Source organism: Pyruvatibacter sp. (assembly GCF_040219635.1).
Lineage (GTDB): Bacteria > Pseudomonadota > Alphaproteobacteria > CGMCC-115125 > CGMCC-115125 > Pyruvatibacter.
Map to the genome: position 1 here is coordinate 474,392 of NZ_JAVJSC010000003.1, position 55,449 is coordinate 529,840.

At 60.6% G+C, this 55,449-nt stretch carries 57 protein-coding genes and 1 tRNA gene (2 of these 58 only partly in view); 27 read left to right on the plus strand and 31 right to left on the minus strand.

Annotated elements, in window-relative coordinates; all coding sequences use genetic code 11:
• The 3 genes in view from RIB87_RS05645 to RIB87_RS05655 are tightly spaced (at most 36 nt apart) and all read right to left on the minus strand, a layout consistent with a single transcriptional unit that may run on beyond the window.
• A protein-coding gene (locus RIB87_RS05645) for an aldo/keto reductase (protein WP_350144414.1) crosses the window boundary here: on the minus strand, positions 1–191 show its beginning. 838 nt of this gene lie to the left of the window's left edge; the window shows 191 of its 1,029 coding nt (coding positions 1–191); it begins with the start codon at positions 189–191; its stop codon lies off the left edge, out of view.
• 36 nt (positions 192–227) lie between these two features.
• Positions 228–1,121: a bifunctional methylenetetrahydrofolate dehydrogenase/methenyltetrahydrofolate cyclohydrolase FolD gene (folD, locus tag RIB87_RS05650; protein WP_350144416.1), complete on the minus strand. Its 894-nt coding sequence runs from the start codon at positions 1,119–1,121 to the stop codon at positions 228–230.
• 12 nt (positions 1,122–1,133) lie between these two features.
• Positions 1,134–1,427: a YggT family protein gene (locus tag RIB87_RS05655; protein ID WP_350144418.1), complete on the minus strand. Its 294-nt coding sequence runs from the start codon at positions 1,425–1,427 to the stop codon at positions 1,134–1,136.
• 206 nt (positions 1,428–1,633) lie between these two features.
• Here RIB87_RS05655 and RIB87_RS05660 point away from each other — a divergent pair, with 206 nt between their 5' ends.
• Positions 1,634–2,308 (plus strand): hypothetical protein, encoded by a 675-nt coding sequence (locus tag RIB87_RS05660; RefSeq protein WP_350144420.1) that lies wholly within the window; start codon positions 1,634–1,636, stop codon positions 2,306–2,308.
• Entirely contained in the window at positions 2,305–3,381 is a 1,077-nt protein-coding gene (locus RIB87_RS05665; RefSeq protein WP_350144422.1) for a glutathione S-transferase family protein, read from the plus strand. The genes RIB87_RS05660 and RIB87_RS05665 overlap by 4 nt, the downstream gene beginning before the upstream one ends.
• Before the next feature lie 12 nt (positions 3,382–3,393).
• On the opposite strand, the gene RIB87_RS05670 is transcribed toward RIB87_RS05665, so the two are convergent.
• The gene (locus RIB87_RS05670) at positions 3,394–4,365 is read right to left on the minus strand and encodes an alpha/beta hydrolase (protein ID WP_350144424.1); all 972 of its coding nucleotides are present in this window, start codon (positions 4,363–4,365) and stop codon (positions 3,394–3,396) included.
• A 118-nt stretch (positions 4,366–4,483) separates the two neighbouring features.
• Between RIB87_RS05670 and RIB87_RS05675 the strand changes: the two genes are divergently transcribed.
• From RIB87_RS05675 to RIB87_RS05685, 3 genes are all read left to right on the plus strand, one after another.
• A complete protein-coding gene (locus RIB87_RS05675; RefSeq protein WP_350144426.1) occupies positions 4,484–5,209 on the plus strand; it encodes a glutathione S-transferase family protein in 726 nt (241 codons plus the stop codon).
• 35 nt (positions 5,210–5,244) lie between these two features.
• Complete coding sequence (locus RIB87_RS05680; protein ID WP_350144428.1) at positions 5,245–5,658, plus strand: GFA family protein; 414 nt, start codon at positions 5,245–5,247, stop codon at positions 5,656–5,658.
• Between the two features lie 93 nt (positions 5,659–5,751).
• Positions 5,752–6,792 carry an SDR family oxidoreductase gene (locus RIB87_RS05685; protein WP_350144430.1) on the plus strand — a complete coding sequence of 347 codons (1,041 nt, stop codon included), beginning with the start codon at positions 5,752–5,754 and terminating at the stop codon, positions 6,790–6,792.
• Between the two features lie 4 nt (positions 6,793–6,796).
• Here the strand turns inward: RIB87_RS05685 and RIB87_RS05690 are convergent, their stop codons facing one another.
• Entirely contained in the window at positions 6,797–7,993 is a 1,197-nt protein-coding gene (locus tag RIB87_RS05690) for an acyl-CoA dehydrogenase family protein (protein ID WP_350144432.1), read from the minus strand.
• A 151-nt stretch (positions 7,994–8,144) separates the two neighbouring features.
• Here RIB87_RS05690 and RIB87_RS05695 point away from each other — a divergent pair, with 151 nt between their 5' ends.
• Positions 8,145–8,657: a methylated-DNA--[protein]-cysteine S-methyltransferase gene (locus RIB87_RS05695; RefSeq protein WP_350144434.1), complete on the plus strand. Its 513-nt coding sequence runs from the start codon at positions 8,145–8,147 to the stop codon at positions 8,655–8,657.
• An 18-nt stretch (positions 8,658–8,675) separates the two neighbouring features.
• On the opposite strand, the gene RIB87_RS05700 is transcribed toward RIB87_RS05695, so the two are convergent.
• On the minus strand, positions 8,676–9,287 hold the full coding sequence (locus RIB87_RS05700; RefSeq protein WP_350144436.1) for a TetR/AcrR family transcriptional regulator: 612 nt from the start codon (positions 9,285–9,287) through the stop codon (positions 8,676–8,678).
• Positions 9,288–9,393: 106 nt separating this feature from the next.
• Between RIB87_RS05700 and RIB87_RS05705 the strand changes: the two genes are divergently transcribed.
• Positions 9,394–10,932 carry a flavin-containing monooxygenase gene (locus RIB87_RS05705; protein WP_350144438.1) on the plus strand — a complete coding sequence of 513 codons (1,539 nt, stop codon included), beginning with the start codon at positions 9,394–9,396 and terminating at the stop codon, positions 10,930–10,932.
• Here RIB87_RS05705 and RIB87_RS05710 read toward each other — a convergent pair.
• The 8 genes from RIB87_RS05710 to RIB87_RS05745 all read right to left on the minus strand — a co-directional run bounded on the left by RIB87_RS05710 (position 10,929) and on the right by RIB87_RS05745 (position 20,873).
• Entirely contained in the window at positions 10,929–11,234 is a 306-nt protein-coding gene (locus tag RIB87_RS05710) for a hypothetical protein (RefSeq protein ID WP_350144440.1), read from the minus strand. The two genes, RIB87_RS05705 and RIB87_RS05710, sit on opposite strands and share 4 nt — an antisense overlap.
• 116 nt (positions 11,235–11,350) lie before the next feature.
• Positions 11,351–12,118 (minus strand): SDR family oxidoreductase, encoded by a 768-nt coding sequence (locus RIB87_RS05715; RefSeq protein WP_350144442.1) that lies wholly within the window; start codon positions 12,116–12,118, stop codon positions 11,351–11,353.
• A 35-nt stretch (positions 12,119–12,153) separates the two neighbouring features.
• The gene (locus tag RIB87_RS05720; protein ID WP_350144444.1) at positions 12,154–12,951 is read right to left on the minus strand and encodes an enoyl-CoA hydratase/isomerase family protein; all 798 of its coding nucleotides are present in this window, start codon (positions 12,949–12,951) and stop codon (positions 12,154–12,156) included.
• 46 nt (positions 12,952–12,997) lie between these two features.
• Positions 12,998–14,191: an acyl-CoA dehydrogenase family protein gene (locus RIB87_RS05725; protein ID WP_350144446.1), complete on the minus strand. Its 1,194-nt coding sequence runs from the start codon at positions 14,189–14,191 to the stop codon at positions 12,998–13,000.
• A 50-nt stretch (positions 14,192–14,241) separates the two neighbouring features.
• The gene (locus RIB87_RS05730; protein ID WP_350144448.1) at positions 14,242–15,093 is read right to left on the minus strand and encodes an enoyl-CoA hydratase/isomerase family protein; all 852 of its coding nucleotides are present in this window, start codon (positions 15,091–15,093) and stop codon (positions 14,242–14,244) included.
• 179 nt (positions 15,094–15,272) lie between these two features.
• Complete coding sequence (locus RIB87_RS05735; protein ID WP_350144450.1) at positions 15,273–16,328, minus strand: WD40/YVTN/BNR-like repeat-containing protein; 1,056 nt, start codon at positions 16,326–16,328, stop codon at positions 15,273–15,275.
• Positions 16,329–16,714: 386 nt separating this feature from the next.
• Positions 16,715–18,079 (minus strand): DUF1329 domain-containing protein, encoded by a 1,365-nt coding sequence (locus RIB87_RS05740; RefSeq protein WP_350144452.1) that lies wholly within the window; start codon positions 18,077–18,079, stop codon positions 16,715–16,717.
• A gap of 166 nt (positions 18,080–18,245) precedes the next feature.
• Positions 18,246–20,873 carry a DUF1302 domain-containing protein gene (locus RIB87_RS05745; protein WP_350144454.1) on the minus strand — a complete coding sequence of 876 codons (2,628 nt, stop codon included), beginning with the start codon at positions 20,871–20,873 and terminating at the stop codon, positions 18,246–18,248.
• 666 nt (positions 20,874–21,539) lie between these two features.
• Here RIB87_RS05745 and RIB87_RS05750 point away from each other — a divergent pair.
• The 3 genes from RIB87_RS05750 (at position 21,540) to RIB87_RS05760 (ending at position 25,728) form a co-directional block, all read left to right on the plus strand.
• Positions 21,540–22,841, plus strand: a complete 1,302-nt coding sequence (locus RIB87_RS05750) for a parallel beta-helix domain-containing protein (RefSeq protein ID WP_350144456.1) — start codon at positions 21,540–21,542, stop codon at positions 22,839–22,841.
• A gap of 2 nt (positions 22,842–22,843) precedes the next feature.
• Entirely contained in the window at positions 22,844–23,914 is a 1,071-nt protein-coding gene (locus RIB87_RS05755) for an SO2930 family diheme c-type cytochrome (RefSeq protein ID WP_350144459.1), read from the plus strand.
• An 83-nt stretch (positions 23,915–23,997) separates the two neighbouring features.
• On the plus strand, positions 23,998–25,728 hold the full coding sequence (locus tag RIB87_RS05760) for an N-acyl-D-amino-acid deacylase family protein (RefSeq protein ID WP_350144461.1): 1,731 nt from the start codon (positions 23,998–24,000) through the stop codon (positions 25,726–25,728).
• A 435-nt stretch (positions 25,729–26,163) separates the two neighbouring features.
• On the opposite strand, the gene RIB87_RS05765 is transcribed toward RIB87_RS05760, so the two are convergent.
• The 10 genes from RIB87_RS05765 to hemC form a co-directional block, all read right to left on the minus strand.
• Positions 26,164–26,547, minus strand: a complete 384-nt coding sequence (locus tag RIB87_RS05765) for a limonene-1,2-epoxide hydrolase family protein (RefSeq protein ID WP_350144463.1) — start codon at positions 26,545–26,547, stop codon at positions 26,164–26,166.
• Between the two features lie 9 nt (positions 26,548–26,556).
• Complete coding sequence (locus RIB87_RS05770; protein WP_350144465.1) at positions 26,557–27,021, minus strand: tellurite resistance TerB family protein; 465 nt, start codon at positions 27,019–27,021, stop codon at positions 26,557–26,559.
• Between the two features lie 93 nt (positions 27,022–27,114).
• The gene (locus tag RIB87_RS05775; RefSeq protein WP_350144467.1) at positions 27,115–27,471 is read right to left on the minus strand and encodes a VOC family protein; all 357 of its coding nucleotides are present in this window, start codon (positions 27,469–27,471) and stop codon (positions 27,115–27,117) included.
• An 84-nt stretch (positions 27,472–27,555) separates the two neighbouring features.
• Positions 27,556–27,631, minus strand: a tRNA-Thr gene (locus RIB87_RS05780).
• Between the two features lie 177 nt (positions 27,632–27,808).
• The gene (locus RIB87_RS05785; protein ID WP_350144469.1) at positions 27,809–28,258 is read right to left on the minus strand and encodes a GNAT family N-acetyltransferase; all 450 of its coding nucleotides are present in this window, start codon (positions 28,256–28,258) and stop codon (positions 27,809–27,811) included.
• A gap of 98 nt (positions 28,259–28,356) precedes the next feature.
• Positions 28,357–29,463 (minus strand): alpha/beta fold hydrolase, encoded by a 1,107-nt coding sequence (locus tag RIB87_RS05790; RefSeq protein WP_350144471.1) that lies wholly within the window; start codon positions 29,461–29,463, stop codon positions 28,357–28,359.
• Between the two features lie 46 nt (positions 29,464–29,509).
• The gene (locus tag RIB87_RS05795; protein WP_350144473.1) at positions 29,510–31,219 is read right to left on the minus strand and encodes a heme biosynthesis protein HemY; all 1,710 of its coding nucleotides are present in this window, start codon (positions 31,217–31,219) and stop codon (positions 29,510–29,512) included.
• The gene (locus RIB87_RS05800) at positions 31,216–32,682 is read right to left on the minus strand and encodes a COG4223 family protein (RefSeq protein WP_350144475.1); all 1,467 of its coding nucleotides are present in this window, start codon (positions 32,680–32,682) and stop codon (positions 31,216–31,218) included. Before RIB87_RS05800 ends, RIB87_RS05795 begins: the two co-directional genes overlap by 4 nt.
• Positions 32,683–32,741: 59 nt before the next feature.
• Complete coding sequence (locus RIB87_RS05805) at positions 32,742–33,446, minus strand: uroporphyrinogen-III synthase (RefSeq protein WP_350144477.1); 705 nt, start codon at positions 33,444–33,446, stop codon at positions 32,742–32,744.
• Positions 33,446–34,393, minus strand: coding sequence for a hydroxymethylbilane synthase (gene hemC, locus RIB87_RS05810; protein ID WP_350144480.1), 948 nt, complete (start codon positions 34,391–34,393; stop codon positions 33,446–33,448). The genes RIB87_RS05805 and hemC overlap by 1 nt, the downstream gene beginning before the upstream one ends.
• Before the next feature lie 85 nt (positions 34,394–34,478).
• On the opposite strand from hemC, the gene tsaD reads away from it, so the two are divergent.
• On the plus strand, positions 34,479–35,558 hold the full coding sequence (tsaD, locus tag RIB87_RS05815) for a tRNA (adenosine(37)-N6)-threonylcarbamoyltransferase complex transferase subunit TsaD (protein WP_350144482.1): 1,080 nt from the start codon (positions 34,479–34,481) through the stop codon (positions 35,556–35,558).
• A gap of 279 nt (positions 35,559–35,837) precedes the next feature.
• On the opposite strand, the gene RIB87_RS05820 is transcribed toward tsaD, so the two are convergent.
• Together RIB87_RS05820 and RIB87_RS05825 are read right to left on the minus strand one after the other, a co-directional pair.
• The gene (locus RIB87_RS05820) at positions 35,838–35,978 is read right to left on the minus strand and encodes a hypothetical protein (RefSeq protein WP_350144484.1); all 141 of its coding nucleotides are present in this window, start codon (positions 35,976–35,978) and stop codon (positions 35,838–35,840) included.
• Positions 35,979–36,500: 522 nt separating this feature from the next.
• Positions 36,501–37,145: a TetR/AcrR family transcriptional regulator gene (locus RIB87_RS05825; RefSeq protein ID WP_350144486.1), complete on the minus strand. Its 645-nt coding sequence runs from the start codon at positions 37,143–37,145 to the stop codon at positions 36,501–36,503.
• Between the two features lie 65 nt (positions 37,146–37,210).
• Between RIB87_RS05825 and RIB87_RS05830 the strand changes: the two genes are divergently transcribed.
• The gene (locus RIB87_RS05830) at positions 37,211–38,227 is read left to right on the plus strand and encodes an NAD(P)H-dependent glycerol-3-phosphate dehydrogenase (protein WP_350144488.1); all 1,017 of its coding nucleotides are present in this window, start codon (positions 37,211–37,213) and stop codon (positions 38,225–38,227) included.
• Here the strand turns inward: RIB87_RS05830 and RIB87_RS05835 are convergent.
• Positions 38,224–38,643: a hypothetical protein gene (locus tag RIB87_RS05835; protein WP_350144490.1), complete on the minus strand. Its 420-nt coding sequence runs from the start codon at positions 38,641–38,643 to the stop codon at positions 38,224–38,226. The genes RIB87_RS05830 and RIB87_RS05835 overlap by 4 nt on opposite strands.
• A gap of 180 nt (positions 38,644–38,823) precedes the next feature.
• On the opposite strand from RIB87_RS05835, the gene RIB87_RS05840 reads away from it, so the two are divergent.
• Genes RIB87_RS05840 through RIB87_RS05865 form a run of 6 tightly spaced genes read left to right on the plus strand, consistent with a single transcriptional unit; the run spans position 38,824 to position 41,180 of the window.
• Positions 38,824–39,102, plus strand: coding sequence for a YciI family protein (locus RIB87_RS05840; protein WP_350144492.1), 279 nt, complete (start codon positions 38,824–38,826; stop codon positions 39,100–39,102).
• Between the two features lie 2 nt (positions 39,103–39,104).
• Positions 39,105–39,437, plus strand: a complete 333-nt coding sequence (locus RIB87_RS05845; protein ID WP_350144494.1) for a YciI family protein — start codon at positions 39,105–39,107, stop codon at positions 39,435–39,437.
• Entirely contained in the window at positions 39,437–39,862 is a 426-nt protein-coding gene (locus tag RIB87_RS05850) for an EVE domain-containing protein (RefSeq protein ID WP_350144496.1), read from the plus strand. The genes RIB87_RS05845 and RIB87_RS05850 overlap by 1 nt, the downstream gene beginning before the upstream one ends.
• An 8-nt stretch (positions 39,863–39,870) precedes the next feature.
• Positions 39,871–40,377, plus strand: coding sequence for a GFA family protein (locus RIB87_RS05855; RefSeq protein ID WP_350144498.1), 507 nt, complete (start codon positions 39,871–39,873; stop codon positions 40,375–40,377).
• Positions 40,374–40,748, plus strand: coding sequence for a Rieske (2Fe-2S) protein (locus RIB87_RS05860; RefSeq protein ID WP_350144500.1), 375 nt, complete (start codon positions 40,374–40,376; stop codon positions 40,746–40,748). The genes RIB87_RS05855 and RIB87_RS05860 overlap by 4 nt, the downstream gene beginning before the upstream one ends.
• 30 nt (positions 40,749–40,778) lie before the next feature.
• Entirely contained in the window at positions 40,779–41,180 is a 402-nt protein-coding gene (locus RIB87_RS05865) for a DUF1761 domain-containing protein (protein WP_350144502.1), read from the plus strand.
• Positions 41,181–41,308: 128 nt separating this feature from the next.
• On the opposite strand, the gene RIB87_RS05870 is transcribed toward RIB87_RS05865, so the two are convergent.
• Both RIB87_RS05870 and RIB87_RS05875 read right to left on the minus strand, forming a co-directional pair.
• The gene (locus tag RIB87_RS05870; RefSeq protein WP_350144504.1) at positions 41,309–42,055 is read right to left on the minus strand and encodes a creatininase family protein; all 747 of its coding nucleotides are present in this window, start codon (positions 42,053–42,055) and stop codon (positions 41,309–41,311) included.
• A 5-nt stretch (positions 42,056–42,060) separates the two neighbouring features.
• A complete protein-coding gene (locus RIB87_RS05875) occupies positions 42,061–42,555 on the minus strand; it encodes a GNAT family N-acetyltransferase (protein WP_350144506.1) in 495 nt (164 codons plus the stop codon).
• A gap of 45 nt (positions 42,556–42,600) precedes the next feature.
• Here RIB87_RS05875 and RIB87_RS05880 point away from each other — a divergent pair, with 45 nt between their 5' ends.
• The 4 genes from RIB87_RS05880 to RIB87_RS05895 all read left to right on the plus strand — a co-directional run bounded on the left by RIB87_RS05880 (position 42,601) and on the right by RIB87_RS05895 (position 47,490).
• Complete coding sequence (locus RIB87_RS05880) at positions 42,601–43,053, plus strand: GNAT family N-acetyltransferase (RefSeq protein ID WP_350144508.1); 453 nt, start codon at positions 42,601–42,603, stop codon at positions 43,051–43,053.
• Positions 43,054–43,080: 27 nt separating this feature from the next.
• Positions 43,081–44,325: a CaiB/BaiF CoA transferase family protein gene (locus RIB87_RS05885; RefSeq protein ID WP_350144510.1), complete on the plus strand. Its 1,245-nt coding sequence runs from the start codon at positions 43,081–43,083 to the stop codon at positions 44,323–44,325.
• 255 nt (positions 44,326–44,580) lie between these two features.
• Complete coding sequence (gene acs / locus RIB87_RS05890) at positions 44,581–46,533, plus strand: acetate--CoA ligase (protein WP_350144512.1); 1,953 nt, start codon at positions 44,581–44,583, stop codon at positions 46,531–46,533.
• A 162-nt stretch (positions 46,534–46,695) separates the two neighbouring features.
• Entirely contained in the window at positions 46,696–47,490 is a 795-nt protein-coding gene (locus RIB87_RS05895; protein WP_350144514.1) for an SDR family NAD(P)-dependent oxidoreductase, read from the plus strand.
• Here the strand turns inward: RIB87_RS05895 and RIB87_RS05900 are convergent.
• Positions 47,487–47,711 (minus strand): DUF1674 domain-containing protein, encoded by a 225-nt coding sequence (locus RIB87_RS05900; protein ID WP_350144516.1) that lies wholly within the window; start codon positions 47,709–47,711, stop codon positions 47,487–47,489. The two genes, RIB87_RS05895 and RIB87_RS05900, sit on opposite strands and share 4 nt — an antisense overlap.
• Before the next feature lie 98 nt (positions 47,712–47,809).
• Between RIB87_RS05900 and htpX the strand changes: the two genes are divergently transcribed.
• The 5 genes from htpX to purH all read left to right on the plus strand — a co-directional run bounded on the left by htpX (position 47,810) and on the right by purH (position 54,427).
• A complete protein-coding gene (gene htpX / locus RIB87_RS05905; protein ID WP_350144518.1) occupies positions 47,810–48,682 on the plus strand; it encodes a zinc metalloprotease HtpX in 873 nt (290 codons plus the stop codon).
• A gap of 47 nt (positions 48,683–48,729) precedes the next feature.
• The gene (locus RIB87_RS05910) at positions 48,730–50,124 is read left to right on the plus strand and encodes an RsmB/NOP family class I SAM-dependent RNA methyltransferase (RefSeq protein WP_350144520.1); all 1,395 of its coding nucleotides are present in this window, start codon (positions 48,730–48,732) and stop codon (positions 50,122–50,124) included.
• A gap of 48 nt (positions 50,125–50,172) precedes the next feature.
• Positions 50,173–50,829, plus strand: coding sequence for a ribulose-phosphate 3-epimerase (gene rpe / locus RIB87_RS05915; RefSeq protein WP_350144522.1), 657 nt, complete (start codon positions 50,173–50,175; stop codon positions 50,827–50,829).
• Between the two features lie 42 nt (positions 50,830–50,871).
• A complete protein-coding gene (locus tag RIB87_RS05920; RefSeq protein ID WP_350144524.1) occupies positions 50,872–52,734 on the plus strand; it encodes a heparinase II/III family protein in 1,863 nt (620 codons plus the stop codon).
• A 94-nt stretch (positions 52,735–52,828) separates the two neighbouring features.
• Positions 52,829–54,427, plus strand: a complete 1,599-nt coding sequence (gene purH / locus RIB87_RS05925; RefSeq protein WP_350144526.1) for a bifunctional phosphoribosylaminoimidazolecarboxamide formyltransferase/IMP cyclohydrolase — start codon at positions 52,829–52,831, stop codon at positions 54,425–54,427.
• 27 nt (positions 54,428–54,454) lie between these two features.
• On the opposite strand, the gene RIB87_RS05930 is transcribed toward purH, so the two are convergent.
• Positions 54,455–55,449, minus strand: the 3' portion of a protein-coding gene (locus RIB87_RS05930; RefSeq protein WP_350144528.1) for an MFS transporter. Its footprint extends 481 nt past the window's final position; 995 of the gene's 1,476 nt are visible here — the last part of the coding sequence; its start codon lies beyond the right edge, outside the window; its stop codon occupies positions 54,455–54,457.

Sequence of the window (55,449 nt, forward strand, 5' to 3'; positions counted from 1 at the left end):
ATGACAGTTTCCGCTTCGCCGCGACCATACATCGGCGCCATATCGAGCAGTGTAATGCCCGCATCCACCGCCGCATGAACCGTGGCAACAGCTTCGGCGCGCGTTGTCTCGCCCCATATCTGTCCCAGCCCGCCGCCGCCAAGGGCAAATGCGCTGACCGGCCACAAAGAGCCAAGCTGCCGTGTTTGCATTCCGCGCGTGCTCCTCAGACCTGCATGGTGGTGGGATTACTCAACCGGGTCGGCAAGCCCGGCCTGCCGATGGGCTGCAATCAACGTGTTGCGCATCAGGCAGGCAACCGTCATCAGCCCGACACCGCCGGGCACCGGCGTAATGGCCCCGGCAATCTGGCTGGCCGCAGCAAAATCAACATCGCCGACCAGCCGGGTTTTGCCTTCACCCTTTTCAGGGGCCGGAATGCGGTTGATGCCCACATCAATCACAATGGCACCTGGCTTCACCCAGTCGCCCTGAACAAAGTTGGGCTTGCCGATGGCGGCCACCAGAATGTCAGCCGCGCGCGCCTCGGCCCGCAAATCCCTGGTACGCGAATGCGCCATGGTGACGGTACAGTTTTCGCGCAGCAGCAACTGCGCCACCGGCTTGCCCACCAGATTGGAGCGCCCGATCACCAGCGCCTTGAGCCCCGACAGATCTTCGCGCACGCCCTTGAGCATCAGATACGCGCCATAGGGCGTGCAGGGCACCATCGCATCCAGCCCGCTGGCCAGACGCCCGGCGTTGAGCGGATGCAGCCCGTCCACATCCTTGAGCGGATCAATTGCATCAATCACCGCTTGTTGAGAAATCTGCGCGGGCACCGGAAACTGCACAAGAATACCGCTCACCTGCGGGTCGGCATTAAGCGTTTCGACCAGCGCCAGAAGCGTCTCCTGAGACGTATCGTCGGGCAGCCTGTGCTCAATGGAACGAATGCCAACTTCCTCGCAGGCCCGCCCCTTGGCCCGCACATATACCTGGCTGGCCGGGTCTGCACCGACCAGCACAACAGCCAGTGCAGGCGTGATGCTGCGCGATGCCCCAAGCGCTGCCACACCCTCAGCCACTTTGGCCTTCACGCGGGCCGCATAGGTTTTGCCGTCAATCAGCGTGGCGGGCATCAGCGGCGCACCTTAGTAGAGCGAGGGTTGCAGCACATACAGCACGATGATCCGCTGCAGCGCGTAGATCGCAATCAGCGCCACCAGCGGCGACAGATCAAGACCGCCCATGGTGGGCAAAAAATTACGGATCGGCTGGTAGATCGGCTCGGTCAGTCGATAGAACATGTCGGCAATCTGCGCCACGAACCGGTTGCGCGTATCAATCACGTTGAACGCAATCAGCCAGCTCAAAATGACGCCAATGATGACGATCCACCAGGCAAGGTTGAGAATAAGAAGGGCGACTTCGGCAATAACCTGCATGTGCGTGTCCGAAATTGAGGAAGGGACGATGTGAAATCAGCAATGCTCAGGTGTACTTGCGCCGCCGGACTGACGCAAGCGAACCGGCACTATTAGGCTGCCCCGCAATGCCCCATAGACAATTGACACCTATAGTGCCAATTATTAGCTCCACCACACACCATGTGATGCACTAACATGCGAAAACCAACAGGGGAGATCAGGACATGAGGCGGGCAAGCGCTGGCATCTGGATTTGGGGCACGGCTGTTGCTTTGGCCGTGGTCTTTACGGCCTGGTATCACAACTGGCGCGGACCACTCACCGCTGCCCAGGTTGAAGCATACACAGAGCAACTCGCAGCCCGCACCGATATTACCCCGCAAAACCTGCAGGCAATACGCACGTTCATGCAAGACGACGACGGTAAAGAGTTCTGGATGCTGAATGTCATAAAGCTCCACGACAGCGCGCAACCCCACCCGGAGACAGGCGAGCCAACAGACCCCGCCGACCTGCTGACCGTCTACTCCAGCGCCTTTATCGGCCGCCTCCTGCTGAGCGCCGGGCACCCGGTTTTTGTTGCCGACAAAACCGGCCCCTATGTCGATACCTTCGGGACCAGCGCCACGCCGCAATGGCACTTTGTGTCCATGGTCCGTTATCGCTCCCGCCGCGACCTCATGGAAGCTGCAACCTATGAAGGGTTTCCCGGCGTGCATCTCTACAAGACCGCCGCTATGCAGCGTACATTCAATTTCCCCACACAAGCCCGGCTTTCAACTTTTGCGGGGCCTGCATACGCCGTTCCGTTCCTCATCCTTTTTGCAGCCGCTCTCACGCATCTTGTGGTGATGATCCGTCGCACGCGCCGCGCCACCCCCACGGAGCAGAACAGATGATGACAGTCTTTGGCATTTCCATTTCGTACTATACGGGCAAACTTGAAGCCTATCTGCGCTACAAGGCCATTCCCTACAAAATGGATCATCCGTATGCCGATCAGCCCCGCATCAGGAAACTGGCTGGGGCCATCCAGGTCCCCCTTGTTGAACTGGATGACGGACGATGGCTGTCGGATTCAACGCCCATCATCGCCTATCTGGAAAGCATCCATCCCGAAAAGCCGGTAATGCCGCAAAACCCGGCACTGCGCTTCATCGCCCTGCTCATTGAGGACTATGCGGATGAATGGCTGTGGCGCAGCGCCATGCACTACCGGTGGAGTTACGACCACGACAGCGCGCTGCAATCGCGCGTGTTGGCGGATGAACTGACAACCCATATCCCGGCACCGCGTTTTATGCGCCGGTGGATGATCAAGCGCCGCCAGATCACCCGCTTTGTGAAAAACGATGGCGTGACCCGCGACACATGGGACCATGTGGAAGCGGGTTTCTTCAACGCCATGCGCGCCATGTCGGCGATGCTTGCAACGCGGCCCTTTCTGCTTGGGTCATCCCCCTCCATTGCCGACATCGGCATGATGGGGCCGATGCTGCGCCACTTCGCAACGGACCCGACACCCGCCGCCATCATGCGCAACGACTGGCCCCATATTGCCGAATGGGTGGCGCGCACCTGGAATGCTGCTGCAACAGTCCATGAAACGGCTCTCCTCGATGCCGTTCCCGACGACGCCGCAGCCATGCTGCGCGAGATCGCTGAAACATACATGGTGCAACAACGCGAAAACGCTCTGGCCTTTGCAGACGGCAAAAAGCGTTTTGCCATGACGGTGCAGGGCTGTGCCTACAAAAATATGCCGGTGTCGCGCTACCGCGTCTATTGCCTTGAGCGACTGCGCGAAGAGTTTGCAGGCTTAAGCGACGATCACCAGCAACAAATACGCACGCTGCTGTCGCAACCCGAATACGCACTACTGTGGGACGGCGACGTGCCCGCCACATCAGGCCACGACGTGGATCGCGCTACCCCCTTCGCCAGGGGCATCAACGTGTATGACTTTGGCTGAAGTCCGGAGGCATCAATATTGGTCAGCGAAGTGCGTTCTGCACGCCCGCGCAAAAGCGTCACCTATGAACGCGCGCGCCCGTTTGCTGACTGCCGCGTCCGGGGCAAGCATGTCGAAGGCATGGTAGCAGCCTGAATACATTTCAAACGCCACCTCGACGCCCGCACCGCGCAGCGCCTCCACATAGGCCACGGTCTCATCCGCAAAAGGCTCTAGGTCGCCGACAAATGTCGCCGTGGGCGGAAGACCCGAATAATCCACCGCCCGAGCCGCAGCAGCATCGGCAGGGATCGGGGCCCCCGCATCATGCAGGCCCTTGAGATACAACGCCCACGCAAAGCTGTTGGTCGCCGTATTCCACACAGGTGCCGTATTGCCCTGCGCCGACGCGTTTTGCATTCGATCATCAATCATCGGATAGATCGGCATCTGAAACGCAATACGAACAGACTTGCGGTCGCGGGCCCGCAAGCTGAGCGCCGCCGTCAGGCCACCACCAGCGCTGTGTCCGCCAACGAAAATCTGATCCGTCCGTATGCCAAGTGTTTTGGCATTGTCGCGCACCCACACCAATGCGTCATGGCAGTCGTCAATGGCTGCCGGATACGGCGCCTCGAGCGAGCGGCGATAGGCAGGGGCGACAATCACACAGTCATGCGCTCCGGCAAAAAGCGCCATTGCGTCACCCGATACATCGGGTGACCCCAGCGCATACCCCCCGCCATGCAGATACAACAGGCAGGGCAAATCGCCCGACGCATGTGCCGGACGCAAAATGCGCGTACGTATGGTGCCGTCACCGTTGGATCGCGGCACCTGCTGCGTACTGGTCACATAGCCGTCAAGGGAAGGTGCCCGTGCAAGGCGTGTGAGCAGGTTAAACAGCCGATACCGCAGTCGCGATGGCTTAAGCAGCGAGCCAAACCGTTTGGCAGACCTGCGAAGCTCCGGGTCGAGACCTTCAATGCGAAACGATGCGGCCATAACGACTTCCCCTTATGCAATACTGCGTGCGGCACGCTGAGCGCCACTTGTCAGGCTTGGGAGCAGGCGTCACACTTGCCGCTGACCCTATCACGCACCAGCCGCAGGCCCGCCAGCGATGCCACCCTCCATCACACTTTATACCGGCCCCACCCCCAACGGCCGCAAGATTTCCATTGCCCTTGAGGAAATGGGCCTGCCCTATACGCTCGAATACGTGGATATTCTGGCTGGCGATCAGCACAAGCCGGAGTTTCTTGCCCTCAACCCCAACAACAAGTTTCCCGTCATCATTGATGCCGACGGACCCGACGGCGCACCGCTGACGCTGTGGGAGTCAGGGGCAATTTTGTGGTATCTGGCTGAAAAGACGGGGCAGTTCCTGCCCGCATCCGGCACCGCCCGCCACCTGACCCATCAATGGCTGATGTTTCAGATGGCCAGCGTCGGGCCGATGTTCGGCCAGTTCGCGCACTTCTTTTTTTACGCCAAGGAAAAACACCCCTATTCCATCGCCCGCTACCAGTCTGAGATGCAACGCCTGCTTGCCGTGATGGATGAGCATCTGGCCAAGTCAGAATGGTTTGCAGGCGACGCCTACACCATTGCCGACATGGCCGTGTTGCCATGGGTGGAGGGCACAGTGGATGTGCCTGGTATTGACGGCATCGACAATCTGCGCGCCTGGGTGCATCGCCTCAAGGAGCGCCCCGCTGTCATGCGCGGGCTGGATGTGGGCCGCGAGACGGTGCGCGCTGAAACCGTCGAAGGGGGCATGAAGGGATTTAGCGACGAGCACCGCTCGCAACTTTTCGGCACCGCGCAGTACACACGCACAAAATAGGTCGTACAAAGACAATACAGCAGGGAGAAATATGCATGATGGCCACTCTTGAAGGACACTGCCTGTGTGGCAAGGTCAGCTACTCATCCACCTCAGAGCCCCTGGCAACGCTGATCTGCCACTGCAAGAACTGCCAGCGTCAGGCCGGAGCAGCGTTTTCAATCAATGTTGTGGTGCCGACAGACTCGATCACCAGCACCGGCACTCTCAAGACGTTCAAGGATAATGCAGACAGCGGCAACACCGTGGACCGCGAGTTCTGCCCTGAATGCGGGTCGCCGCTATTCTCTAAACCATCCGCAAATGCGGGCATTACAGTTATCAAGGCCGGCACGCTGAACGACACGTCTGCGCTTGCCCCGGGCCTGCAGCTTTGGTGCGACAGCGCGCAAAACTGGGTGCATCTTGACGACAAGCTGACGAGTTTTCCCGGCAACATGCCCGGTTAGGCTTGAAACCGGCAGCATTACCCCCTAGCTAATTGACCATCGGTCATTTATGATCGTATCCGGATCATTTTGCGCACATGGGGAGCCAAACAAATGTCAGACCAGATCGACAAATCCGCGCCCGTTCTCGTCACCGGCGCGTCAGGCTATATCGCCCAGCAGGTGATCCTGCTGTTGCTGCAAAAGGGCTACAAGGTACGCGGCACCGTGCGCTCGCTCGACAAGGCCCCGGCACTCAAAGCGCTGCTCGCGGCGCAGGACCCGCGCGCCAACGAGATAGAGATGTTTGCTGCCGACCTGATGTCCGACGCAGGCTGGGACGAAGCCGTGGCAGGCTGCACCTATGTGCATCACATAGCATCGCCCATTCCGCCTGAACTGCCCAAAGACCCCAACGACCTTATCGTGCCCGCCCGCGACGGTGCACTGCGCGCCCTCAGGGCGTCCAAGGCTGCGGGAGTTAAGCGTGTGATCCTCACATCATCGGTCGCAGCCATCGCCTATGGCTATGACGACCAGCCCGAAATCCTCTCGGAAGCGGACTGGTCGAACCCCGACAATCTCAAGGACAACACCGCCTACACCCGCTCAAAAACGATCGCGGAAAAAGCAGCATGGGAGTATCTCTCAGGCCCCGGCCAGGGAATGGAGATGGCAACGGTGAACCCATCCGCCGTGCTCGGCCCGGTGTTGAGCGGCGACTTTTCAGCCTCGGTCGGGATTCTGACCCAGCTCATGGGCGGCAAACTTCCGGCCACCCCAAGTGTGGGCTTCCAGATCGTTGACGTGCGAGATGTCGCCGCTACCCATGTTGCCGCCATGGAAACACCAGGCGCGGCAGGGCATCGCTTCATCGCCGCAAGTGACTATTACTGGTTTGCCGACATCGCAAAGCTGCTGCGTGAAGAGTTTCCTGCCCAGCGCAAAAAGATTCCGACGCGCAAGCTGCCCAGCTTCCTGTTGCGGTTCCTGTCCATCTTCAACCCGGTCATGAAACAGGTGGTGCCTGAACTCGACAAGAAGCGCGTCGTGACCAACACCAAGGCGCAGGAGATGCTCGGCGTCACCTTCCGCCCCGGCAGGGAAGCCATCCTCGCCGGTGCCAAATCCCTGATCGACCACAACGTGGTGTAGCGGCCTAAAGCCCCAACACCCGCTTGGCGATGATGTTCTTTTGAATCTCGTTGGTGCCGCCGTAAATCGACTGCGCGCGCCCTGCGAAGTAGGCTGAGACAGACGGTGGCGCATAGCTTGTCAGCGCATCCGTTGCCCACTCCGGCGATGAACAGTCCGGACTGCCGATCTGTGCCGCGCGCCCACACGCTTCCACCATCAGTTCGGTGATCCGCTGATGGGTTTCCGTCGCCAGTATCTTCACCGTTGAGGCCTCGTTGCCTGGCGAGCCGCCCTCGGCAACAGACGACAAAATGCGCAGCACGGTTGTTTCCAGCCCATCCACGCGCATTTCCGTATCCGCCACCTTGTGCCGGAACACTTCGTCATCATACAGCGCCGCGTTGCCACCCATGGGGGCAGCGCGCGCAATGTCCTTGAGGTCAGACAGCATTTTACGCTTGGCACCGATACGCGCATACGACGTGCGCTCATTGCCCAGAAGGTAGGTGGAGTATTCCCAGCCCTTGCCTTCCTCGCCAATCATGTAATCAACCGGCACCCGCACATCTTCAAATATCACCTGATTGAGATAGTGCTTGCCGTCGATGCCGATGATCGGCACCAGCGTCACGCCGTCGCGGTCCATTTCGCAACACACAAAGCTGATGCCCTGTTGCTTGCGCTCGCCTTTGGACGTGCGCGCCAGCAGAAAAATCCAGTCAGCGTGCTGCGCCGCCGAGGTCCAGATTTTTGTGCCGTTGAGCACAAACTCATCGCCCTCGCGCTTGGCTGAAAACTGCAACGACGCCAGATCAGACCCCGAACCGGGCTCGCTGTATCCCTGCGCCCACCCCATTTCGCCGCGGCGCGTCGGCCCCAGCCATTTTTCCTTTTGGGCATCACTGCCGAAATTGAAAATGACCGGCCCCACATAAATCACCCCCATCGGCGTTACGGTGGGCGCACCGGCGCGCTCAAGCTCTTCGTCAAAAATATACTGTTCCTCGATTGACCAGCCCGGCCCGCCAAACTCCCTAGGCCATGCAGACGCCAGCCAGCCTTTAGCGCCCAGCGCCATTTCAGCGCGCCGCACTTCAGGCGTCGTCAGCGAATGCCCGGCGCGGACTTTTTCCAGAATGTCCTGCGGATAGTCATTGGCAAAAAAGCTGCGCACTTCGTTGCGGAACGGATCAAGGTCCGCGCTGAAACTCATATCCATGGTGGCTCACTCCCGAAAAACATCTTTGTTCGGGCGTTACTTTACAGCATGGCCTTGAGAAATCACGCTGCCATATGCGTTGGCCGCAGCGCGCAAATATCAGGTCCGAAATTGGCGAGCGCTGCCGGGACGGGTGGCATATTATGCGCCCATGCATATTCTAAAGCGTGATCTGCGTTACACCTACATTCCAAGTCCGCTGGGTGATTTGCTGGTGGCCGGTGACGGCGAACACCTGCACCTCATCAGCTTTCCCACCGGCAACAAGAAAGTGTCCCAAGCCAGCCACTGGCGGGAAGATGCCGCGGTGTTTCGCCCCGTGAAGCAACAACTGGACGCCTATTTCGCTGGCGACCTCACCACGTTCGATATACCGCTGACACTTCAGGGCACGGACTTTCAAAACCTGATCTGGAAAAACCTCGCCACCATTCCCTACGGCGAAACGGCGACCTATGGCGAGATGGCGAAACGCGCCGGCCGCCCCAAAGCCAGCCGCGCCGTCGGTGCCGCCAACGGTGCCAACCCCTTGCCCATCATCCTCCCCTGCCACCGCGTCATCGGCTCAACCGGCGCACTGACGGGCTTTGGGGGTGGTATGGACGCCAAAAAGTTTTTGTTGCGGCTTGAGGGAGCGAGTGCCGTGCAGGGCCCGATGCTCTAGGCCCCCCCTCAAAAAAGCCTACGCTCCATAAATTGCGGCGTTCCAGATATCCGCCGACGTCTTGCCAATCGCTGCCGGGTCGTCTGGTTTTTCCCGCAACAGATTGTCGTTCGACAAGGCGTTGTTCATCAAAATCAGCGCGCGGGCGGTGCGGTCCGGGTCTGCGACCTGAGAGCGGCCCAGCATCACCTGCTGACGGATGAAGCGCGCTGTGAGGGTGATGAAATCGTCGATCACCCGCGCGCGCCAAGCGTCATACACCTGAGCGTTGTTGTTGCTGGCGCGCACCAGGGCCAGCATTGCGGTGCGGTGCGGCTCCATGGAAATGAACATGGCGGTGAGATGGGTGTGGGTGTCGGCCTGATAATCATCACTGCCCCTGCCATTGAGCCACGCATCTACCGGCTCGCGGATGGCCTGCTCCAGCCGATCCAGAAAGCCCAACGCCAGTTCATCGACGCTTTTGAAGTAGTGATAGAACGACGAGCGCGTCATGCCGGTGTGGCGCATCACAGCATCCACCGTCAACGCGCCGAACTCAACGTCGGCCAGCGCTTTTTCAGTCGCATCAATGATTTCGTCGCGCGCCATTTCCGGTGTCCGGCGGATGCGCTGGGGCTTTGCATTCATGCGCCAAGGCTACTGCTATTCACCCCTTATTGACAAGGCGTCAATAGCACATCATGCTGCCCACAGAACGCTTAATCAAAGAGCGAAGACCGGGAGAGATACGCACATGAACATGCACGCAAACAACATTGCCGGCGGCGCGCGCGCGCCCTGGGCCAAGGCAGGCACGCAACCGCGCGTGGCGATCATCGGCGCGGGCATGTCGGGCATTTCCGCTGTCGTGAAGCTGCGGCAGGCGGGCTACACCGACCTCACGGTCTATGAAAAGACCGGCAAAGTGGGCGGCACATGGCGCGAAAACCAGTATCCCGGCCTTTCATGCGATGTGCCGTCACGCTGGTATTCCTTTTCGTTCAACCTCAATCCCGACTGGTCGCACCGTTTTTCATATGGCCCCGAAATCCAGGCCTATATGGAGGACACGGCAAACAAGTTCGGCGTCACCGACATCGTGAAGTTCAACACCCCCGTCGCCGACCTCACCTATGAAGGCCCCCAATGGCGACTGACAACGGGTGATGGAACCGTGGAGCACTATGACGTGGTGATCTCAGCCACCGGCGTGCTGCACAAACCAGCTTTCCCCAACATTGACGGCCTCGACACATTTGAGGGCGACATGTTTCATACCGCCCGCTGGGACCACGGCGTGAAACTGGAAGGCCGCAAGGTCGGCATCATCGGCACCGGCTCAACGGCCGCCCAGATCATTGGCGCGATCACCCACAAGGTGGGAACCATGAACGTGTTTCAGCGCACCCCGCAATGGATGATCCCACTGCCACAAAAGGAATATGCCACCGGCTGGAAGTGGCTGCTGCGCACGTTTCCCGCGCTGCAAAAACTCACTTACAATTTCTACTTCAAGGCCATGTCCAAGAACTTTGGCGCGGCGACCACCGGCGACCAAAAGAAACTCGCAGACATTCAGGAAGCCTGCACAAAACACCTTGAAGAGGCTGTGGCAGACCCGGAACTGCGCGCCAAGCTCACACCGGACTATCAGGCAGCCTGCAAACGCCTGATCTTCTGCTCCGATTTTTATCCCGCCATCTCGCGCGACAATGCCAACCTCATCACGGAAGGCATTACCCGCATTACGCCAACCGGCATTGAGACCGTTGACGGCAAACTCCATGAGCTGGACGTCCTCATTCTCGCCACCGGCTTTGATGCGGCAGCGTTCATTCTGCCCACCAAAGTCACCGGCGAAAACGGGCAGGATCTGGGCGAAGCATGGGACGGCTCACCGCGCGCCCACCGTGCGGTAGCCATGCCGGGCTTCCCCAACTTCTGGATGCTGGAAGGCCCCACCGGACCGGTCGGTAACCTGTCGCTGATTACCATCTCGGAATATCAGGTGGATTACATCATCAGCATGCTGAACAAAATGCGTGACGACAGACTCGAGGCTGTGTCTGCCAGGCAGGATGCCTACCAGCACTACAACGAAGATATGGGCAAGCAAATGCCCAATACCGTGTGGGCATCAGGCGGCTGCACAAGCTGGTATTTCGACAAATCCGGCAACCCCAACCTCTACCCCTACCCGCCACATCGCTATCTCGACGACATGCATGACCCGGATTTTTCCGAGTTCCGTCTGATTGCGGATGTAAAGGAGATGCAGGCAGCTAACGCCTAGACAAGCGTGTCCAGCAGCGTTTCCGTCACCTCGGCTTGTGCCCTGAAGGCGGCCGCCGTTGCCTTGTAAGCGAACTCGGCCCGCGTCAGGTTGACGGCTGCCGTTGTGAGATCAGGGCCCTGCGCGCCTGCAACATTTCCCGCAGCTAAAGCTGGTGGCGTATAGCGCGGCGCCGGGGCAGCGCTGCGGCTTACTGTTTGCTGATAGGCCGACGCCGCAGTTTGAGCAGCGCGCACAACGTCACTTGCCGCCCTCCCCACTCCAACGCGGGTTGACCGCAAGCCTTCTGCTGCACTGGTCAATGATCCAATCATTATGGTTGTAAACGTATCGCCGCGCATGCCACGACGCACGACAAACCACGCACGAAACCTAATGCGGTCTTAACGGGCGTGCGGCATTGGCACACACGCACCGCCTACATGGCTGAAATGCCGCCATCTACCTTGATTTCAGAGCCTGTTACAAATCGGCTCTCATCGCTGGCCAGATAGAGCACGGCATAGGCCACGTCGTTTGGCTCACCGATGCGCCCCAGCGGCACCTGCTTAGCCAGCTTCTCTTCCACATCCATGCCGCGCGAAAACAGACCTTCAAGGATCGGCGTGCGGATGAATGTCGGATGCACCGAGTTGGAGCGAATGTCATAGCCGCGCTTTGCGCAATGCAGCGCCACAGACTTCGAGAACAGCCAGACGCCCGCCTTGGCCGCGTTGTAAGCACCCATGTTGTGCCCGGCAATCAATCCGGCAATCGATGAAATGTTGACGATAGCGCCCGGCTGATGCGCCTTCATGTGACCAAGCGCATATTTGCAGCCCAGAAAAACACTGTCGAGATCAACCGACTGGATCTTTTTCCAGTTCTCAAACGTCTCGTCTTCAACAGGGGCCGAGCCACCAATGCCCGCATTGTTGACCAGAATGTTGAGCCCACCCATGAACGCCACGGCCTCTTCAAGCGCTGCCTGCCAGCCACTTTCAGACGTGACATCAAGCTCAATGGCTTTGGCCGCATCAGGGAAATCAGCATTGATCTGTGCCGCCACGTCCTGTGCCCCGGCAAGGTTGATGTCGGCGACAACCACCTTTGCGCCTTCAGCAACCAGCAGCCGCGACGTTGCCGCGCCAAGCCCTGACGCACCGCCTGTCACCATCGCCATTTTCCCGTCAACACGTCCTGGCATTATCGTATTCCTCTTTTTGAATGTGTGCGGCGGGTCTATTCGCCGGTGAAATTGGGTGCGCGCTTTTCAAGGAAAGCCGTAATCGCCTCGCGCTGATCTTTGCCGGTGGCCGCCAGCGCAAACTGGTCGCGGTCCATATAGGTTGAAACAGGGTTCAACGCCTTGGCGGCCATCTCGATGGATTGCTTCGACATGCGCAACGGCACTGGCGGAACAGCCGCTGCGCGTCCTGCGAGATCAAGGGCTGCGTCAAGTGCCGTACCCTGGTCAACCACCTCCTCGACCAGTCCCCAGTCCAGCGCATCGGCTGCCTTGAGCGCCTCGCCCAGAATGACAAACAGCTTTGTGCGCGCCGGGCCCATCAGGTTCACCAGACGCGGGTTGGAGTGCCAGCTCATGTTCATGCCCAGCGGAATTTCCGGCAAACGGAAAGAGGCCGATGCACCCGCAATTCGAATATCGCACGCGCCAACCAGCGCCACCCCGCCGCCAATACAGTGGCCTTCAATCGCGCAGATCGTAAGCTGCTCAAGGTCTTCCCATGCGTCGCACATGTCAGGCCCCACCCGCAGCGCATGGCGGCGCGCCATCAGGCCACCCGCACTGCCGCTGGCCATCTCCGGATCCTTGAGGTCTGCGCCGGCGCTGAATATTTTGTCGGTTCCGGTAAGGACAATTACATGGGTTTCAATATCATCCCGGAACTCATGCGCAATGTGAGTGAGTTCGCGCATGGCCGCGCGGGACAGGGCGTTCAGCCCGTCACCACGATCAAGCCGGACAATGGCAACCGGCCCGCGGCGCTCAATGGATGTGAATTGCAAGCCATCCATGGCCATGCTCCTTATGTGCAAATGCAGATGTCAGGACAGTACACGCCTAAAGCGTGGTTGTGTCTGTCTCCAGCCCGAACAACAAACGGCCGGTCAACTCCCAGGTGGCGGGAGCCGTCATCATGTGTTGCGTGGCCACATGCACATCGCGGAATGCGCGCTGAATTGGCGCTGATCTGTGTACGGAGCTTCCGCCGCCCAGCAGATACATCCGGTCCACCACGCGGGCCGAAGCGGTTGTCGCGTGTGTCGCAGCCAGCCGAAGATCGCGCCGCTGATCAACACTTATGGCACCATTTGTTTCGGCGGCGTCCCATGCGGCACCTACAGCATCTGCCAGAAAGGCGCTGGCGGCACGCAACTCGGCTTCGCCAATCGCCAGCTCACTTTGCGCCTGTGGACGATGCGCCAGCGTCTTGCGACTGCCCTGGGGCACCTTCCCGCCACCAATCTCAATAATCTCGTTGATTGCCTGACGCGCAAGGCCGGTTGCAACGGATGCAATGCCAACGGCAAGCAGCCCGAAGACCGGAAACGCATAGAGTGGGTTTTCAAGCGATGGCGGACGGGTGATGTCAGCCCCGTGGCCGATGGGAACAGTCAGATTCCTGGCCTCAAAATCACTGCTGCCGCTACCCGCCAGTCCTGACGGATCCCAGTTGTCGTGCAACGTAAGATCGTTGGCGGCCATGGCAAACATCTGGGTGCGGGGACGGCCCGCATCATCCAGGATCGGTTCACCGCCCGTCATGAGTCGTGCGCCGCCAAAAACCCATTGCGCATTGTGCGAGCCCGACCCCCACGCCCACTTGCCTTTGACTGTAGCGGTGCTGCCGTTGATTTCGGCCACACCCATGGGCGCGAACACGCCCGCAGTGATCGTATTGGGATCATCACCATAAACGCGCGCTGCCGCATCCGGCTCCAGATAGGCCGCGGTCAGGCCGGTGGTGGACCCGATCATCACACACCACGCCGCAGACCCATCTGCCTGGGCAAGCGCATCGATTACGCCGGAGATTTGCTGCGGGCTTGCTTCGAGGCCACCAAGGCTTGCGGGCACTGCCATGCGATAGAAGCCTGAGGCGGCAAACCTGTCGGCAATATCCTGCGGGAGCCGGCGTGCTGTTTCTATCTCGGCGGCGCGGCTGCGCAGTTCGCCCGCAAAGCCGTGGGCGGCCGCGACCAGACCATCTGCCTTTGGACCAATATCACGTGTGTGGGCAACATCGCTCGCCATGAGGGGTGATCCTTTTTGTCAGCCCGCAGTGTGCCGGCAGTCTGAAACGCTCAATTTCCGGTGAAGGCAGGTTTGCGCTTTTCAAGAAACGCTGTCACGGCCTCCCGGTGATCATCTTTGGTGAAGGAAATCATCTCATAGGCCAAAGATGCGTCAAACACGGTCGCGGCCAGCCGCTTGAGCTCCATGTTGACGGCAGCCTTGGTGTGCTGGATTGCCTGCGGAGCACCGGCAGCAAGACGCGACGCAAACTTGTGCGCTTCGGCTTGCAACACGTCGTCGGGTACCACGTAATTGACCAGGCCGATGCGCTCCGCTTCTGCAGCGGGCACCGCATCTCCGGTCATCAGATATTCCTTGGCGCGGGCATAGCCCACAAGTTGCGGCCAGATTACAGCGCCGCCGTCACCCGCCACGAGCCCGACGCGCACATGCGGATCTGCCACCTGCGCCGTGGTGCCCATGAAGATGACATCGCAAAACAGTGCGATCGTCGCACCCAGCCCCACAGCAGGCCCGTTGATGGCGGCGACAATCGGCTTTTCCAGATCAAGCAGACTTGTGACGATGCGGCGACCTTCAGAGACCCCCGGCCCCTTGCCTTTGCCCTCAAGGCTCGCCTTCATCCATGCGATATCGCCCCCGGCACAAAATGCGTTGCCATCGGGATCGCCGGTCAGCACGATCACCCGGCTGTCGTCGTCTTCCTGTGCATCAACAAATATCTGCGCAAGCTCGTGATGCATCTGCTCATCAACGGCATTGCGCAGTTTTGGATTGGAAAGCATCAGCGTCAGGATGCCGTCCGCACGCGACGCACGTATGCGTGTGTAGCGATCAAATCGATCTGTCCCGCTACCTGGCCCGTGATCTGCCATCTGGATCGTCTTCCCTGCAATCACGCACAGCTCTTGTCGGTGTCCCTGTGCGGCCGGTATGCGGCTTGTTTTGCCTGTTCACAAAAGCGTACCGCCGCCTTCGGTTCGCTGCAAACCTTGAAAACAAAGGAAAGCAGGAAAACCAAAAGCGGCGGCACGGCATCTTGGAGTGCAGACGCTATGTCTGCGCTGGGGCAGGCGCGTCAGCTTGCGCTGTTGAAGGCAGCTGCCGTATCGGGGTGCGAAACCACACCAGGTTCGCCAAACAGCAGCACCGTTCCATCGGGGCCTTCAACTATGGCCGAATACCCCTTGCGGTCAGGACGATCCACCACGTCAAAAGTTTTGCCGCCATCAGTGCTGTAGGCGACGCCGCCATTGAGGCCCGCCAGAATGATGGTGCCATCATCCATCTGGATGCCGCCGCCGAACGACTTTTTGGTGCCGGTCTGAACCTGCGTCCACGTTGTGCCCTGATCCTCGGAGCGCCACACATTGCCGCGCATCCCGAAGATGAGGATGTTGCCGTCATCAAGTGTCATGCCACCCCAGAAAGACCCGAAATAGGGTGTCTTGATTGGTTCCCAGCTTGCCCCATCGTCAGCCGACCGGAACACAAATCCGGTCTCGGCGGCAATGAACATCAACCCGTCAGGGCCTCCAAACAATGCATTGAGATGCGGCTCATACTCGAGGCCTTCAAGCGGGGGCGGAGGGTCGGGGATGACAGATGCCAGGTTCCATGTCTCACCACCATCCGTTGTTGACAGGGCTGTCGAGAATGCGCCCACCGCAACGCCTGTGTCTTCGTCGGAGAACTTCACTGAAAACAGCGGCATTTGCGCTTCGGGATCGCTGTATTTGAGCAACCAGTTTTCACCGCCATCTTCAGTCTTGATGATGACCGCGTCATGGCCAACCGCGTAGCCGACCTGATCATTGACGAAGTATACTGAAGTCAGGAGGGCCTGTGTGGGCACTGACTCCGCCTGGCGCCAGGTTGCACCGTCATCATCTGAAAGAACGACGTGGCCGAACTGGCCGACTGCAACAATGCGCTCGCCAAGGTCGGCGGCTGAAACGAGAAGTGTCTTGGCGGCAAGCGCCGATTCGGTTGCATACCCTTTTGTTTCAAGCGCACGGATCATCGCGGCCTGTTCCGGGTCAACCTTTGGCACTGCCTGGGCAGGCACGGACGCAACGCCGGCAAGAACCAGCGCGGCAATGCCGCCCTTGAATGCTGTGGTCAATTTGCTCATGGGTGTGCTCATAGGTGTGCTCATGGGTCTAACTCATCCACTCAATCAGGAGCATGTCGGGCATCAGCCGCAGCGTGCGGACATCACCCGCTGGAATTGGCATTAGCCAGTGAATGCCTGCGTGTCGCGCAGACGTAAATCTCGATTACCATCCTACACCGTTGTTTGGTTTCCAAAAGGCCAAAACATGACGCCAACAAGGCCTGTCCGTGCAGACTTGAACTATGGCTAACGCCACCGGAAAAAGGCCCGGCCAGTTTGAACGTCAGCGAGCTGGAAACAACCAAACTTGGAACAACACTGTGTTGGATACAGGCAACAAACGGGCCGGACCTCGAAACTGAGGACCGGCCCGCCGTTAGATCGAACCTTAAGCGTACAGCGACTTAGCGCACGCCAAGCTGACGGATCGCCGCTGGCGTGTACCGGTCAGGATTAAGCTCATCGGCGAAGTAGTTCACGCCAGGCTCTTCGTTCTGCATGGCGAGTGACAGGTAACGACCGTTACCGGTGTCATACACCACTTCAGTGCCTGAACCGCACAGCGGTACGTTGTAGCGCTGGATCGTGTGCAGTTCCTGCACGCGCCACAGCTCACCACGACCGTCATAAAGTTCCGCCTGTGACAGCTGCCATGAATCCTCATTGAGGTGCTTCACGCGACGGCTGTAGATGTGGCGGTTGTCAGAACGCAGGTTCGCTTCGATCGTCCACACGCGGTGAAGCTCGTAGCGAATGGTGTCCTGGTTCAGGTGACGGGCCTGGATGTACTGGTCATACGGCGCGGTTTCCGCGTCATAGGTGTTGTAGGCAATCAGCTTTTCGCTCTTGCCCTGAACAGTCCAGTCAAACCGGTCCGGCGCGCCATTGTAGCCGTCGAACGAGTCAGAGGTGGACAGGCCGTCAGAGTTGGTGCCCGGGTTGTCATAGGCAATGTTCGGAGCACGACGCACGCGGCGTGTGCCTGGCGAATACTGCCATGCCTTGCGGTCATCAATGGCACGGTTGAGGGTCTCGTGCACCAGAATCACGCTACCTGCCGCACGTGCCGGAGCCGTGGTGTTGGCAATGTAGTAGATAGAGATGTTGCCGAGTTCCTCAGCTGAACCCTTGGAGGGGTCCGACCACTGCAGAATGGCTTCATCCTGCACGGTCTGCAGCGTGTAGTCGCCCGTCGCTGTCACAGGAGCGGCAGTAAACTGGCGTGTTACCTTGAACGCACGATAGCGCAGCGTGTGGTTCCAGATCGCTTCCAGACCGGAATTGATGATCGGGAAGGGTGAACCCATGATGCCTTTGCTGACACCGTTGCCACCACCAGTCAGCTCAGAAACCACAGCGTTGCGCTTGTTGGCTTCATACACAAACTCAGGAAACGCACAGGAGCGGCGTGTCTGGTACACGTTCATCTTGTAGGTGTCGTATGTCGAGAGCAGCTTTTTGTAGCCCTCGGTCAGCACACCGTCATACTGGCCCATATTGGCCGGCGTCACGGTGTACTGCACGGAGTCGCCTGAGAACGGGTTCTGCAGACGATCACCTGCGTTGTACGTCACACCCGGAGGGGGTGTTGGCAGACCACCGGTCCAGGCAGGGATTGCCCCGCCATTGCCGGCCTTTTCGCCACCCATCGGGTTCAGGTCATTACCCAGGCGATCTGCCTGGGCCTGCGGCACGGCTGCAAGAGCAACGGACGCGCCAAGCGCCATGCTCCCTGCCATTGTGGCCGCAAGAATACCACTTTTTTTCATGTAGATCTTCCTCCACTGAAGAGTTCGTTGTGCGGCTTGTCCGGTTGGCAGCATCACCTGCGCCCTTCAAACCATTCGTGTTCCCCACGAGATTTTTGTGTGGCGTCCGGGCCGCCCTCAACTGAGGACGGCCCGGTGCCTGTCGTCTTGTAGCGTCAAGTGAACCTTAGAACGAATAGCTCGCTGTCAGGGACACAAAGTCGTCATCCAGGTCCTGCTGGTATGTTTCAGAACCCATGAAGTCTGTGTAGCTGAGACCAACCGTCCAGACATTCTGGAGGTTTGCCGTCAGGCTGAGACCAACCGACTTGCGATCTTCGACAAAGTTACCGAGAGGTGCAGGTGTCAGACCTTCGAGGTCGTGGCGGTACACGATCTGCGGAGACAGGGTCCACGGCGTGCCGAACGCGTTGTTGTAGTCAAGACGCGTCAGCAGAATGCCGCCGTACGACGTTTCCGTAGGCGAACACCCCGTCCGTGAGTCAAGTGACAGAATCGCACCCAACGGCAGGTTGGTACCAGAGCGGCAAAGCTCGGCAAGGCGGTTGAACTCAACCACATTACCAACTGTCTGGTTGATCGGGCTTTCATCAGGAACACCCGGAATGTGCACCAGACCAAACTCGGTGACCAGGATACCGATGTCGGCACCCAGGAAATTGATCAGCGGGTTTGAGTTAGTGTACGTCGCGGTTGTACCGATCTGGAAGGTAAACACTTCCTCGCGAACAAACGCTGTAGGCGTACGGCCGAAGTTGGCAGGATTACAACCTGTCGTGTCAGTGGCCAAGGGCTGCGTACCCGGCTCAGTGGAAAGCGGCGAAATGGATGTCCGCAGCAGATCACCAAAGGTTACAGAACCCACACACTGAGCACCGGCGGCAGAAATTGTCTGCTGCGTGGTGTCCACCTGCAGAGGCTGGTTCGGACGGAACGAGAACTCGCCCTGCACACCCCAGTCGCCGATGGTCGTGTTGAAGCTCATACCCCACATCTCAATGTCTTCAGGGTAGATGAGCGTCGTGGACAGGTTCTGCGTAACAGCAATGTTTTCAACACCATCAGGTGTCAAACCAGCCGGACCAAACGCAATCGACGTACCAAGCGTAATCGCGCACTTGATAAGCGCCGCCTGGCGCATGTTGATCGTAGCGCTACCTGCTGTAATTGAAGCAAGGTCAGCAATAGCCGTTGCGTTACCAAGAGCACCGTAAACAGCCCGCGCCGTCGGGGCAAAAGCTGCCGCTGTCTGGTTCGGGTCATTGACGTTGATAGTCTGGAGGAACCCGCCAGACTGCAGGGAAGTATCAGCGAAGTCACGCACACCAGCACCTGCAAGGGCACCACACGCACCAACGCCGGAAGCAAGGTTGGTACCGGCAGAGCCCGGAGCCGTGATCGAGGTTTCAATCTCGGCGATACCATCAGGCTTCACCTGAGCAATAGGCAGACGTGAATGGTAGTTCATGTAATAGAAGCCAAACTCAGTTGAGTTGAGCGCTTCGGAATAATACCGAAGGGCAACACCCCACTGGCCTGAGTCCTTGGCCATGATGTCACGACCGCGCGACGTGCCTTCCAGAGTGCGGGGATTACCGCGCTCATCAACAATGCCACCGGCACCATCACGATAACCGTTGAGCAGAATGCCCTGGGCCGAACCATCCGTGGGGAGGTTGGTCAGGTAATGCTGCGAAGACGCTGTTGTACAACCCGTGCCCACGAGTGTGGCGTAGGCCGGCGCAGCAGTGCCGGCACTCAGAGCCGTCACGAGACCGGAGTTAACGAGGTTAAGCGTCGGGTTGTTGGCCGCGTCACAGTTACGAAGGTTGGCACCACCCCGGATAGACCCGGAATAGAAACCAACGCCCTGGTTACCACCAAAAGATGAGTTGGCATTGGCAACATCAGAACCCGCGAACGGCGTACCTGCGGGATCAAGCTGGAACGGCTCCCAGTCAAGCTGGTAAAACGCTTCCAAGGACAGATCGAACGGTAGGCCGACCGAACCGTACAAGGCCCAGACCGGAATCAGGCCCTCTTTGATTTCCACACCCGGACGACGGAACGTGCTGACGTCCACAGGGTTGAAGGCGTTGATACCGTTGAAGATGAAGGTACCTTCACCCCAGGAGATAACCTGCTTACCAGCACGGAAGTTGACCGGCAGTGAGGCCAGGTCAAAGTCTGCCGACAGATAAAGGTCAAGAAGGCGGATATCACGGCCGACTTCTTCACGGTTATTGTCGTCAATGCCGAAGCGGTTGTAGGAGCCGTCGCTGTTGAGCACGGCATCATAGAACTCGGTGGCACGCGCAAACAGCGTGAAATTGCGCCACGTCACCTGAAGATCGTGGTTGGCTTTGATGTTGGCTGACGTCAGGTCACCCGCACCAAAGTTCAAGAAACGGTCATCGGTGTTGGCCGAGTCATCAAAGTTGAACGGAACAGCCGTACCGGCAGGACCAAAAAACGCGGTGTTGTCTGTTGACGTCACCGGCGTTGCAGTTGCCGGGAATGCACCCAGAATGTTCGGCGTGCCGGCAGGAGCCAGCACAGAAACACCGCGCGTACTGTTCTCACGCGGGTCAAAGTTGCCCCCGTTGAACTCAGTCAGAAACTGCTTGCGCGCATCCTTGGTTTTCATCTGGACACCAACGGAAACTGTGGTGTCGAAGAAAATTTTCACTTCGCCAAGCTCAGTGGAAAGCGCATGCGCCTGCCCCCCTGAGATCAGCAGTCCTGCACCAACGGCACTGCCGAGTAGTGCAGATCGCAGATTGCGAGTAGTCATTTGAGCGATCCTCCTCGATCCTCGCTTTACAGACGTTTGACGTGGTCGGAGGAGAAAAGGCGCTCGTTATACGAGCTTGTCGCCCTGTCCCCCCGGCCAGTCAGCATCCCTCGCGCATAGACCACTGGATGGCACCCTTCGAGTCAACCCGATTGTGGCGGAATGTGACGGACCAATAACATCATTGGTCGGCAGTATGGCTTTTTGGCCACGATTTGAGCAGTTTTGTTAACGATACGATAATGATTCACCCTTTGCTGCGGTGCAATAAACCCGCAATGTCAGTCAGTTAGGCGATCGCGTCACTCCGCTACAGCGCGAATCAAAACTGCCTCTTTTCGCGCCGCCCATGCGTGCATAAACGTCACACCACCGCTATCCGGAGCGGTCAGAACCATGCTCTTGCAGGCGCTGCCCGTCGTGTGGCCGGGCTCCCGGCAACCTCTGGTCGGGGCGCGGTGAGCATGAAGTCTCAAACCGCCATTTTGCGGCTATTTACCTCCCTTTAGGGCGCGGTCTGCACTGTATGACCTGTCTTCTGCGCTCATGGGGAGCAACAAATTGTCCTGCCTCAATATGCCCGTGTCGAGTTACCGTTAGGAAATATTGATGGCCACCCACGCGAAAATCGCAACAAACCGGGGCCACCCACAGCAGGAGAACCTCATGTCACACGCCGCCCAGCCCGCACGACCATCGCTGAAAGCCGCAGCGCTCCTCGCAGCACTGGTCCTGGTGCCCTCAATGGCGCGCGCGCAGGCGGACATGCCCGCTAACACCAACCTGGGCACAGACGCCTACACCGCCATTCAGGAAGCCCTGCTGATGGCCGAGCCCGGTGCGGTCATTGACCTTGGCCCCGGGCGCTACGAGTTGAGCGACGGCCTGTCGCTGGCGGTGGACGACGTCACCATCAAGGGTGCGGGCATGGACCAGACCATCCTGTCGTTTCGCGGCCAGGAATCGGGCGCAGAAGGCCTGCTGATTGAATCATCCGGCGTCACCCTGATGGATTTTGCCGTCGAGGACGCCAAGGGCGATGCCATCAAGGTCATCGGCGCTGACGGCATTACCTTCCTGCGCGTGCGCGCGGAATGGACCAACGGTCCGGACCCGCTCAACGGCGCGTACGGACTTTACCCGGTCGCCTCCAAAAACGTGCTGATTGACGGTGCCATCGCGCGCGGTGCGTCAGACGCTGGCATTTATGTCGGCCAGTCTGAAAACATTATCGTCCGCAACTCGCTGGCCGAGTTCAACGTGGCGGGCATCGAGATTGAAAACAGCTACTTCGCTGATGTGTATGACAACGTGGCAACCCGCAACACCGGCGGCGTTCTGATTTTCGACCTGCCCGGCCTGCCCCAGCAGGGCGGGCACTCGGTGCGCGTGTTCAACAACAAGGTGGTGAACAACGACACCCCCAATTTTGCCCCCCCCGGCAATATCGTCGGCGGCGTGCCCATGGGCACAGGCGTGATGGTGATGGCCAACGCGAAGGTTGAGATTTTCAACAACGAGATTGCCGACAACGCCACCACCGGCGTGCTGATTGTCGCCTACCCCAACGAGTACACCGACGAAAGCTATTATCCGTACCCGGAAGGTGTGTCAGTCTATGGCAACACGTTCCGCAACACAGGCTTTGGCCCGGACAATGACATTGGCGAGCTGATCGCCTCCATATCCGGCACGCCGGTACCCGACATTGTGTGGGACGGCAATGTACCCCTGTGGCATTACATTGCCGGCATCCCGGAAAATCGCGGCATCTATATCGGGGAGAACGCAGGCTCTGCCGACGACGGCACCGCCACCTTCATGGACCTGGACGTGATCCCGTACTTCACCTTGAGCTGGTTCCACTCACCCGACCGCGACCTGCCGCAGCACGCTGGCAGTGTTGAGCCGCTTCCCGCCGTTGTGGTGCCGCAGGATGCAGCCGTAACCGGAGAACTGGCGCAATAGTGATGAGCCTTCGCACATACGTCGTCGCAGCACTCCTTGCAATCGCAAGCGTCGCCCCCGCACGCGCGCAGGTGAACATCTCAGCCATTGCCGATGGCACCGCCCCCCGCGCCCTGTCGGGCTTCGGCTTCTTCGCGGACGCTGCGGCGCAACAGCCCGCCACCGGCGTTGTTCCCTACGACCTCATCACGCCGCTGTTCACCGACTACGCGGAAAAATACCGCTTCGTGTATGTGCCCGAAGGCCAAAGCGCGCCGTACAATCCTGACGATGTGTTTGCGCTGCCCGTCGGCTCGGCGCTGATAAAAACCTTCGCCTACCCTGCCGACATGCGCGCACCCGACGAGGACATCCGCCTGCTGGAAACCCGCGTGCTGGCCCACACAACAAACGGCTGGCGGGCCTACCCCTATGTATGGAATGCCGACATGACCGACGCGGACTTAAAGCCGCTCGGCGCAAAGCTGGACGTTGCCTGGATCGACACCAACGGCACCTCGCGAAACATCCGCTACCTGGTGCCCAACATGAACCAGTGCCGCTCGTGCCACGTGAAGGGTCTTGGCCGCGACCGCGAGATGACCCCCATCGGCCCGGAAGCCAAGCACCTCAACCACGATTATCCGTATACAGACGGCCCGGCCAACCAGCTTACCCGGTGGACACAACTCGGCATTCTCACCGGCACGCCCGACAATCCCGACGACGCCCCGCGCGTTGCCCGTTGGGATGATCCGTCAGCGCCCGTTGACGCCCGCGCCCGCGCCTATCTGGACATCAACTGCGCCCACTGCCATGCGCCTGACGGCCCCGCCCACACATCGGGCCTCTACCTGGACACCCGCGCCGCCAACCCATCGCAATATGGCGTGTTTAAACGCCCGGTCGCAGCAGGTCGCGGATCCGGCGGTCACGCCTTCTCCATTGACCCCGGCAGCCCCGACACATCAATTCTCCACTACCGGATGGACTCAGACGACCCCGGCATCATGATGCCCGAACTCGGCCGCACCACCATCCACCACGAGGGCGTCGCCCTGATCCGCGAGTGGATCGCGCAGATGGAAGACTAGTCACCCGCAAACCTGCTGTGACTCAGCTCGCGCAACGCGTTATCCTCCGCGAAACACGGCTGACAAAACGCAGGAAACGCACCATGGCCCACGATCTCATCATTCGCGGCGGCGCCATCGCCGACGGCACCGGCAACAAGACGTTCAGCGGCGACATCGCCATCAAGGGCAACACCATTGTCGAAGTCGGTAGCGTGTCGGGAACCGCAGCGCGCGAGATCAACGCTGACGGCGCGCTGGTAACGCCGGGCTGGGTCGATATTCACACCCACTATGATGCGCAGGCCACGTGGGACACAGCGCTTGCGCCGTCCTCGTGGCACGGCGTGACGACAGCCGTCATGGGAAATTGCGGTGTCGGCTTTGCACCCGCAGCACCCGACAAACACGACTGGCTCATCGGCCTGATGGAAGGCGTGGAGGACATTCCCGGCGCCGCCATGACGGAAGGGCTGACATGGGGCTGGGAGAGCTTTCCTGAATATCTCGAGGCGCTGGACCGCCATGCCTACGCCATCGACATTGCAGCGCAGGTGCCCCACGGCGCCGTGCGCGGCTACGTCATGGGCGAGCGCGGCGCCAAAAACGAGGAAGCCTCGGACGCCGACATCGCGCGCATGGCGCAGATCGTCGAGGAAGGTGTGCGTGCTGGTGCGGTTGGCTTCTCCACCTCGCGCACCTTTTTGCACAAGGCCACCGACGGCGAATATGTGCCCGGCACCTTCGCCAAGGAAGATGAACTGTTCGGCATCGGCCATGCCCTCAAGCGTGCGGGCCACGGCGTATTCCAGATGACGTCTAACCACAAGGACATGGACAAGGAGTTTGGCTGGATGGAGCGTATGGCGCGCGACCTTGGCGTCACCGTCACGTTCAACCTCGTACAAACCGACGAGGCCCCCGACCTGTGGAAAAAGATGCTCGGTATGCTCGACAGGACCAATGCTGAAAACCTGCCGGTCTATGCGCAGGTGGCCGGCCGCCCCGCCGGCATTCTCATGGGCTGGGAATGCACTGTGCACCCGTTCATCGCGTTTCCAAGCTGGGCCGAGCTTGCAGCGCTGTCGCCCGCTGACCGCCGCACCCGCGTGGCGGACCCTCAATTCCGCACACGGATGATAAACGAAACCCCCGCCGACATGACCGGCTTTGGCCTGTTCGTCACCCGCTCCTTTGAAAAGATGTTCGTGCTTGAAGCTGGCGACGGTTCCGCCCCCGACTATGAACCGGCACCAGAGCAGAGCGTTGCCGCCATCGCGCACGCGCAGGGCGTCAAGCCGGAGCAGATCATCTACGACGCCATGTGCGCCAACGGTGGCGAGGGTTTGCTGTACTTCCCCCTTTTCAACTACACGGCAGGTGCCATGGACCCGATCCACACCATGCTGCAGCACCCGCGCACAAACATTGGCCTGGGCGATGGCGGCGCGCATTGCGGGGCCATCTGCGATGCATCGATTCCCACATTCATGCTCACCCACTGGGTAAAGGGACGCACCCGCGGTGACCGCCTGCCGCTGGAGTTCATCGTCAAACGCCAGACCCGTGATACTGCGTTGCTGTATGGCTTTTCAGACCGCGGCCTCATCAAGCCCGGCTTGAAAGCGGACCTCAACATCATCGACCTCGACACGCTGGCGATCCCCGCCCCGCATATGGCCCACGACCTGCCCGCCAATGGCCGACGGCTGGTGCAGGAAGCGCACGGCTACACCGCCACACTCAAGTCGGGTGTGGTGACCTTCCAGAACGGCGAGGACACCGGCGCCCGCCCCGGCGGGTTGGTGCGGGGGCCACAACACACCGCAGCGTAAAAATTATTTCAGCGACTATCAGATTCCGATTTTCTTATTTGAAAATTGGAGTAATGATTCTTGCAGGTGAGGCCGAGCAGCGCAGCCCAATGCCCTCCCAACGCCCCTGCCAATACACCGGGGGAATTGTTGTGGCCCAAAGCAGCAAGCCCGTCAGCAGGCGCTCACCGTTTGGCTTGTAAAGAGGCCTGTCCGCTGAACACACAGCGACCCGCCCGATGAAAGCCCTCTCGCTTGATATAAGCACGCTTGATGAAAGGATGCCTCAATGGCAAAAATCGAGCAGAAGTCTGCAAAGCCATCCGCCGCAGCCGGCAAGGCGAAACCCGCCGCGTCAGCGCCGGCTAAAAAGCCCGCAGGCAAAAAGAAGTAGGTTTGCTTACCGGTTGCGGTGAGCAGAGGCGGGCCGCCCAAAAAGCGGCCCGCTTTTTTGTGTCAGGCAGATACCGCCGCCATGCCAGCCTCAAACGTCTTGAGGTCAAAATAATCCCGCCACGCGCGGATGATGTCACCGTCAATCTCAAATGCGCCCATGACCGGCAACTCAAGCCATTTACCGTTGATGAGAAAACGATCCGTCCGCTCCGTCAGCACGGTGCCGGACGGTGTTTGGGAAATACCATGCATCACCCAGTCGATGTCGCTGGCTGAGTTGAAAAACATCTCCAGCACACCGCGAATTGCATCAGTTCCGGTCACCGGGGCCAGCGGCAGATTGTGATAGAAGCTGGCCTCATCGAAGAAGCTGAGCACTTTGTCGAAGTCGCGCGCATTCCACGCCGCCACAAACGCCTCGACCACATCAATACTCTTTGACATCACCTCCCCCTATCTGCCCATCAGCGCAAACAACTTCGAGCGCACAGTATCGCGATAATAGTCAGGCACGCGCAGCAGGGTCGAGGCGCGGGTCATCAGGTTTTCCTCGAACACATCCACCTTGCCGTCTGCCGCCACGATCTCGAACATCATTTCAAGCACGCTGATGCGCCCGTCCCGGTCCATCTGCTCGGTCACCACATTGGTGAACTTGAACAGGTCCGTCGCCTCGCGCTCGGCGCGCTTGCCCTCGTTGAACAGGTCTTCCGCCTCACGGTCCGACAGATCGAACTGGCTCTTGAGCAGATCAACCAGCTTCATGGCTTCTTCGATGGTTTCCTCACCGTCAATGACCAGCGATCGTACCAGCAACGTGGCAATGGCGTTGCGAAGGTCGCTGTCATCCGTGGCCTCGTCAGCCTCGCTGCCGACCAACGATTTGAAGCGGGCGGTTATGTCATCAAGAAAACCCATGGGACGCATTTCCTTCTGCCTTCGGGCACGAACAATCAGATTGCGTCCACATATAGGAGCAAAACGCGCAGCGGTCAGGTGTAAACCGGCACCTTAGCCACCTTCCATGATGCGAAGGCCGTTGCCGTCAGGGTCTGTCACATCAAGGCTGCGCGACCCATCATCATTGGTTGCTATCATGGCATCTGGCGCGTGGGGCAGCACCTGCGCCAGCAAAGCGTCAAGGTCCAGTGCAACAAGATGAAAATCCCGGTCCTGCCCCGGCACCCCGTCACCGCCCCCCTTGCCGGGCACATAGAGTGCCAGGCCGATATCCGCACCACCAAGCTGCGCCCAGCCATACTCGTCGGACACAAAGTCAGCGGTGAGCCCAAAGCCCTGACAGTAGAAGTCCACTGCCCGCGCTAGGTTGGTCACGGGGATCTTGAGAAACGCCAATCCAAGGGTCATGTGCCTGCCTGTGCCTTCCAGACGAAAAAGCGTCCGGGGAAGCTACTTGCGCAACGCAGCAGGCTGCAAACATAAATCAGAGAATGGTGCCGCTTAGGTGACTTGAACACCTGACCCCGTCATTACGAATGACGTGCTCTACCAGCTGAGCTAAAGCGGCTTAACCATTGTGAGGCAGGCCCCTTGAAAAACGGGGTTACCTCACCGGCGGGCGCGGAAGATAGGGGGAATATATCGCCGCCGCAAGTCATGAAGCAGAGCAATCAAACGCACCCCCAGCGCATGCAGAGCCTAACCTTTGATGGTTAAGAGAACCTTGGCATCAAAACTCAGGCCCTCAACTGGCTGGATAGCGAAGCCGCAGCATCATGTGGCCTGACGCCTCGTGGAACCGCTCTGACATCGGAACAAAGCCATAGGCCGCGTAAAAGCGGCGCCCCACTTTGTTCTCCTTGAAAACCTCAAGTTCGAGCGTTCCATACAGCGCGCGCGCCTTGTCCATCAGCATGCGACCTGCACCTGTCCCGTGGGATTGGGAGTGGACAAAGATTGCTCCGACCTCCGTAGTATCCTCACCCACCATCATGGCAATAAATCCAACAACCTTCCCATCCTGCTCACACACCCAGGTTTCGGTGTTCGGAAGATAGACGTTGGGAATGTTGTAGCGTTCGGAGCCCTTGAACGCTTCGGACAGGAATGGGTGTCCGACCAAAACAGCGCTTTCCCAGGCGGCCATCACCGCATCAAGGTCCGCATCTACATACGCCCGGATGGTATTCGTCATTGATCTGACCATTCAGCAAGCGGCTCTACAAAGCAAAAGGGGAAGACACGTCAGCCGCATCTCCCCCAACCTGAGTTCGTTAACGGCCAACGCCTGCCTTATTCGGCGACGTCCTCGGCCATTTCCTCGATGAGACCTTCAGCCGCACCATCTTCTGTAGCTTCCACCGTCAGCGACCCGTCATCCTCCAACGTCACGGTTGCCTCGTAGGCAGGCATGACCGGTGCTGCAGGAGCCGACGCCACCTTGGTGGCTTCCATAAACGCGCGAACATCACTGGCGCTGACCTCGGCCACTTCCTCCATCGGAATGTGGCCGACATTTTCGTAGATCACCAAAGTGGAGTTGGGCAGCAACGCATCAAACCGCCTGCCGACGGACACCGGAATGAGCGGGTCTTTGTCGCCCCACATGACGAGCGTCGGCACCTCAAGCGCGCGTACCACATCGTCAGGCACCGGCGTGCGCTGTATGCCGAAGCGGATGCGGGTGGCGTCGCGGGTGCCTTCCATCACGTTGAGCTCGATGTAGCGGTCCACCATGGCGTCCGTCACAATCGACTGGTCAACGAACACGCCGCGCAGGCCGTCTTCAAAAATGAACCGCGGCGTCAGCCACCGCAGCGCCTGACTGACCACCGGCATATTCACCAGCGAGAATGATCGCGCTGCGTCGCCTTCAGAGGCCTCTGTTTCCTCGCGCGCAATGCCGCTGGAGCACACCAGAATGAGACCCTCGAGATCATCCGGGTAGGCCACCGCGTAGTTGAGCGCAACCGAGCCGCCCATGGAGTTGCCGCCAAGCGTGAACTTTTCAATCCCCAGCTTGCGCACAACTTCATGAGTGAATGCCGCCATGCCCGCAGGCGAATAATCCGCCTCCGGCGTGGCACCGGTCAGGCCGTGGGCGGGCATGTCGAGCGTGACCACCCGATAGGTATCACCAAGGGCCGCAACCCATGGCTCCCAGGTGTGCAGCGAGGCATTGGAGCCGTGGACCAGCACCAACACGTCACCGTCTCGGTTGCCTTCATCGCGCACATGGGCGACCGCACCGGAGCGCAACTCGATGAACTGCGAGGCGTCGTTGCCATATTTCGCAACCAGCTCTTCACGCGGAATATCAAATCGCAGAAAGGCTGCAATAATAACAATTACGGCAATGGCAATGAGTGCCAGAACGCCCAGAAAAATCCGCTTGATCATGGTGTACCCCCAAGTGTCCGCCGGGATTTTCCTCTGGCGGAGCGCGCTACCAGGACGCGCGCCTGTCCTCGTCGTCGTCAAATGCATCCGGACCCGGATCATCCGGGCGCGGCGGCATGAAATCAATCTCGTCGTGAATGTCGTCCAGCGCCGGCGCTGGTGCCGGAGCCCTGGTGGCCCTGGCAACATCCGGCATGACCGGCGCCGCCATGACCGGCGTCACCGGCGTTGCCAGATCAACCTGCGCAGGCGCCGCAGGCGTGGTTTTTGCCTGCGGGGTGACCGGCGTGACATCACGCGGCCCACCGGATGAAGGCGCTGTGGACGGGGAAACCGGCACCGGCAGCACAACAGCCTGCGCAGCGTGTGCCATGGCTTCTTCTGTTGAGGAACTGCGTGACGCCACCATGGCATCCGTTGGGGCGCGCCACTCAAGCGCATCAAACGCACCCGTCACCGGCACCACCGGCTGCCAGGTTGCCGTGCGGTAGCCATCCGCCACCCATTGGGCGTCAGCGGGCGCGCGCACCGAGCGCGACAACCACTCGCGGGTTGCCCCCATATCGCCCATGCCTTCGGCGATCTCTGCCATCAAAAGGCAGATGCGGCGGCTGGGGAAGGGCTCCGCGTAGGCAACAAGCCTTGCCTTCGCGTCATCAAACCGGCGCGCGCCAATGGCTGCACGGGCCACCAGCACATTGCTTTCCACATTGTCAGGGCTGCGCGCTGCCAATGCTTCCGCGCGCTTGAAGCGTTTGTCAGCAGCGTCGGCGGGAAACAGATCGAGAAACACCGTTGCCAGATCCGGGTGCGGCGACCGGCTCCACGCGTCCTCAATAATTTTTTGCGCCCGCCGTGTGCGACCATCCTCATGCACAAGCTGTGCAGCCAGCGCTGCTGCGGGCACCAGATCAGGTGCCAGATCACGCGCTTCAATAGCGTGCCGCAGTGCACCCGCGCGTATCTCCTGCACGCTGGCACCATCGTCCGTACCCAGATCTTCTTCATCACGGGGGCCGGTTGGTTCGGCAATGCGCGCGGCCTCCTGCTGGGCAAGCCCCGTGAGCAACACCGCACGCCGCCGCCGCGCATCCGCGCGTTCAAGCAGGCCCTGACCCAATGCCTTGTCGAGGGTTTCAAGCGCTGCATCAAAAGCACCGGCCCGCGCCTCAATGGCAAACTTCCCCTCAAAGGCCCACGGCGTGGCGGGCGCCACATCAAGCGCACGCGCCGCCTGCACCCGCGCCAACTCATAATCGCCCGACGCCATGGCATGTTCAAACAACCCCTTGAGCGCCAGACCATGCGTCTCCGGCGCAGCCAGCATCGCCTTGAACGCTCGCCCGCTGGCTGCTTCGTCACCTGTCAGCTTGGCCGCCTGCGCCGACAACAACAGCGTCATGGCAGGCTGGTCGAGAAGTTTTTGTGCTTTGTCGGCATAGCGCGTGGCTGTTGCGCCATCGCCCGACGCCACTGCCAACAGCCCGCGCGACAATGCTTCATAGCCACGCACCTCGCGGCGCGACTGCCAGAAGCTGGCCACATTGCCCGGCCCACGCACCAAAAACGTGATGACGCGTTCAGCAAAAATCGCGATGCCGATCAGCAGCGCAATAAGTCCAAATGCGGTCGCCACACTCAACGCAATCTGCGTGTCGCCAATGGTTGCCACAATATCGCCCGGCAACCCGGCAATCGCTGCAGCAAGCGTCGCCAGAACGGCAACAATCAAGAAATACCAAAGCGTGCGGATCATTCAACAGCACTCCCGTTTTCAGGAGTAGCGCCTTCAGGAACAGCATTTTCATCCGCACCCGGAGAATGGGCCTGCGCCAGATCCACCAGCAGCACACGGCGCATGTCGCCTATCAGCGCATCCACGTTGGCGCGCGCACGGGCGTCCGTCAGCCACGGCTGCATGGCTTCTGCAGCCGGACCGCTAAGCCCGTCAACCAGCGACACGGCCTTAGCCACGTCGCCATCACCAAGCGCCACTTCGGCGCGCGCCAGAACGGCTTCTACACTGCCGCCCTCCAGCGCGCCTGTACGCCGAACCGTTATCAGTGACGCAGCATTGCCGGTCAGGCGATCCCAAATGCCCTGTGAGGCCCCCGCAGCGTCCGCCTTGAGCGCGGCCCGCGCAGCAGGCTGGAACCGCCGCAACAAGGTGCTGGCATCAGCAACGCCGCTGTCGGCAACCTCACGCAACGCCTCTACCTGCTCGGCGCCGGGGGCCAGTTGATCCACGGCCTCAAGCTCAAGGGCAAAACTGCCGCCATCGTTGGCAGCGCCGGAAAGACTGGCCAGCGCAATGCCGAGTGCTGCACGTCGCGCCGCCTCCGGCCGATCGACACGGGCCTCGACAACGCCAAGGCGCGTCGCCAGCACATCATCGCGCGCAACCAATGTTGCGAGCCGCTCGTTTTGTGCGGTCACAATGTCCTGCATCGCATCTGCCCGCGCGCCCAACGCCCCAAGCTGTGCCTGGATGGTGCCCAGTTCATTTGCCTGGGTGCCCTGCTGCGCCCCAATCGCGGCGACCCCCGCCTCCATGGCAGCAACACGCCGCTCGGCGGCCTGCGCCTGCTCAGTGGCGTCCTCGGCTGTCGCCAGACGTGTCTCAAGGTCAGCAATTACTGCCTGCAGCGCTTCAATCTGGTCAGGCTGCACGGCGGTTTGCGCCAGCGCTGCGTTTGTTTCCGCATCAACCAGCCGCCCATCAATTTCCGTTATCAACCGCAGCGCCGCATCCAGATCGTCAGACCGCGCCAGACCTTCAGTCAGGCTCTGCGCAGCAATGCCGCCCGCAGCCCCGTCGATACCCTCAAGCTTGGCTTCCAGCTCGGCGCGCGCTGTCTGCGCTGCACTCAGTTCGCCGCCCAGCCGGTCAACATCGCGCAGCAATGCCGCAATGCGGGTATCCGCTGCATCAAGTCGCCCCGACACGTCGCCTGCCGCGACCGGACCAACGCCCGTTGCTACATTGATGAGGCCCGCCTGCCACAATACAGCCGCAAGCAGCGCCGCCCCTACAAAGAACGCCGCAATCGGTGCAGCAAAGGACATGGCTCCGCCCGAAGAAGCAGAGGCCCCGGCTTTGGGCGCGTCGGTTACGTCTTCGGCGGTGCCGTCAATCACGCGCGCCTTGCGTTTTTCATCGGCCGCAACGTCAGCAGTGCTGTCAGGGGACTTATCGTCAGGGGTATCGGTCGGGCTCATGGGGCGCAAACGCACTTCTGGTTGGGGGTGATACGTCAGGCACGCAGACTAGAAGGGTCTTAGGCTGACAACAAGGCAAGCAGATGACCAATATCGGGCTTTGCCGCCACTTTCACCCGCGCCCCAAACCCGACAAATGCGGCGGTGGCGACCGCATCTGACAGACAAAAAGCCACGAGGCGCGACGCCTGCGTTCGCAAACCCGCTTCTGTGACCAGAGTTCCAAACAGCTTGGCTGTGCGTGGCGACAGCAGCAAAACGCCATCCAAACTGCCCCCCGCCAGCGCGAGCCGCGCATTGTCCGGCAGTTCACGGGCGGCACAGGCCACATACATCACCCGCCGCTCAACGCGATATCCCTCAGCCGCAAGCGCGCCCGACAGGTCTCCCACGGCCTGTTCACCGCACACATGCACAACACGCCCCTCACCACGTTTCAGTGTCTCGGTGGCAAGCATCGCGAGTGATGTCACATCGCCATGAGCAGTCCTGACATCCTGCCACCCATGGTCGCGGGCAGTCCGCGCCGTTGCATCACCAACCGCCAGCGCAATGACGCCGGGCGGCGGCTCATGCTGGTGCGCAAAGGCCCGCACACCATTGGCACTTGTAAAAAGCACGGCTGTCAGGCCACCAAGATCAAGCAGCGTGTCGTGGAACCGAACCTGCATCAGCGGGGCAATAACCGGCTCATGGCCAAGCGCTACAAGCTGCTCTGCAAGTGCCGAGGCGTCAGGCTCAGGTCGGGTGACAAGCAGCCGCATCACGCCATGTTAGCGACAAAATCCGCGCCCGCATCCTGTTTGATCCTGCGCCCCGCCTCAGTGCCCATCGCCAGCGCGTCCGCCGCTGGGGCCGTGCCTGCAAACCTGAACGCCTGCGACCCGTCTTCCGCCAGCAACACCGCCGTGAGTGTCACCTGCCCGTCTGCACCCAGCACGGCATGGCCACCAATGGGGGTGCGGCACGTGCCATCAAGTTCCGCCAGCATTGCCCGCTCACACGAAACGCAAAGGGCTGTGGTGGCATCGTCAAGTGCTGCAACAGCAGCCAGCACATCAGTGGCGTCACGCCTGACTTCAATGCCGATGGCCCCCTGACCAACGGCGGAAATCATCTCCGGCGCATCCAGCAGACACGTCACCTGATCCGCCATGCCCAGCCGGTTAAGCCCCGCCAGCGCCAGCATGGTGCCGTGCACCTCGCCGCGTGCCAGCTTGGCCAGCCGGGTCTGCACATTGCCGCGAAAGTTGATGATGCTGACATCAGGCCGCATCGCCTTTATTTGTGCGCCACGCCGCAACGATGCGGTGCCCACCACCGCGCCCTGCGGCAATTCACGCGGATGCGCCGCCACCGGGCTTATCCATGCATCGCGCGTGTCTTCGCGCGGCAATATGGCGGCAATCTCGAACATGTCCGCGATGACCGTCTCAACATCCTTCATGGAGTGAACGGCCATATCAATGTCTCCGGCGTTGAGTGCCGTTTCCAGTTCAACGGCAAACAACCCCTTGCCGCCAATCTCTGCAAGCGGGCGCGACTGTTCCTTGTCGCCGGTCGTCACAATCGGCACGATTTCAACCGCTGTTTGCGCCAGCCCGTGCGCGGCGCGCAGAAGGTCTGCCACCTCATTGGCCTGCACCAGCGCCAGCGGACTGCCGCGGGTGCCTATGCGCAGGGGGGTGTCGGGAGAAAATACAGCAGCCATGACGCCTCGATACCGGCCCGGCCTAACCGCACGGACCTCAAAAAAATTGCTTTATGCAGCGCGCATGGATAGCACATCAAACCCTATGGCCAATGCACACCCAGCGCCGCGCGACTTTACCGTTTTAGGCATTGAAACAAGCTGCGACGAAACCGCCGTATCCGTTGTGCGCGGACGCCCCGGTGTGCCCGGCGACATTCGCTCAAATCTTGTCCTGTCACAGTTTGACGACCACGCCCCCTATGGCGGCGTCGTGCCGGAAATAGCCGCCCGCGCCCATATCGATCATCTGGATTCGCTGGTCGCCGCCGCCCTGCGCGAAGCAGACATGCCCCTTGGCGACGTGGATGCGGTTGCCGCCACCGCGGGCCCCGGCCTTGTCGGCGGGCTGATGGTGGGGCTCGTCACCGGCAAGGCACTGGCCTTTGCGGCAAAAAAGCCGTTTGTGGCGGTCAATCATCTTGAAGCCCATGCGCTGACGGCGCGGCTGGTGGCAGCAACGCCGTTTCCCTATCTGGTGTTGCTGGTGTCGGGCGGACACTCACAGCTTCTGGAAGCTCGCGGCGTCGGCGAATATCGCCTGCTGGGCACCACCCTGGACGATGCTGTGGGCGAAGCCTTCGACAAGACGGCAAAGCTCATGGGGCTTGGCTACCCCGGCGGGCCGCACGTGGAAAAATGGGCTTTGAAGGGCAACGCAACGCGCTTTGACCTGCCGCGCCCGATGAAAGGTCGTGCGGGTGCGGACTTTTCATTTGCCGGCCTCAAAACCGCCCTGCGCCAGACCGTCACCAAACTGGTGCCGCTCACCCGGACAGACCTGGCAGACGCCGCCGCTTCGTTTCAGATGGCCGTCGCAGACACCATCGAAGACCGCACCCGCAACGCCATGCAGATGATGCGCGATGCCAACGGTCTGTCAGATATACTACCTATTGTGGTGGCGGGCGGCGTTGCGTCCAACAAGGCGCTTAGAGCGCGGCTTGAAACGCTGGCGCTGGCGGAAGGCTTTACCCTTATCGCGCCGCCCTTGCCCCTGTGCACCGACAACGCCGCCATGATTGCCTGGGCCGGCATCGAACGCCTCGCCCTTGGCCACACCGACAGCCTCGCAACAGGCCCCCGCGCCCGCTGGCCCCTCGCTGATCTCGACATGCACCCCTAACTCCCGTTGTGCTGAAAAGGACTGACCGGCGAGCGGATCCCGGATCAAGTCCGGGATGAAGGGTGTTTGAGATAAAAAATGGGACCGCACTTTCATGCGGCCCCAGTTGGAAACCCTGCACTTTGGGTCCGGGGATGAGGACCGGGTGCGGGGAGGAAGGTCTTGCGACCGCCGACCACTGTCGGCGCTCGCCTGCGAAAACATGCCGCCGACCACTGTCGGCGCAACAGCAAACATGCGCAGCGCCCGGAGAGGAGGAACGGGCACCGCACAGTTTCGCTAGATAATGTTTGCCGCCTGCGCCACAAGCGCCACCACGTAGCCTGCAAGCACGAGCGAGCCGACGAACAGGCTTGCCTTGACACTCAGCGGCGTGGGGAGGAGTTCGGGGAGGTGGGTCTGTTGAGATGCGTTGGTCATATCAAAATCTCCGGTTTGTATCGTGAGGTATCTCGCAGGGACACAGTTGTTGGCGTGCCTAAACAAGCACGCCGCGGGTCATCACCTCTGCGATCAGGGCGATGGCATAAACCGCGACGGCAACCACAGGGAGGTGGCGGCTGATCGGGCTTGAAAGTCTGAGTGCGGCGTAAGTCATGGGATGCCCTCCGGATGGTCCTTCGTACTCATGTCCGCGCCCCTGAAATGTCTGTCAGGGCCTGAGGCGAACACCACCGGACAACACCGCCCGGCACAATCGATATAGGAGCACTCTAAATAGAAAACAATGAACGTTTTGCAAAATGTTCATTTTTAGAGACAATCGGAAAAAGACCGTAAGGCATTGATATGTATCACATAATGGAAAAAGCATCGCGGCGCTGAAAATGGACCACGGTGGTCCGCACAGCTTTTTTCGGGGGAATGCCGGTTTTTTGCCCCAACCCGCACCCTGCCGTCGCCATAGGCAGATGGCCGCAAAATCACCGCCAGGCGGACGGGTTAAACTGACTGGCGGGCCGGATCCGCGCCGCCGCTCTTGCCACCGACAAACAGCGTACGGTCGGGGCACAGGCCACCCAGCACCAGGTCAAACACCCCGGCAAGTTCGCGTTCCAGATTATCCAGGGTCAGCCGCGACCAAAGCTGCGGATAGCTGAACTTCATGGTCGCCGATTGAATCATCTCGGCGGTGAACTGCACATCGTTGGTGGCAAACTCGCCCAGCTCGCGGCCATTGGCGATGATTTCCATCATGATCTGGCGCTCGCGCTCGAGCATATCGTTGGAAAACTGCGGCCGCTCCGCAGACACTGTCTGCGCCAGCTCGATGATCTTCGGGTCTTTTTCAAGATTGGTGTAGGTCATCCGCAGCTTGCCGAACAAATAGTCCCGCATCGCCTGGGTGGCGGTCTTGCCCGGCGAGCGAATGGCACGGGCCAGTTCGTTCATGGTTTCAAGCGACGCCTTGCGGGCAATCTCCTCAGCCAGATCGAGCTTGCCTTCAAAAAACCGGTACAGATTGCCCGGAGACATATCGCAGTCGCGGGCAATCTCGGCCATTGTGGTTTTGCCATAGCCATAGTGGAGAAACCGCTCACGCGCTGCCTCCAGTATGGCGTCCCTGATGTCGTCTTTTTCTTTCATGTGTCTGAGTGTAGAGAGCGCGGGTGAATAATCAACGAACCATTCAATCGGAACAAACCCGATCCGTGCAAAAAGTTTCCGTAATCGGCGCAGGCGCATGGGGCACAGCACTGGCCAGCGTGGCAGCCCGCGCCGGACGCGACGTAACGCTATGGGCCTATGAACCGGACGTGGCCGCAAGCATCACCAGCGCCCACGAGAACAAAATGTACCTGAGCGGTGTCCCGCTGGACCCGACGATCAAAGCCACCAGCGATCTGGCGCAGGCTGTGTCCGGCTGTGACGCCCTTCTGCTGGTGTGCCCTGCACAGGCGCTGCGTGCCGTGACAACAAACCTCGCTCCGCATCTGCCTGACAACACGCCGGTTGCTGTGTGCGCCAAGGGTATTGAGCAATCCTCCGGCAAGCTGATGACGCAGGTGCTGGATGAAACTTTGCCGCGCGCAATTCCCGCAGTGCTGTCCGGCCCGTCATTTGCCGCTGACGTGGCGCGCGGCCTGCCGACGGCTGTGACACTTGCGTGTGCCGACGAAAAAACCGGCACTGCGCTGATAGACGCCATCGGCATCACAACGTTCAGGCCCTATCTGGCGGATGATCTGCTGGGCGCGGAACTTGGCGGCTCGGTCAAAAACGTGCTCGCCATCGCCTGCGGCATTGTGGAAGGCAAACAACTTGGCGCGTCTGCGGCAGCCGCCTTAACTGCCCGCGGCTTCGCCGAACTCACCCGCCTTGGCGTTGCCCTTGGCGCACGGCCTGAAACACTGGCGGGTCTGTCGGGCCTTGGCGACCTCATTCTCACCTGCGGTTCACGTCAAAGCCGCAACATGTCTCTGGGTGCAGCACTGGGCGAAGGGCGCACGCTGTCAGACGTGCTGGGCGAGCGGGTGTCCGTTGCCGAAGGCGTGGCGACAGCCCCCGCCGTTGTGGCGCTGGCAAAAAGCGTTGGCGTTGAAATGCCCATCTGCGAAGCTGTGGCGTCCGTCGTTGCTGGAGATACCAGCGTTGACGACGCCATCACCGCATTGCTTTCAAGGCCGTTCAAGCGTGAAAGCAGCACCCAGAGCCAAACCAGCAACTAGTCTTTGGCCGGTCGCCACATCGGCCCGACGATCAGCAGCAACACCAGCACGTTCCACAGAACGTTCGGCCACGCGCCTGACGCATATGAGCCTGCGCTGTCGAGAACAAACCAGGCAAGCGCGCCCGTGAGCACAGACTTGCGAACGCCTTCGGGGGCCAGATCATAGACCCACACCGACAGGCACCAGATCATGACACCCCAGCCGAGCAGAAACCCGCCCAGCAAGGCCGACATGAAGTGCATGGTCGGCCCCTCATAGGCCTGCGCGCCATCCACCGGCCAGTCCAGCACATCAAGCGCCAAACGGGCGGGCTCTGAGTACTCCGGCATGGTTGCCAGAAAAGCGATCGGGCCGAAGGACGCGATTACGAAGGCTGAAATCTTCAGCCAGAACTTGTGTGTTGCATGTGACATGGTTTCTCCTGTGTCTTGCCGCCCAAGCCTACTTCCTGCGTGGCACTTGAGCGCGCCTGCACATTCGCAATGTTTAGACCCATTTATGCACCGACCAACGCAAATCTGCGCTTCCTTGCGCCTGCGCCACTCCTCGCGCATCTTGCAGCGCACGCCCACTTACATCACAGGACAGTCTTCATGCTTTTTGCGCTTACCTGCATCGACAAACCCGACAGCGAACCCCTGCGCCTCGCCAACCGGGACGCTCACCTTGCCTATTGGGGCGAGACCGGCGTTGTGAAACTCGGCGGCCCGTTCACGAGCGATGACGGCGCGCACATGGAAGGCTCGTTTCTGGTGATTGACGTTGAGAGCCGCACCGAGGCCGAACGCCTGCAGGCCGCCGACCCCTACCAGACCGCCGGCCTGTTTGCCCGCACCGACATTCGTGGCTGGAAATGGCTGTTGGGAAACTAGCCATGGCATCGACCGACCGGCTATGGATCGTGCTGGGCACTGACTATCCGGACAACACCACAAAGCGCATGGCCGCCCGGCCGCATCATCTGGCTTACTGGCAAGACATGCACGATACCAATGGCCGCGCCGTGTTGCAGATGGGCGGACCGGTAACGGATGACGCAGGTGACACCATGATCGGGTCTATGTTCGTAATACGCGCACCAGACATCGCCACAGCACGCGCTCTGTTAACCGACGACCCCTACGTGACACACGGCGTATTCGAAACATATGAAATCAGGCCATGGAAATGGCTGGTTGGAACACCTGACAGCGGAGTGACCCCGTAATGGCCTATTGGCTCTTTAAGTCCGAACCCGGAACATGGTCGTGGGACAATCAGGTGAAATGCGGCGACAAAGGCACCGAATGGGACGGTGTGCGCAACTACATGGCCAACAACTTCATGAAGGACATGAAGATTGGCGACAAAGGTTTTTTCTATCACTCGGTGAATGAAAAGCAGATCGTTGGCATTGTAGAAGTCATCGGCGAGCATGTGATGGACCCCACCGATGCCAAGGGCAAATTCGGCATGGTGCAGCTCAAGGCGGTGTGCCCGATGCCTACCTTCGTGACCCTGGCCGACATCAAGAGCGAGCCCGCTCTCGAAGACATGGTGCTGGTCAAGAACTCCCGCCTGTCCGTGCAGCCGGTAACGCCTACCGAGTGGAAAAAAGTCTGCGCCATGGGCGGACTGAAGAAAACGCCGTAGGCACGGCAATGCCTCACCAACACGCCCATTTCAAAATCAACACACCCGAGATACCGCTGAAAGGTGGCTGCCAGTGCGGCGCGGTGCGCTACACGATTTCCGGCCCGCCGGTAGTGTTCTATCTGTGCCACTGCACAGAATGCCAGAAGCAAACTTCAAGCGCCTTTGGCGAAAGCCTGCGGGTGAACCTTGGCGACTTCACCATTGAAGGACCGACAAAAGTCTTCCTGCGCCCAATCTCAAAAGGCGGACACCAGACCTGCACATTCTGCGACGCCTGCGGCACGCGCCTGACCCACCAGCGACCCGGCTATGGCGACAAGCTGAACGTCAAGGCGGGCACACTGGACGACACATCGTGGCTGGTGCCGGCCGGCCATATATGGGTCGCGTCAAAACAGCCGCACATAACAATCCGTGACGACGAGTTGGCCTATGCGCACCAGCCTGAGAGCGATGCCGCACTTGAGGCGAGGTGGCAGGCCATGACACCGATGTGGCACCCCGCATCATGACCGCACTCCCCTGGCACTCCCGCCCCGGCGCACCCGCACCAGGCACCACGCTGTGCGCGCTGTATGAAATCCGCACGCCCGGCGCACGCGGATTCCTGTTTGGCGAAGGCCGCGCGCGGTTTGACATGTTTGTGGTCCGCACCGCCAACGAGGTGGTGGCCTATGTCAATGAATGCCCGCACGCATTTACGCCGCTGGAAACCTGGGCCGACAAGTTTCTGACACTGGCGGAGGATGAAATCATCTGCTCCACCCATGGCGCGCTGTTTCGCATAAACGATGGGCTGTGCACGTCAGGCCCCTGCACCGGCAAAGCCCTTGTGCCCATCCCCGTCACCGTTCACGCTGGCATGATACGCATCAGCCCCTAAGGCTGGGCAACATGCCGGGGAGACAGACCAATGGACGTTCTCACCAACCTCAACTGGCTGGCGGTGCTCGCCGCCTCCATCGCGGGCTTTGCCACCGGCGCTGTATGGTACGGCGTGTTTGCCAAGCCCTGGATGGCCGCCGCGGGCCTCACCGACGACGACATTCAGCAGGAACCAACAACCTATGTGTTCGCGGGCGTGCTGCAGGTGGTCATGGCCATCACCCTTGCCGTGGTGATTGCCCTCACCGGCATCACCGGGTGGCTGTCAGGCGCCATTCTGGGGTTTGTCATCGGCATCGGTCTTGTCACGGCAAACAAGGCGCTCAACGCAGCCTTTCAAGGCACCAGCCGCAACCTCGTCATCATCGACGGCCTGCACGCCGCCACAGCCTTCGCCTTCATGGGCGCGATACTGGGAGGCTGGCAGTAGTAGCGCGACACGTCACTCCCGACCTGATCCGGGGCCTACTCGCCAACAATCAACTGTACAGCATCCGCGAGTGGACCCCGGATCAAGTCCGGGGTGACGAAGTAAGGTCGTGCCCTTGAGGCCTTCCCTCAGCTCCCCGCAAACGCCTCAAAACTGCTCTTGAGCCCGGCCACAGACAACGCCACAAGCTTGCCGCCGTCTTCCGGAGTAGCCAGCGTCGGGTCCGAGCCCATGCGGCCATCTGGAAACTTGGTGCGGTAGTCTTCGGCATCCGTAAACCGGCCATTGGGCGCGATCGTGGGCGACACATCTGCGGTCTTGATCGAGTCCGGATACGCCCATTGCGTCACCGCCACTTCTGATGGCGTGGCGTGGCTGCCGTGGCTCTTGCCGTAGGTGCTCATGCACATGTCCATGACGGGTTTGTAGTCCCACCAGTTGTCGAGCTTGCATTTGATGGGTCCGCGATTGGATGCCTCCCCGGCAAGCGAGCGGTCCGCATAAATCTCGGAAAACGCCGCATTGATGGTGGCGATGTTGCCGCCGTGCCCGTTGAAAAACAGCACCCGTTCAAACCCGTGCACCGCCAGCGACGACACCCAGTCGTGAATCGCTGCGATCATCGTCGAGGGCCGCAGGGTCATTGACCCGGCGAACCCCAGATGATGCTGCGCGCAGCCCACATTGAACGTCGGCCCCACTAGAATATCTGCGTCTTTCTGCGCCTCATGCGCAATGATTTCAGGACACAGCGCATCCGTGCCGATCAGCCCTGTCGGCCCATGCTGTTCGGTCGAACCAATGGGAATGACAATCGCTTTCGAGCGGGTCAGGTAGTCATCAACTTCCTGCCAGGTGGAGTGGTGCAGCAGCATGGGCGTCAGCCTTCTATGAGATATTCAAATTCAATTTCATCGCGAATGGGAATGCCGTTGTCGCCGGTCAGTGGAATCTCAGGTTTCAGCTTGCGGGCGTGTGCAATGGCGTTGAGTCCCACCCGCGCAATCGTCATGCCGATGACCTGATAAAACCCGATCGCCCGCAGATTGTCGTTGGTCGTCACAAGACGTACACGCCGCACGCCCTCGCGCCGCGCCACCTCAAACATGTCCGTCATCAAGGCGCGCCCCGTTCCACGCGCCGTTCCGGTGGCGGCAAGCGCAACAACTTCAAGCTCACCCTCCGCGATGAGATAGACCACCGCGCCGACAAACGCGCCGTCCGCCACCGCAACCCGCACCGGCAGATCAAACGGATCAACCTCGCGCCCCAGCGATACGACACTGTCGCCCCATTGCGCGCGTATCAGGCTGTGGGCCTGAGCAAGCGTGGTCTCGTCAGGGTCAATAACGTCAATGATGTGCGCAGCGGTCATGACCGCAAGCTTGACCCATCAAACCCCTTCACGGCAAATCTCCCCATGACAACGATCACGGTGAGACCCGCCAAACCTGACGACGCAGCAGCCATTGCCCGCGCGTTCACGCCCGCACGCGCCGCCATGCCAAGCGTGCCGGTCATCCACACGGCGGAGGAAGACCTGTGGTTCATCACCCACAAAATGCTGCCGGAATGCACTGTTGTTGTGGCGGAGGCGGATGGCGTTATCGCCGGTGTTGCCGCCTATACGGACACATGGCTTGAGCAGCTTTATGTGGACCCTTCCCACCACCGCAAGGGCATCGGCATGGCGCTGCTCACCCATGTCATGCGCGACCGGCCCGAGGGCCTCGACCTGTGGGTATTCCAGAGCAACGCCCCTGCCCGCGCCCTGTATGAATCCCAAGGCTTCCGCTGCGTCGAGCTGACGGACGGCCAATCAAATGAAGAAAAATGCCCGGATGCACGCTATAGCTGGCCGGGAAATCTCTAACCTGCTTCTTCCCAACGGACGCTACTCATGACCGAACCAAAGAACACCGGCCCCCTTGCGGGCGTGAAAATCGTCGATTGCACCTCCGTGGTGCTGGGCGCTTACGCCATGCAGATACTCGGCGATCTGGGCGCAGAGGTCATCAAGATTGAAGCACCGACGGCAGAAGGCTCGCCCGGCGGCGACATTCTGCGCTGGGGCGGCAAGTCCCCGGTCGGCCCCGGCATGGGCCCGCTCTTCATGACCTACAACCGCAACAAGCGGTCCGTCGTGCTTGACCTCAAAATGCCCGAAGCCCGCGAAGCCCTGCGCACCCTCATCAAGGACGCCGACGTCTTCGCCTCCAACATCCGCTATGCGGGCATGGAGCGGCTGGGCATCGACTATGAAGGCGTCAAAAAAATCAACCCCGAGATCGTCTATGTGCACGCCGCGGGCTTTGGCAAGGATGGTGCCTATGGCGGTCTGCAGGCCTACGATGATCTCATTCAGGCAGCGTCCGGCGGCACGGACCTTCTGCCGCGCGTCAACAAACGCGCAGGTCTTGAAGGCGAGCAGTTCGAGCGCCCCGCCTATCTGCCAAGCCTCGTCGCCGACAAGACAACCGGCCTGCACATGGTCTATGCGACCCTGGCTGCGCTCTATTACAAGCAGCGTACCGGCGAAGGCCAGTTTGTTGAAGTGCCGATGCTCGAATGTTTTACAAGTTTCACCATGAGCGAGAACCTCTACGGCCATTGCTTCGAGCCACCGGTCGGCGGCTACGGCTATTCCCGCGTGCTGAACCCCAATCGCCGCCCCTTCAAGACCAAAGACGGCTATCTCTCCATTGTTCCGTACTCGGATCGTCAATGGGATGATTTCTTCGAGCTGGGTGGCCGCAAGGGCCTGCTGCAGGAAGATGAACGCTTCAACACCTACCAGAACCGCACCCAGAACGTGCTGGCGCTTTATGGGCTGGTGGAAGAAGTCGCCCAGACCCGCACCAGCGAGGAATGGATTGACCTCCTGAAGCAGAAAAACATCCCCGCCATGCGCGTCAACCGCCTCGACGACGTCACCAGCGACCCGCATTTGCAATCGATCGGCTTCTTCGAACACCACCAGCACCCCACCGAAGGCACATATGTGGCCATGAAGCAGCCCGTGAGTTTTGAGAAAACGCCAGCGACGCACCGGCATCATCCGCCTGCGTTGGGTGTGGACACGGAAGCGGTGCTGCGTGAAGCGGGGCTGAGTGAGGAAGAAATCGCCGCAGTCTCTGCAAGCTAACTCCGGCGCTGACACCCCACCCCGTCGGCTCCGCCGCCGACCCTCCCCATCAAGGGGAGGGTGACTTTGCCTCGACGTGGGCACACACACCTCCCTCCCCCTTGTGGGGAGGGCCGGGGTGGGGGCGAAAAGAAAATGCGCCGTCATTTTTGACTTGCCGCAATGCGCTTACCCTTGCAGCGCACGCGGCCGGGCTTCCATACTGCTGCCAACAAAAACTCAGGCTGAAATGCCCAGGCCGCACAGGGAGCCACCATGTCCGACGAAGTGATCAAAGTCCCCGCCGATTGGGCCAAGTCCGCCTATGTCGACGATGCCAAGTACAAAGAGATGTACGCGCAGTCGATTTCCGACCCCACGGCCTTCTGGGGTGAGCACGGCAAGCGGGTGGACTGGATCAAGCCCTACACCACCGTGAAGGACGTCTCGTACCATGAGCGCGATCTGCACGTTAAGTGGTACGAGGATGGCACGCTTAACGTCTGCTACAACTGCGTTGACCGGCACGTCGCCGACAAGGGCGACCAGGTGGCGATCATCTGGGAAGGTGATGACCCCTCCGTTGACCAGTCCATCACCTACACGCAGCTGCACCACCACGTGCAGCGCTTCGCCAATGTGCTGAAGGACCAGGGCGTCAAGAAAGGCGACCGCGTCACTATCTATATGCCGATGATCCCCGAAGCGGCTTACGCCATGCTGGCCTGCGCGCGCATCGGCGCGGTGCACTCCATCGTCTTTGGCGGCTTTTCGCCGGACGCGCTGGCGGGTCGCATTCTTGATTGCGACAGCAAGTTCGTCATCACGTCTGACGAAGGCGTGCGCGGCGGGCGGCCAATCCCCTTGAAGGAAAACACCGACGACGCGCTGGACCAGTGCCCGGACGTGACAAGCGTCATCGTGGTGGAACACACCGGCGGCGCCGTCACCATGAAGGAAGGCCGCGACGTCTGGTATCACGAGGTGGCAGGCCGCGTGGACCATGAGTGCCCGTGCGAGGAAATGGGCGCGGAAGACCCGCTGTTTATTCTGTACACGTCAGGCTCCACCGGCAAGCCCAAAGGCGTGCTGCATACCACCGGCGGCTACCTCGTCTATGCGTCAATGACCCACCAATATGTGTTCGACTACAAGCCCGGCGACATCTACTGGTGCACGGCGGATGTGGGCTGGGTCACTGGTCACAGTTACATCGTGTACGGACCATTGGCCAATGGCGCCACGACCTTGATGTTTGAAGGCGTGCCGACCTATCCGGACTCGTCGCGCTGCTGGCAGGTCTGCGACAAGCACAACGTCAACATCTTTTACACAGCCCCCACCGCCATCCGCGCCCTGATGCGCGAAGGCGATGAACCGGTCACCAAGACATCCCGCAAAAGCCTGCGTCTGCTCGGCTCCGTGGGCGAACCCATCAACCCGGAAGCGTGGAACTGGTATCACCGTGTGGTCGGCGACAGCCGCTGCCCCATCGTCGATACATGGTGGCAGACAGAAACCGGCGGCATCCTCATTTCGCCCCTGCCCGGCGCAACGGACCTCAAGCCCGGCTCCGCCACCCGGCCCTTCTTTGGCGTAGAGCCGGTGCTGGTGGACAATGACGGCCACCCCTTGAAGGGCGCCGCCTCCGGCAACCTGTGCATCGCAGACTCATGGCCCGGCCAGATGCGCACGGTCTACGGCGATCACAAACGGTTTTTTGAAACCTATTTCAGCCAGTTCAAGGGCAAATACTTTTCCGGTGACGGCTGCAGGCGGGATGAAGACGGCTATTACTGGATCACCGGCCGCGTCGATGACGTGCTCAACGTCTCCGGCCACCGCATGGGCACCGCCGAAGTGGAAAGCGCATTGGTGTCGCACCCCAAGGTCGCTGAAAGCGCTGTGGTCGGTTACCCCCACGACATCAAGGGCCAGGGCATCTACGCCTATGTGACCCTCAATCAGGGCGAGGAACCGTCTGACGAGTTGAAAAAGGAACTCGTGCAGCACGTCCGCAAGGAAATCGGCCCCATCGCCTCACCTGACCTGCTGCAATGGGCCCCCGGCCTGCCCAAAACCCGCTCCGGCAAAATCATGCGCCGCATTTTGCGCAAGATCGCTGAAGATGATTTCTCCAACCTCGGCGACACCTCCACCCTGGCCGACCCCGGCGTGGTGGATGACCTCATCACCAACCGCCAGAACCTTGGTGGCAAAAGCAGCTAGGGCATTTTCTGGCCCTGCACCGATTGTCCGGCCAAACCGGACAATGGCGTTCCAGGGAAAGGTCAAAACATCCCTTTTTCGTCCACCCTCCGGCTTGACCGGAGGGTCTTGCCGCGTGTGCTATGACGCCTTGCATCAACTGCCCCGGAACGCAGCACAGCCATGACAAACCAAACCGCCCTCATCACCGGGGCCTCGGCAGGCATCGGCAAATGCTTCGCGCAGTTTTATGCTGCCAAAGGCTATGACCTGATCCTGACTGCCCGGCGTGCTGACCGGCTGGAGTCGCTCGCCGCCGAGCTTTCCTCCGTACACGGGATAAAATGCACAGTCATTGCCGCAGACCTTGCCGACCCTGCCGCCCCGAACATGATCTGGAACCGCATTACAACAAGCGGCCTCAGGGTGGACGTTCTCATCAACAATGCCGGTTACGGCATGAACGATCATTTTGTGGACTATGACTGGCCCGCCCACCGCGACTTCATTCAGATCATGGTAACTGCGTACGCGCATCTGTGCCGCCTGGTATTGCCGGATATGCTGGCGCGCAAACATGGCCGTATCATCAATGTGGCGTCTGTCGCAGGCCTTGCGCCGGGCACGCTCGGCCACACGCTGTACGGGGCCTCCAAAGCCTTCCTCATAAAAATGTCGGAGAGCCTGTCGCTGGAAACCGCCGGCACCGGCGTCCACGTAACAGCGCTTAATCCCGGCTTCACGCGGTCGGAGTTTCACACCACCGCGGGCGTTCAGCCCACCGTGGACAAGATGCCCAAATGGATGTGGATGACGGCCCCTGACGTGGTGGCGCAAGCCCATGCCGCCAGCGAAAAGGGCTTGGCCCAAATAGTGCCGGGCCGGGTCAACCGCCTGCTGACCGTCATCCTGCGGCTGATACCGCCACAGATGGCCCTCAACATTTCCCGCCGCCGCTCTGCCATGCAGGACGGCTAGAAATCAGAGACAATGCCGTTGCGCTCCCAGTCGCCATAGCGCGTGGGTTCTGCGCCTTTGGGTCCGTTGATCTCGGCAGCAGGCTTGCCTGACGCTGCCTCACCGGCCTCGCGCGCTGCACGACGCTCCTCAGCTTCCGCCAGCGCCCTGCGGGCTGCGGGAGTAAGCTCTTTTTTTGGAGGCTCGTTACGGGGGTCGCCCTGCGTCGTCTTACTGCTCATCAAACTGCCTAAATCTTGAAGCACACGGCCTCAAACGCCATATCATGCTGAGAATATAGGCCCGCATCTCCGCAGGCCAAAACCGGAGACTATCAAACGTGGCAAATGGTTTGCGTACCGGCGTTCTGATCGCCGCAATGACGGCGCTTTTCCTGGGCATCGGCTTTTTGCTGGGCGGCACCACCGGCATGGCCATCGCCTTTGTAGTGGCGCTGGGCATGAACGGATTTGCCTACTGGAACTCCGACAAAATGGTGCTGCGCATGTACGGCGCCAAACAGGTGGACGCGCAATCAGCGCCCGACCTCTACAAGATGGTGCAGCAACTGGCCCAAAACGCCCAAATGCCGATGCCCAAGGTGTATGTCATCGAGAATGACCAGCCCAACGCCTTTGCGACGGGCCGCAACCCTGAAAATGCCGCCGTGGCCGCCACCACCGGCCTGCTGAGCCGCCTTACCCCGCAGGAAGTGGCCGGCGTCATGGCCCACGAGCTGGCCCACGTCAAAAGCCGCGACACACTCACCATGACCATCACCGCAACGCTGGCCGGTGCCATTGCCATGCTCGCCAATTTTGCATTGTTTTTTGGGGGCAACCGAAATGGCGCTGTCGGTCTCATCGGGGCCATTGCCGTCATGCTTCTGGCCCCGCTGGCGGCCAGCCTTGTGCAGATGGCCATCAGCCGCTCGCGCGAATATGAGGCCGACCGCATCGGCGCTGAAATATGCGGGCGGCCTTTGTGGCTGGCCTCAGCCCTTGAAAAAATCGAGGGCTTTGCAAAGCGCATTGATAATGACGTAGCTGAACGCAACCCGGCCTCGGCCTCGCTGTTCATCATCAACCCGCTGCACGCCCATAAGCGTGACGGCATGTTTTCAACCCACCCCAACACCGCCAACCGCATTGCCAAACTGCGGGCGATGGCAGGCGAAACCGGAACCGGCGACGACGCACGCCCCTGGGGCTGACCGCCACACTTTGCCTTACGCACATAAGCTGCGTATAGCTGCGCGCCATGAGCACCCATCGTCCCCCTAAACCCCGCCCCCCCACATCGCGTCCGCCGCGCAAGGCATCACCTGGCGCACGCGCGCCAAAAACACCCGGCATGGGTGCCCGCCGTGCCTCCAGTGCCTTGCTGCACGCGGTCCTGCATGACAACACTTCGCTGGATGACGCCCTGACCGCAGAGCAGGGCATGAACGGCGCACTGTCCCGGCTGGACCCGCGCGACCGTGGCTTTGCCCGCCTGATCGCTGCCACCGCCCTGCGCCGCCACGGCCAGATAACGGATATTCTGGGTGCGTTCCTCGACAAGCCACTGCCGGAAAAGTCAGGGATTGCCGCCGCCATTCTGCACGGTGCACTGGCGGAGCTTCTGTTTCTGGATGTTGCGCCCCACGCCGCTGTGAGCGCCAGCGTGGCGCTGGCAAAAGCCGACAAGAACGCCCGTCATTTTGCCGGCCTCATCAACGCCGTGCTTCGCCGCACAACGCGCGAGGGAACCGCCCTGCGGGACGCACAAGACGCAACCACCCTCAACACACCGGACTGGCTGATGCAAAGCTGGCACGACGCCTATGGCGCTGACGCCGCCGCTGCCATAGCTGCCGCCCACCTGATTGAGGCCCCGCTTGATTTGTCGGTCAGATCAGATGCCGACGGCTGGGCGGAAAAACTGGGCGGCGAGGTTCTGCCCACCCGCTCTGTACGGCTCACAACCGGCGGCCGGGTGGACACACTCGAAGGCTTTGGCGACGGCGAATGGTGGGTGCAGGATGCCGCCGCCGCCCTGCCCGCGCGCCTGTTCGGCGACGTGTCCGGCCAACCCGTGATTGACCTGTGCGCCGCGCCCGGCGGCAAGACCCTGGAATTGGCGGCCGCCGGTGCGCATGTCACCGCTGTGGATCGTTCCGCCCAGCGCCTGGTGCGTGTGACCCATAACCTCAAACGCATGAAACTCAAGGCCGACATCATCACGGCCGATGCCACAACATGGACACCGACAGCGGACGCCACCCCCGCAAAGTTCATTCTGCTGGATGCACCCTGCTCCGCCACCGGCACCATCCGCCGCCACCCGGATATTCCTCATCTCAAGGGCCCCCATGACGTCACCCGCATGGCGCGCCTGCAGCAAGAGCTGCTGGCCAACGCAGCGCGCATCGCCACCAGCGGCACGATTCTGATCTACTGCACCTGTTCGTTGCAGCCCGAAGAAGGCGAACAGCAGGTGGCAGCATTTCTGGCCACCAACCCGGACTTTGCCCGCGTCCCCATAACGCCCAACGAGTTGCCCGGCCTTGAGCAGGCCATCACCCCCGACGGCGACATGCGCACGCTTCCCACATTCTGGGCTGAAAAAGGCGGTATGGACGGCTTTTTTGCCGCCCGGCTAAAACGCAGATAGCCGCGCACTTTCTTGCCGCCGCCCCTTTGCCTCTGATACGTCATAGATATGCAAAAAATCCGAATCGCCCCCTCAATTCTGTCTGCCGACTTTGCCCGTCTGGGCGAGGAAGTGCGTGCCGTGGCCGAGGCCGGGGCGGACTTCATCCATGTGGATGTGATGGACGGTCACTTCGTGCCCAACCTCACCATCGGACCCATGGTGGTAAAGGCCATTCGCGGCTACACCGACAAGGTGTTTGACGTGCATCTGATGATCGCGCCCGTGGACCCGTACATTGAAGAATTCGCGGAAGCGGGCGCGGACATCATCACCGTTCATACTGAGGCAGGTCCGCATGTGCACCGCACGGTGCAACTCATCAGGTCGCTGGGCAAACGCCCCGGTGTGTCGCTCAATCCCGGCACCCCGGCGGATGCCGTTGACATGGTGATCGACGACATTGATCTCATATTGGTGATGAGCGTCAATCCGGGCTTTGGTGGCCAGAGCTTCATTGAAAGCCAGTTGCGCAAGATCGAAGCGCTGCGCAAAAAGATCGACGCGACCGGCCGCGATATTCACCTTGAAGTGGATGGCGGCATTAACGCGCAAACGGCACGCCGCGTGGTGGCCGCCGGGGCAGACGTTCTGGTAGCCGGCAGTGCCACCTTCAGGGGCGGACCGGACAAATACGCAGACAACATCAAGGCACTCAGAGGCTAATGGGGCGGCCGATAGCGGCACGGTGAAAGGCGGGGCACGACGATGACAGGCCCGGCGGAACTGACGGGACAAATAGCGGCCCGCTCGCTGGGAACCGCTACGCGCGCACTTGTCAACTTTGCCTGTTCGCTCAAGCCCTATCACCTGACACTGCGCGGGCCGTTGCCCGATACCATCGTGCTCAACCCGCCCGACCTGCACCCTGCCAACGCGGCCACCGGCGAGCACATTATTGATGGCCGGTTCACTCTCGCCAACACCACCCTTCAGACAACATCTAAAACAGTCTTCACCATTGATCTGCCTACGGATGAGTTTTCCGAAGGCCTTCACAGTTTCGACTGGTTGCGCCACCTGGCAGCCGCTCAACGTGACACCAGGACAGCAACCGCCCAGGCATTGACTCAAGCCTGGCTCGACCAGTGCAGCCAGTGGCACACCGTTGGCTGGCGACCACACGTCATCGCCCGCCGTCTGATCTCATGGTCAAGCCACGGCGCGATGCTGCTGGACAACGCAGACCTCATCTATCGGTCAACACTGCTGCGCTCCATGGCGGCACAAGCCCGCCACCTGAGCCGCACAGCCCCACGCGCACCAGACGGAATGCCTCGCCTGACAGCCGCTATCGGCCTGGCTATTTCAGGTGTCACCCTGACCGAAGGCCGCAGCCGTCTCAAACGCGGACTGACATTGCTGACCCGCGAACTGGACCGTCAGTTGCTGCCCGATGGCGGCCATATCAGCCGTAACCCTCAAATACAGCTCACACTGCTGGCCGACCTTGTGTCCCTGCGCGATGCCCTGATGGCCCGCAACGTGGAAGCGCCCGCCAAGCTGCTGGGCGCCATAGATCGCGCCATGCCGATGCTGCGGTTTTTCAAACATGGTGATGGACGCCTCGCGCTGTTCAATGGCGCAGACGAAGGCCCGGCCGGTGCCGTGGACGCCGTGTTGGCCCGCGACGACGCCAAAGGCCGTCCGTTCGGCTTTGCGCCACACTCTGGGTTTCAGCGCGCCGCCGCCGGGCGCACGCTGGTGGTAGTGGATGCAGGCGCGCCGCCGCCACCTGCACACGCCACCCGCGCCCATGCAGGGTGTCTGAGTTTTGAAATGAGCGCAGGCCGTCATCGCCTGGTGGTGAATTGCGGCCCCAGCCACATATCTCCCACAACCCAACACGCCGCCGCCTGGCAGGACGCCTCCCGCGCCACCGCAGCACACTCGACGGTGACTGTGGACGATACGTCGTCGGCACATATTCTAAAGGCTCCATGGCTGCGTCGGCTGCTTGGCGCACGCCTTATCAATGGCCCCAAGCTTGTGGAAAGCCGCCGCACCGAAGAAGAGCGCGGCGTATGGCTGGAGATGCGCCATGACGGCTATGTGCCCGCTTTTGGTCTGGAGCACGAACGCCGGGTGTATCTTTCAGCCGACGGCGATGACTTTCGGGGCGAAGACACGCTGTTCCGCATCCGGCAGCCCAAAAACCGCTGGTGGGACCCGCTGGGCCTGTTGACCACCAAGGATGGCGAGGAGGATTTTACCGTCCGCTTTCATCTGCACCCGGATGTGCGCGTGTCGCTGGCGCATGACGGCACCAACATTCTGGCACTGCTGCCAAATGGCGACGGCTGGCAGTTCCGCGCGTCCGGCAACGCGCAGATGATGCTCGATGATTCAATCTATATGGGCCAGCCCGGCCAGCCCCGTCGCACCCGGCAGATCGTTGTCTCGCACCATATTTTCAGGGGCGAGGCCCACGTCAAATGGAGCTTTCGGCGGCTCACCACCCGCAACCTTGGGGCAGGCGGTGAACTACATGAGCAAACAGATGCGTTTGAGCCCGAAGAGGCCGACGTAACCGTGCCCCCCATCGGCGCAGACCCTTCGTCAAACGCATAGCGACCATGCGGCGACTGCAAATGCTTCAAGCAGTGCAGCAAACATGCTATCGCCCCCACACATCTTATATCCGTTACCGGAGCCCGCCCCGCTTATGCCCCCACCCAGCAGCCCAAACCGTCCCGTCCGCCGCGCCCTGCTCTCGGTCTCCGACAAGACCGGCCTCATTGAGTTTGGCTCAGCCCTCGCCCGGCGTGGCGTCGAGCTGGTCTCCACCGGCGGCACGGCAAAAGCGCTGCGTGAAGCGGGCCTTGAAGTGGCCGACGTGTCCGACATCACCCGGTTTCCTGAAATGATGGATGGCCGCGTAAAGACCCTTCATCCCGGTGTACACGGCGGGCTGCTCTTTGTACGCGGCAACGAAACGCACCAGGATGCAGCCAACAAGCACAACATTGTGCCGATCGACCTGTTGGCCGTGAACCTCTATCCGTTTGAGGAGACGATCTCGAAAGGGGCAGATTACGATACGTCAATTGAAAACATCGACATCGGCGGCCCGGCAATGATCCGCGCTGCAGCCAAAAACCACGACGGCGTCGCCGTGCTGGTGGATGCGTCTGACTACGATGCCGTGATCGCCGATATGGATGCGAACGACAATCACACCAGTTTCAAGCTGCGCCAGCGTCTGGCCGCCAAAGCCTATGCGCGTACGGCGGCGTATGACGCCGCCATCTCCAACTGGTTTGCAGCAGAGCTTGAAGACGACGCGCCAGCATACCGCGCCGTTGCGGGCAAACTGGCGCAGACACTGCGCTACGGCGAAAACCCGCACCAGCACGCAGCGTTCTACACCACAGGCGAACAGCGTCCCGGCGTTGCGACCGCCACCCAGCTTCAGGGCAAGGAGCTTTCGTATAACAATCTGAACGACACTGATGCGGCCTTTGAGTGCGTGGCGGAGTTCGGCATTGAGCAACCTGCTGTCGCCATCATCAAGCACGCCAACCCGTGCGGCGTCGCGCTTGGCGGATCGCTGCTGGAGGCCTACGAAAAAGCCCTGCGCTGCGACCCCGTGTCAGCTTTCGGCGGCATCATTGCGCTTAACGGCAGACTGGACGGCGCAACGGCTGAAAAGATTGCCGGCATTTTTACCGAAGTCATCATCGCCCCCGACGCCGACGCCGACGCCCGCGCCATCATCGCCAAAAAGAAAAACCTCCGCCTGCTGATTACCGGCGGTCTGCCGGACCCGCAAGCCAAAGGCTTCACCGCCAAAACCGTGGCAGGCGGACTGCTTGTGCAGTCGCGCGATGCGGGCCGCGTGACGCAGGCTGATCTCAGGGTCGTGACCAAGCGCGCGCCCACAGAACAGGAAATGCGTGACCTGCTGTTTGCTTTCCGCGTTGCCAAGCACGTCAAATCCAACGCCATCATCTATGCCAAAGACATGGCCACCGTCGGCATCGGGGCCGGCCAGATGAGCCGCATTGACTCAAGCCGCATCGCCGCCCGCAAGTCTGAGGATGCTGCAAAGGAGGCTGGCCTGACGGACGCCCTCGCCAAAGGTTCTGTCGTTGCATCAGACGCTTTCTTTCCGTTCGCCGACGGGTTGATGAGCGCCGCTGAAGCCGGCGCCACCGCCGTCATCCAGCCCGGCGGCTCGATCCGCGACGACGAGGTGATCGCGGCTGCCGATGAGGCAGGCCTTGCCATGGTCCTGACCGGCATGCGCCACTTCAGGCACTAGCCGGTCAGGCTGCCGCTGCCGACGCTCCTAGGCATCGCCCTCGGCGCGCTCGGCCCGCGTCTCATGCACGAAAAACATCACCACCAGACCTGCAACGAGCAGCAGCAGGATGGATGCAAATCCGGCCCGCTGGCTGTCAAACAGGTCCGTTGAGATGCCCACCAGTATCGGCGCGACGAATGCCGTTGCCGTACCGGACAGCGCATACAGCCCGAAAAACTCCGTCATCATCTTGGCGGGCGCAATGCGCGCCAGCATGGTGCGTGAGTTGGCGTAGGCCGCCGTAATGAAAATCGCAATGATGATGACGACGGCCAGATAAGTGATCTCGGGCACGGTCTGAAAGAACGGTAGCGACCAGACAGGCCCCGCGCTTTCATACGGCTGAAAAAACAGTTCCGTCGGCGTAATGGAGACTGCCAGCAGCAAACCCACCGTAGTGCCGCCGATAGACGTGATGATGGCAACCTTGGAGCCAAACGCATCGTCCAGCCAGCCGCCGAACAGACCGCCGAGCACAGCGAACACCGACAGCACAATGCCATAGACCAGCATGTCCAGTGCGCCCCAGCCAAACACGCCCGCCGCATACACACCGCCGAAAATCAGCACGGCGGTCTTGCCGTCATTGTAGAGCATCCGCGCACCCAGATAGGTAGCGACATTACGGTAATGCCTGAGGCGCGTAACAGTCTGCACCACGCGGGCCACACCCCTGCGCATGGCTTCCCATGCACCAATGGTGTTGCGCGCCGCATCAGGCGTGAACAAAAACAGCGGCAGCGAAAACGCCGCCAGCCACATGCCCGCAACCGGACCGGCAATACGACTGTCCTGAAACAACGACTGATCAATGCCCAGTATCGGCACATCAGGAATAAAGCTCCACGGCACGTTGCCGGGCAGCGTGAAGAACACCAGCATGAATATCAGGATCAGCAATCCACCCAGATTGCCCAGCGCCAGCCCCAGCCCGGACAAAAAGCCGATGCGCGAATGCGGCGCGATCGACGGCAGCATCG

What these genes read in the sequence shown, in the direction of transcription:
- folD (WP_350144416.1), bottom strand. Translation starts at nt 1,121, where the DNA reads ATGCCCGCCACGCTGATTGACGGCAAAACCTATGCGGCCCGCGTGAAG.
- RIB87_RS05655 (WP_350144418.1), bottom strand. Translation starts at nt 1,427, where the DNA reads ATGCAGGTTATTGCCGAAGTCGCCCTTCTTATTCTCAACCTTGCCTGG.
- RIB87_RS05660 (WP_350144420.1), top strand. Translation starts at nt 1,634, where the DNA reads ATGAGGCGGGCAAGCGCTGGCATCTGGATTTGGGGCACGGCTGTTGCT.
- RIB87_RS05665 (WP_350144422.1), top strand. Translation starts at nt 2,305, where the DNA reads ATGATGACAGTCTTTGGCATTTCCATTTCGTACTATACGGGCAAACTT.
- RIB87_RS05670 (WP_350144424.1), bottom strand. Translation starts at nt 4,365, where the DNA reads ATGGCCGCATCGTTTCGCATTGAAGGTCTCGACCCGGAGCTTCGCAGG.
- RIB87_RS05675 (WP_350144426.1), top strand. Translation starts at nt 4,484, where the DNA reads ATGCCACCCTCCATCACACTTTATACCGGCCCCACCCCCAACGGCCGC.
- RIB87_RS05680 (WP_350144428.1), top strand. Translation starts at nt 5,245, where the DNA reads ATGATGGCCACTCTTGAAGGACACTGCCTGTGTGGCAAGGTCAGCTAC.
- RIB87_RS05685 (WP_350144430.1), top strand. Translation starts at nt 5,752, where the DNA reads ATGTCAGACCAGATCGACAAATCCGCGCCCGTTCTCGTCACCGGCGCG.
- RIB87_RS05690 (WP_350144432.1), bottom strand. Translation starts at nt 7,993, where the DNA reads ATGGATATGAGTTTCAGCGCGGACCTTGATCCGTTCCGCAACGAAGTG.
- RIB87_RS05695 (WP_350144434.1), top strand. Translation starts at nt 8,145, where the DNA reads ATGCATATTCTAAAGCGTGATCTGCGTTACACCTACATTCCAAGTCCG.
- RIB87_RS05700 (WP_350144436.1), bottom strand. Translation starts at nt 9,287, where the DNA reads ATGAATGCAAAGCCCCAGCGCATCCGCCGGACACCGGAAATGGCGCGC.
- RIB87_RS05705 (WP_350144438.1), top strand. Translation starts at nt 9,394, where the DNA reads ATGAACATGCACGCAAACAACATTGCCGGCGGCGCGCGCGCGCCCTGG.
- RIB87_RS05715 (WP_350144442.1), bottom strand. Translation starts at nt 12,118, where the DNA reads ATGCCAGGACGTGTTGACGGGAAAATGGCGATGGTGACAGGCGGTGCG.
- RIB87_RS05720 (WP_350144444.1), bottom strand. Translation starts at nt 12,951, where the DNA reads ATGGATGGCTTGCAATTCACATCCATTGAGCGCCGCGGGCCGGTTGCC.
- RIB87_RS05725 (WP_350144446.1), bottom strand. Translation starts at nt 14,191, where the DNA reads ATGGCGAGCGATGTTGCCCACACACGTGATATTGGTCCAAAGGCAGAT.
- RIB87_RS05735 (WP_350144450.1), bottom strand. Translation starts at nt 16,328, where the DNA reads ATGAGCAAATTGACCACAGCATTCAAGGGCGGCATTGCCGCGCTGGTT.
- RIB87_RS05740 (WP_350144452.1), bottom strand. Translation starts at nt 18,079, where the DNA reads ATGAAAAAAAGTGGTATTCTTGCGGCCACAATGGCAGGGAGCATGGCG.
- RIB87_RS05745 (WP_350144454.1), bottom strand. Translation starts at nt 20,873, where the DNA reads ATGACTACTCGCAATCTGCGATCTGCACTACTCGGCAGTGCCGTTGGT.
- RIB87_RS05750 (WP_350144456.1), top strand. Translation starts at nt 21,540, where the DNA reads ATGTCACACGCCGCCCAGCCCGCACGACCATCGCTGAAAGCCGCAGCG.
- RIB87_RS05755 (WP_350144459.1), top strand. Translation starts at nt 22,844, where the DNA reads ATGAGCCTTCGCACATACGTCGTCGCAGCACTCCTTGCAATCGCAAGC.
- RIB87_RS05760 (WP_350144461.1), top strand. Translation starts at nt 23,998, where the DNA reads ATGGCCCACGATCTCATCATTCGCGGCGGCGCCATCGCCGACGGCACC.
- RIB87_RS05765 (WP_350144463.1), bottom strand. Translation starts at nt 26,547, where the DNA reads ATGTCAAAGAGTATTGATGTGGTCGAGGCGTTTGTGGCGGCGTGGAAT.
- RIB87_RS05770 (WP_350144465.1), bottom strand. Translation starts at nt 27,021, where the DNA reads ATGGGTTTTCTTGATGACATAACCGCCCGCTTCAAATCGTTGGTCGGC.
- RIB87_RS05775 (WP_350144467.1), bottom strand. Translation starts at nt 27,471, where the DNA reads ATGACCCTTGGATTGGCGTTTCTCAAGATCCCCGTGACCAACCTAGCG.
- RIB87_RS05785 (WP_350144469.1), bottom strand. Translation starts at nt 28,258, where the DNA reads ATGACGAATACCATCCGGGCGTATGTAGATGCGGACCTTGATGCGGTG.
- RIB87_RS05790 (WP_350144471.1), bottom strand. Translation starts at nt 29,463, where the DNA reads ATGATCAAGCGGATTTTTCTGGGCGTTCTGGCACTCATTGCCATTGCC.
- RIB87_RS05795 (WP_350144473.1), bottom strand. Translation starts at nt 31,219, where the DNA reads ATGATCCGCACGCTTTGGTATTTCTTGATTGTTGCCGTTCTGGCGACG.
- RIB87_RS05800 (WP_350144475.1), bottom strand. Translation starts at nt 32,682, where the DNA reads ATGAGCCCGACCGATACCCCTGACGATAAGTCCCCTGACAGCACTGCT.
- RIB87_RS05805 (WP_350144477.1), bottom strand. Translation starts at nt 33,446, where the DNA reads ATGCGGCTGCTTGTCACCCGACCTGAGCCTGACGCCTCGGCACTTGCA.
- hemC (WP_350144480.1), bottom strand. Translation starts at nt 34,393, where the DNA reads ATGGCTGCTGTATTTTCTCCCGACACCCCCCTGCGCATAGGCACCCGC.
- tsaD (WP_350144482.1), top strand. Translation starts at nt 34,479, where the DNA reads ATGGCCAATGCACACCCAGCGCCGCGCGACTTTACCGTTTTAGGCATT.
- RIB87_RS05820 (WP_350144484.1), bottom strand. Translation starts at nt 35,978, where the DNA reads ATGACCAACGCATCTCAACAGACCCACCTCCCCGAACTCCTCCCCACG.
- RIB87_RS05825 (WP_350144486.1), bottom strand. Translation starts at nt 37,145, where the DNA reads ATGAAAGAAAAAGACGACATCAGGGACGCCATACTGGAGGCAGCGCGT.
- RIB87_RS05835 (WP_350144490.1), bottom strand. Translation starts at nt 38,643, where the DNA reads ATGTCACATGCAACACACAAGTTCTGGCTGAAGATTTCAGCCTTCGTA.
- RIB87_RS05840 (WP_350144492.1), top strand. Translation starts at nt 38,824, where the DNA reads ATGCTTTTTGCGCTTACCTGCATCGACAAACCCGACAGCGAACCCCTG.
- RIB87_RS05845 (WP_350144494.1), top strand. Translation starts at nt 39,105, where the DNA reads ATGGCATCGACCGACCGGCTATGGATCGTGCTGGGCACTGACTATCCG.
- RIB87_RS05850 (WP_350144496.1), top strand. Translation starts at nt 39,437, where the DNA reads ATGGCCTATTGGCTCTTTAAGTCCGAACCCGGAACATGGTCGTGGGAC.
- RIB87_RS05855 (WP_350144498.1), top strand. Translation starts at nt 39,871, where the DNA reads ATGCCTCACCAACACGCCCATTTCAAAATCAACACACCCGAGATACCG.
- RIB87_RS05860 (WP_350144500.1), top strand. Translation starts at nt 40,374, where the DNA reads ATGACCGCACTCCCCTGGCACTCCCGCCCCGGCGCACCCGCACCAGGC.
- RIB87_RS05865 (WP_350144502.1), top strand. Translation starts at nt 40,779, where the DNA reads ATGGACGTTCTCACCAACCTCAACTGGCTGGCGGTGCTCGCCGCCTCC.
- RIB87_RS05870 (WP_350144504.1), bottom strand. Translation starts at nt 42,055, where the DNA reads ATGCTGCTGCACCACTCCACCTGGCAGGAAGTTGATGACTACCTGACC.
- RIB87_RS05875 (WP_350144506.1), bottom strand. Translation starts at nt 42,555, where the DNA reads ATGACCGCTGCGCACATCATTGACGTTATTGACCCTGACGAGACCACG.
- RIB87_RS05880 (WP_350144508.1), top strand. Translation starts at nt 42,601, where the DNA reads ATGACAACGATCACGGTGAGACCCGCCAAACCTGACGACGCAGCAGCC.
- RIB87_RS05885 (WP_350144510.1), top strand. Translation starts at nt 43,081, where the DNA reads ATGACCGAACCAAAGAACACCGGCCCCCTTGCGGGCGTGAAAATCGTC.
- acs (WP_350144512.1), top strand. Translation starts at nt 44,581, where the DNA reads ATGTCCGACGAAGTGATCAAAGTCCCCGCCGATTGGGCCAAGTCCGCC.
- RIB87_RS05895 (WP_350144514.1), top strand. Translation starts at nt 46,696, where the DNA reads ATGACAAACCAAACCGCCCTCATCACCGGGGCCTCGGCAGGCATCGGC.
- RIB87_RS05900 (WP_350144516.1), bottom strand. Translation starts at nt 47,711, where the DNA reads ATGAGCAGTAAGACGACGCAGGGCGACCCCCGTAACGAGCCTCCAAAA.
- RIB87_RS05910 (WP_350144520.1), top strand. Translation starts at nt 48,730, where the DNA reads ATGAGCACCCATCGTCCCCCTAAACCCCGCCCCCCCACATCGCGTCCG.
- rpe (WP_350144522.1), top strand. Translation starts at nt 50,173, where the DNA reads ATGCAAAAAATCCGAATCGCCCCCTCAATTCTGTCTGCCGACTTTGCC.
- RIB87_RS05920 (WP_350144524.1), top strand. Translation starts at nt 50,872, where the DNA reads ATGACAGGCCCGGCGGAACTGACGGGACAAATAGCGGCCCGCTCGCTG.
- purH (WP_350144526.1), top strand. Translation starts at nt 52,829, where the DNA reads ATGCCCCCACCCAGCAGCCCAAACCGTCCCGTCCGCCGCGCCCTGCTC.